Genomic DNA, 54,674 nt, shown 5'->3' with positions numbered 1-54,674 from the left:
CTCGCGATCACCGCCCCGTAGCCGAGGCCGATGCGCGCCGCGGCGTCGCGCCAATCGGGCAGCGCCAGCATCACGGCCAGCATCGCGAGGCTGGGCAGCAGCCCGGCCAGGCCGAGCAGCAGCGCCGGGCGTGGAACGGTCGAATCGGTGCTCATGCGGCCTCCCCGCCCGTTCTGCGCCGTGGCGGCGGCGGCTGCCAAGCGGTCAGGCGCGGATCCAGGTCTCCGAGAAGGCCAGCATGGCGGTCGAGATGCGCTGCCCCGCGATGTCGCGCGGGATCGGCGCACCGGGCCGCACGCGGCCATCCACCGTGACCGTCGCGCTCTCGCAGCCGACGAACAGGCTCGGCATGTGATGCGCCCCGGTGGCCGAGGTCGCGGGCGTCAGCGCGAAGCAGAACGGCTTGCCGAGGCCGGTCCAGGCGAGCGTCACGGTCGTGTCGCCGGCGCGCACCGTCTCGGAATAACTGGTGATGGCGTCGCCGCCCGCCGCCACACTGTCCAGCGGCCGGTACTGCAGCCCCTTCAGCCCCGGCAGCCCGCGCCATGCCCCGAAATGGGACACGTAGTCAGCCACCAGCCAGCGCGCGAGCGCCTCGTTGTCCGTGAAGCACACATTCGCGCGCTCGGCCGGCGGCGCCTCCTCGGACGGGGAGAGCATCAGCACCAGCGCATGCCCACGCCCATGCGGGGACAGCACGACGCGGAAGAAGGAGGCAAGCGTCGTGAAGGGCCCGGACGGGTCTTGCTTGAGCGAGATGCCGGGATTTTCCCCCGACCACTCGACGGTGCCGGGGAAGGTGATCGTGTCGGTCATGGCGGGGCCTCCTCGATATGCGGGGCCAGCCTGCGACGCCCGGCGCGCGCGATCAATGCCGCTCGGGCGGCACGATCAGCACCGCATCCTCCGAGGCCCGGCCCGCCGCCGCCTCGCCCAGCCGCCGCGCCAGCCGGTCGGCGATGCCGACGCGGTAATGCTGGTGGTCCCAGTAGTGCGTCGCCTCGCGCGTGATGGGGCTCGGGATCATGAAGTCGGCGAGCACGGCGCCGGGGCGGCCGCGCGCCACCGCCTCCAGCGAGCGCCGGCAGGCGGCCCAGTGCAGCGCGTCCATCGAGCCCGGCGCCGGCAGGTGGGACTGGTGGTAGGGCACCAGGAACAGCAGCACCGCGGTATCGCGCGGCAGGGAAGCGAGCCGCTCGGCCAGCAGAGCGTGCTGCGGGAAATCGAAGGCGGGCGTGCCCTCCGGGGCGGGTGTCGGCGGCGACCGCACGAGGTTGGCGGCCGCGCGCGCAGCATCATACGACGCGTCGTTCGGCAGGAAGTCGGCATAGCCGTCCCGCCCGTAGCGCGACCGGCCGAAGCCCAGCATGGCCAGCGCCTGCTTGCCGGCTTCCTCGGCCGCGAAGGGGTTCAGGATCTCGGCATAGCCGCGCCAGAGGTTGCGCCCGTACATCCACTCCGGAAATGGCCGCGGCGTCAGGCGGCGGAGCGGCCCGCTCTCGCACCACACCACGTCGAGCCCGACCAGCACGTGCCGGACCTCCGCCCGGTCGCGCGCGAACAGCTCGAGCATGCGCATCTGCTCCCACGCCGTGCCCGCGTTGATCGAGAGATTGGCGAAGCGGCCGCCGAATACCTCCCCCAGCAGATCCGGGCGCAGCAGGCGGCTGGTCGAGGTGCCGATGACGACAGAATCGAAGCGGGGGTCGCGCGCCAGCATCGGGTAGGCGAAGCGCTGGTTGGTCGTGACCGTCTCGCGCGGCAGGGGCGGCGAGAGCGGCAACATCCCCCAGGGGTCGACCAGCGCGATGAAGGCGTAGGTGAAGACGAGCGGCGCCGCCGCGAAGGCCAGCAGCCGCGCCAGGAAGCGCGCCCAGGGCGCCGCGGGCTCAGAACTGGAAGTAGATGAATTCATTGGGCACCCGCCCGCCGACCAGCAGCAGCATCAGGAACAGTACGACACCGACCGCGGCGCCGACCCAGGGATGGGGGCGCAGGCGGTCGAGGGCGAAGACCTGCGACGCCGGGCCCAGCAGCGCCGCCGCGCAGCCGCCGAGCAGCGCGACCGTCTGCGTCGTGTCCATCGCGACCGCGCCGCGCGCCAGCGGCAGCGTGGCCATCGCCTCGAACATCCGGGCCGCGGTCGCGAAGTCCGGCGCGCGGAACAGCACCCAGCCCGCCATGACGAACAGCATGGTCAGCGCCCAGCCGAGCACCCATGGCATGCGCAGCCCCGCCCTGTGCCAGGCGGCGTTCACCGCCAGCGCCAGGCCGTGCAGCCCGCCCCAGGCCACGAAGGTCCAGGCCGCGCCGTGCCAGAGCCCCGCCAGCAGCATGGTCAGGACGACGTTCACGGCCTGCCGCGCCGCGCCGGACCTGTTCCCGCCGAGCGGCACATAGAGGTAGTCGCGCAGGAAGCGCGACAGCGTCATGTGCCAGCGCCGCCAGAACTCCCGGATCGAGGCGCTGCGGTAGGGCGCGTCGAAATTGGCCGGCAGCCGCAGCCCGAACATGAGCGCGAGCCCGAGCGCCATGTCCGAATAGCCCGAGAAGTCGAAATAGATCTGCAGCGTATAGGCGAGCGTGCCGAGCCAGGCGTCGGACGATGCCAGCGCCTGCCCCGCCGCCGCCGCGCGCCCGAAGGCTGCATCCGCCACGGGTGCGACCGTATCCGCGACGCCCACCTTCTTCACGAGCCCGATGGTGAAGAGCACGAAGCCGCGCGCGAGGGTCTCGGCCGTCTCCGGTCGGCGCGGCGGCTGCGCGAACTGCCAGATCACCTCGTTGTGGCGGACCAGCGGGCCCGCCACGAGCTGCGGGAAGAAGCACACGAACAGGAAGAAGTCGGACAGCGTGTAGACCTTGGCCTGCCCGCGCTTCAGGTCGACCAGGTAGGACACCTTCTGGAACACGTAGAAGGACACGCCGAGCGGCAGGATGATGCTCCATCCGTCATGCCGCCCGCCCAGCGCCCAGGCGACGTTGTCGGCGATGAAGTTGGCGTATTTCACCCAGGCCAGCACGCCGAGGTTCATCGCGATGCCGAGGCTGGCCCAGGGTCCCGAGGGCCGGCCCGCATGGGCGCGCGCGACCAGCCAGTTGGCGAGCGTCAGCCCGACCAGCAGCGGCACGAAGCGGATGTCCCAGAAGGCGTAGAAGGCCAGCGAGGCAAGGATCACCCACGCCTGCCGCGCGCCGCGCGTGGGCGCGAGGTACCAGCCCGCCAGCGCAAGCGGCAGCAGCCCGAGGACCAGCGCCTGGGAATTGAACAGCACCCTTCAGCGCCTGAGGCTGCGCCCGACGTGGCAGGGGCTCTGCCGCGCGAGATCCATGAGGTCGGGCGGCAGGGGCGCGAGGGCGCCCCGCTGCAGTCGCTCCCGTCCCTCGCGGGACCAGCGCGCCGGGGCGATGTCCGGGTCGGCGAAGGAGCCGCTGACCCGAACCGGGATATCGAGCGCGAGGAAATCCGTCGTCGCCCGCTCGCTGCCGATCAAGAGGTCGACCCGCCGGCGGTTCAGGTCGAAGGTCGCGAACCCGGCGATGGTGCCGGCGCCGGCGCGGATGCGCAGCGGCGCCGCCTCCCCCTGCCCGCCCCGGATGTCGACCGCGGCCAGCAGGCAGGAGATCCGCGTCCGCCCGCGGGAGGTCCGCAGCAGCGCGCGCAGGTCGGTCGAGGCCATCTCGATCACCTCGCGCGCGATGGTGCCGCCGGTCATGGCCGCGACGGCCGAGATTCGCGCGCCCTCGAGCGCGGCGGCGAGCGTGGCGCCCTCGGCGGCGACCTGCGCGTCGACGTCGATCGGGCCCTCGAGCGGGATCGCGTGCACGCCGAGCGCCGAGCGCAGCGCATCGAGGTCGGCATCGCGCATCCGGACCCCGACCGAGGCCGTGGCGCCCTCGCCCTGCGGCAGCATCTCGGCTTCGACCTCGACGCGCCCGCCGGACGTCGGCTCGAACGCCGCCGAGGCCGTGATGCGCCCCGGGGCGAGTTCGGCCGTCATGCGCGCATCGCGGCCGCTCAGCCGCGCATGCCCGAAGGCGGTGGCGGTGATCTCGGCGTTGATCTGAGGGTCGGGTGCCTCCGGCACGCGGAACGGCGGCCCGGCCGCCTCCGCGCGTCCTGCCAGCAGCGGGTCGAGGTCGAGCCGGTCGAGGTCGAGCCGCACCCTGACCGCGTCGGGCCGGCCCGCGCCGCCTTCCGCCAGTTCCAGCAGCGCAGCCCGGAACGCCACGCCATCCAGCGTCCCCGTCGCCTCGGTCAGGCGCCAGAGATCGCCGTCGCGGCTCGCCCGGCCGGTGAATTCCAGCGGCACCGTCGGCCCCTCCGCGACGCCCGCCATGGCAAGGACCGCGCGCGGCGTCGAGGCGGCGAAGGTGATGCGCCCGTCGAGCCCGTCCGCATTCAGCGGGTCGGTCGCGGTGCCCTCGAACAACAGCGCGGTATCCTCGGCGGTGGCGCGCAGCGTCACCGGCAGCGCGCCACCAGCGCGCAGCGCGTCGCGGCTGAACAGCGCGGCCTCGATCGCCACCGCGACGCCGTTGTAGCTGCCCGCGGCCGCGAGGGACGCGGGGCGGTCGGCGGGCGCGGCCGCGAGGCTCGCGGTGTCGATCCGGGTACGGAGCTCCGACCCGCCGGTGGTGCGGAAGACGATTTCGGCGTCGGTGACCCGCAACGCCGCGGGCATTGGCGGCGGGCCGGCGGGCGCGGCCGGCGGAGCCCCGGCGAACCGCCAGTTCGCGACCCGCCCCGGCGCGCGTTCCAGCAGCAGGGCGAAGCCCTCGGCGGCGACCTCCGCGAGCGCGACGTTCCCCCACAGCAGCGGCAGCGGGGCGATGGTGGCATCGAGCCGCCCGAGCCGTGCCATCACCGGATGGCTGCCGCCCTCGATGTTCGCGACGCGCGCGTCGCGCAGCGCGACGCGGGTGGGAAAGCCGGGCCGCACGCGCAGGCTGCCGATCGTCACCTCGCGCCCGAGCGCCGCCGAGGCCCGCGCCGCGGCGAAGGGGCCGAGTTCGACCTGCGGCAGCGTCAGCACCGCGCCGCCGCCCAGCAGCACGATGGCGCCGACCAGGCCGAGGAGGATCTTCGTGCGCCGACGCATGCGCGGGGCCGGTCCCGTTGTGGAGGGCGCTGCCTACACCAGACCGGCCGGGACGCGAAGCACCGCGCGGCGTCAGCTGGTCCCGGCCGCCAGCCCGGCGACGCGCGCCTGCAGGGCGGCGGCGATGGCTTCGGCGCGCCGGCGCGAACCCTCGCCCTCCGTCGAGATCTCGGCGACGCGGACCGGTTCGCCGAAGGTCACCCGCACCGGGTGGCGGCGCGGGAAACGCGCGTCGCGCGGCATCGCCTCGAAGGCGCCGGCGATGTGCGCAGGCACCACGGTCACCTCCGGCATGCCCTCCAGGACCAGGCCGATGCCGGGCAGGAAGCGTTGCAGCCGCCCATCGGGTGAACGCCAGGATTCCGGGAACCAGGCGAGGGCCTCGCCGCGCGCCAGCACGGCGCGCGCCATCGCGATGGCCTGCGCCGGGGCGCGCTCATCCACCGGGAACACCTGGAAGGTGCGTGCGAAGCCGCGCGCGGCGCGATTGACGAACAGCCGCTCGGCCGCCCCCGCCCACCAGAGCCGCCGGGCCGCGCCGAAGGGCAGCGCCGCCGCGAGCATGCCGGGGTCGAGGTCGCTCACATGGTTGGAGACGATCACGACCGGCCCCTGGCGCGGCACCCGCCCGGCGCCGGTGGCGCTGAGGCTGAACATCGCGCGCCCGATGCCACGCGCCAGCGCCCAGCCCGCGGCGCGCACCGGCCAGAGCAGCACGCCCGGCGGCGTGGTGGCGGCGGCGACCTCGGCGGCGAGGTCGGCCGGGCCACGGGCGGGCGGCGCCTCGCCCGGCCCGCCGGCGGCGCGCTCGAGCAGCGCGCGCACGCTCGCCATGCCGGCCATCTCCTCCTCGGTCAGGCGCAGGCCGGTGCGCTGCTCGATCTCGAGCGCCAGCGAGATCCATTCCAGGCTGTCGATGCCGAGGTCGAGCGCCGGGCTCGCAGCGGGCGAGAGCGGCTTGCCGGCGTAACGCGCCTTCAGGATGGCCCAGACCTCCGCCGCCCCGGGGCGGGCCAGCAGCGCGGCCTCCTCCTCCGTCAGCGGCGGGGCAGCCACGGCGCCGCGCCCGGCCAGCAGGTCGTCGTAGAGCGCCGGCAGGCGGAAGCGCTGCACCTTGCCTAGGCGCGTGCGCGGCAGGGCCTCCCGCGCCAGGACGAAGCCCGACAGGCGCTGGTAGGACGGCAGCCCCTTCGCCGCTTCCTGCAGCGCGATGCGCACCACGTCCTCGACGCGGAGACTCCCGCTCGCCTGCACCGCGGCGAGGTCGGGCAGCACGATCGCGACCAGCGCGCCGGCGCGCTCCAGCACCGCGACCTCCCGGATCGCGGGGCTGGCGCCATAGGCCGCCTCCACCTCCTCCGGCATCACGTTCTTGCCGCCGCCGAGGACGATCAGTTCCTTGCTGCGCCCGGTGACGTAGAGGAAGCCGTCGGTGTCGAGGCGCCCGAGGTCGCCGGTGCGGAACCAGCCATCGGAGGTGAAGGCGCCCGCATTCGCCTCGGGGTTGTCGCGGTAGCCCGTGAATACGTTGGGGCCGCGCAGCAGGATCTCGCCCACGCCGAGCGCGTCCGGCTCGTCGACGCGGACCTCCGTGCCGGCCGCGACCGGGCGTCCCTCGGAGCCCACGCGCTGCGCGGCCGGCGTATTGCCCGTGAACAGGGAGGCCGTCTCGGCCAGGCCGTAGCCGCTTGCGACCTGCCAGCCGAGCGCCTCCAGCGTCCAGGTCGCCTCGGCGTCCAGCTTCGCGCCACCGGAGACCATCAGCCGAAGGTCGGGGGCCATCTGCGCGTGCAGGCCGGCGAAGAGGCGGCGCCCGACATCGACCCCGCCCTTGCGCAGGCTGGTCGCCAGTTCGAGCAGCCCTGCGAAGACCGTGGCGGCGACGCGCCCGCGCGCCGCGACCTTGGCGCGCAGCCCGTCCAGCAGCGCGACATAGAGCCGCGGCACGCCGATCATCACGGTCGCGCGGCCGCCCTTGAGCGCCTGCACGATCTGCGGGCCGGTCACGCCTTCGGGCAGCACGATGGCGGCGCCACAGGCGATCGGCGTCATCAGCCCGATCAGCAGCGGATAGACGTGATGGAGCGGCAGCGGCAGCATCATGCGGTCGGACGGGCCAACCAGGCCCTGCGCCAGCACGCCCGTCAGGTTCGCGTGCAGCATCGCGTGCGTGAGCGCGAACAGCTTGGGCGCGCCGGTGGTGCCGGAGGTGGCCACAACCAGCGCCTCCTCATCCGGCGCGAGCGGCGGCAGGGGCCCGGGTTCCGATGCGCGCAGCGCGTGCCAGCCGGCCGTGGCCTGCGGTTCGTCGACCAGAACGACGCGCCGTCCCTCCTGCGCCGCCAGCCCTGCCGCATGCGCGGCCGAAGCGAAGACCCAGCGGCAGCCCGCCGCGGTCGCGATGCGCTCCGCGACGGCCGTCTCGGTCAGGTCGTCGATCGCGAGCGGCAGCGCGCCGGCGGCCGCGATGGCAAGGCGCACGACGATCCAGTGCGGCGAATTGGGCGCATGGAGCGCGACGGGCTCCCCGCGCGCCATGCCGGCGGCGAGCAGGCCGCTCGCCAGCAGGTGCGCTTCGCGCGCAAGGGCGGCGGCCGGCCAGGGCACCGCCGAACCGTCCTGCATGGTGAAGACGGCGGGCGCGTCGCCGCGCGCGGCGAGGGCCGCGATCAGCCGCGCGGGGGTCCAGCACTCGACCCCGATGCCGGGCGGCATGTCCATGGCCTATCTCCGCTTTGCCCTACGCTGCGAATTTCGGCACGCGGGGGCACGGAATCCATACCCTTTCGCCGGAGCGCGGCAGGGTGAAGGCAGGGCCGGAGAAGAATTCCTTCCCTTTCACGGTCGGGTGTCCTATATCCCCCGCGTCAGCTTTGTTCGGTCCGGCCGCGCTCTCCCTGCTCGTCAATGAGCGCCGAGCCCGCCGCCCGCTCCCTACAGAAGATTGATCCGACGCACGGCACCGTGCGGCGGGAGCTCCATGTTTAATCGGAATCCCACCATGTCCACCGGCACCATCAAGTGGTTCAACGCGACCAAGGGCTACGGCTTCATCCAGCCCGAGGACGGCAGCAAGGACGTCTTCGTCCACATCTCCGACGTCGAGCGCTCGGGCATCGGCACGCCGCAGGAAGGCGACAAGCTCGAGTTCGACCTCCAGAAGGGTCAGCAGGGCAAGATGTCCGCGACCAACCTGCGCCGGGCCTGATTTCGCCCGGCCCTGGCCGGCGGGACCCCGCCGGCCGGGCGCCATGACGAACGCGGCGCCATCCCGCATGGGGTGGCGGCGCCAAGCAAGAACGAGAATGACACACATCGATACCGACCTCCGCTGCCGGCGCGACGCGCCGGCACGCGCTTCATCCGGCGCCCTGCCCTCCGAGGCACCGCGCCCCCAGACGGGCCTCTCGCCCGCCGAAATCCGGCAGATCGTCCTGGACATCCTCGGATGACGGGGCGAAATCTTCGCCGACCCACGACACAGGACAGCAGAAAGTCACGATGCAAGGTTTGAAGCGCGACGACTTCAACTCCCGCCGCGAAGCCGCGGAAGCCGCCCGGAAGGCGATGATGGAGCGCTTCCGCGCCCAGCCCCGCCCCGACGACCCCGTGGTGCAGGAGCGGCTCGCCGCCCAGCGCGCGGTGGCCGATGCACGGGAGCAGCGGCGCGCCGAACGCGAGGCCGAGCGTGCCGCCAAGGCAGCGGCCGAGGCCGCCGAGGCCGCCCGCCTGGCCGCCGAGGAAGCCGCCCGCCGGGCCGAGGCCGAGCGCGAGGCCGCCGCGCAGGCGCTCCGCGACGCCGAGGCCGCCCGCGAGGCAGCCGAAGCGGCGATGGAGCAGGAAGAACGCGCGGCGATGCTCGACGCCGAGAAGAAGGCACGCGCCCTCGCGCTGGCCGCCGAGCAGAAGGCGTTGCGCGACGCCCGCTACGCCGCCCGCAAGGCGCGCCGGAAGTAGCGCGCCACCCGCCCGGGACCGGGCGGCCCGACCAAGCCCATCGACATCGCGGGCGCGCATGGCGCGCGGCCGCGTGACAGGAGCCGCCCATGGCGCAGCCGCAGCCCGCCGCCCAGATCGACGCCCCGAAGCCGGAGGCCTCGATCGAGGACGAGATCGCCTACCTGGCCAAGCGGCACCGCGTCTCGCCCGCCATCGTGCGCGAGATCATCCGCCGTTCCGGCGCGACCGAGCGCGTCGCGATCGAGCGCGAGATCGCAAAGGGCAAGGCGCGCCGCTGAGGCGAAGCCCGCTCGGATGACAGCGGAGGGGAGAAGGAAACTTCGCCCCCCGCACCTGCATCCGCCAGCCATCAAAACCCCGGCGGCCGCGCCAGCCCGTAATGCCCGCGCAGCGTCTCCGCCTCGTAGCCCGTGCGGAACAGGCCGCGCTGCTGCAGCAGCGGCACCACCTCGGCCACGAACACGTCGAGCATCGACGGCAGCACCGGCGGCATCAGGTTGAAGCCGTCGGCCGCGCCGTCGCGCACCCATTCCTCGATCAGGTCGGCGATGCGCTCGGGCGTGCCCGTCGTCACGTAGTGGCCGCGTGCGCCGGCCAGGTAGCCCAGCAATTGCCGCAGCGTGGGCTTCTCCCGCCGCACCAGGCCGATGATCACCTCGGTCCGGCTGCGCGCCGCCTCGACCGTGCCCGGGTCGGGGAAATCCTCGGGCGACAGCGGCCGGTCGAGCGGCAGGTACGAGAAATCATGCCCGCCGAAGCGCCCCGACAGCCGCGACCGCCCCACCTCGGGGTCGCTCAGGTCGTTCAACTCCCGCGACAGCCGCTCCGCCTCCGCCTCGGTCGCGCCGATGACGGGGCTCAGCCCCGGCAGCACCAGCACCTGCGACGGATCGCGGCCCTCGGCCGCCGCCAGCGCCTTCAGTTCCGCGTAGAAGGCCTGCGCCGTCGCCTTTTCCATTTGCGCGGTGAACACCGCTTCCGCATGGCGGGCGGCGAAGCGCTTGCCGGTCTCGGACGATCCCGCCTGCACGAAGACCGGCCTGCCCTGCGGGCTGCGCGGCAGATTCAGCGCGCCGGCCACCTGGTAGTGCGGCCCCCGGTGCCGCACCGGGCGGATCCGATCCACCCGCGCATAGAGCCCGCCTGCGCGGTCATCCACCACCGCGTCGTCGGCCCAGGAATCCCAAAGGCCGCGCACCACCTGCATGTATTCCTCGGCGCGCTCGTAGCGCTCGGCATGGCTGAGCTGCCCCGCACCGCCGTAATTCGCCGCCGCCGTCGCCAGCCACGACGTGACGATGTTCCAGCCCACCCGCCCGCCGCTGATGTGATCCAGCGAGGCGTATTGCCGCGCCAGGTTGTAGGGCTCGGTATAGGTGGTGGAGCAGGTCGCGATCAGCCCGATGCGGCTGGTCGCGCCCGCCAGCGCGGCCAACACCGTCACGGGCTCCAGCCACATGCGCGGCGCATGCGCGACATCGGCCGGCAGCGCCAGCTGGTCCGCGAGGAAGATCGAATCGAACAGCCCCGCCTCGGCGCGCCGCGCCATCTCGGCGTAGTAGCGGATGTCGGTCAGCGGCAGCGGGGACGCGTCCGGATGCCGCCATGCCGCCTCGTGATGCCCGCGCGCATGGATGAACAGGTTGAGGTGAATGGGCCCTCGCCCCGCCTGCGCCATGCCGTGCCGTCCTTCCCGCCGTTCCGTCCCGGCCGGCAGCCTATCAGCGGCGTCATGCGCGTCCATCCGCGCCCGGCTCGTCTCGCCCGGCCACCCATGGCATCCTGCCCCCCCAACGGAGACCCTCCATGGCCGAGACCAACCTGCAGATCCTCCTCGCCCGGCGCCCGGTCGGCGCCCCGGTGCCCGAGGATTTCGCGATCGTCGAGACGCCGTTGCCCGAACCGGGCGAAGGCCAGGTGCTCGTACGCGCGCGCTTCCTCTCGCTCGACCCCTACATGCGCGGCCGCATGGCGGACGTGAAATCCTACGCCAAGCCGGTGGCGCTGGGCGCCGTGATGGAAGGCCAGACGGCGGGCGAGGTCGTCGCCTCCCGCCATCCTGGCTTCGCGCCCGGTGACACGGTGCTGGGCGGCTTCGGCTGGCAGCGCTTCTCGATCGTCGGGCCGGAACGGCTGTTCAAGGTCCCGGCCACGGACCCGCCGCTCTCGGCCAGCCTCGGCGTGCTCGGCATGCCGGGCCTGACCGCCTGGACCGGGCTCGAGGACATCGGCCAGCCCAAGGCGGGCGAGACCGTGGTCGTCTCGGCGGCGTCCGGCGCCGTCGGCCAGGTCGCGGGGCAGATCGCGAAGATCCGCGGCTGCCGCGTGGTCGGCGTCGCGGGTGGCGCGAAGAAGTGCGACTTCGTGGTCAAGGAACTCGGCTTCGATGCCTGCCTCGACCATCACGGCGACCTCGACGCGCAGCTCGACGCCGCGGCGCCGGCCGGCATCGACGTCTATTGGGAGAATGTCGGCGGCAAGGTGCAGGCGGCGGTCTTCCCGCGCCTCAACGATTTCGGCCGCATGGTGATGTGCGGCATGATCGCGCAATACAACGAGGCCCCGGGCGCGGACGCCGCCGGGGCGCCGCCGGGCCCGAACCTCGGCCCCGTCGTGCGCAAGCGGCTGCGCATCCAGGGCTTCATCGTCTCGGACACCGGCTGGGCGCGCTACGGCACCTTCCGCGCGCAGATGGAAGGCTGGATCCGCGAAGGCCGCATGCGGTGGCGGGAGGACGTGGTGGACGGGCTTCGCCAGGCGCCGTCCGCCTTCATCGGCCTGCTGAAGGGCGCCAATTTCGGCAAGCTGGTGGTCCGGGTCGACTGATGCCCGACGGCCGAAGGCTTCACCTTCGGCCGCACGCCTTGGGCGTGAGGCGGTCGCGCGGAGGCTGGCATGGCATTGATGTCGCGCGCAGCCGCGACACCGGGCCCCATCGGGGCTTGCTTCGATGGGCGTCCGTCAACCCTGCGCGCTGAAGCGTCCGGCCGTGGTGCCGGCCGTATCCGACCATCGCTCGCCTGGCATCAGGCCGCTCAGCGATCGCATGTTCCCGCGACCGCGCCGGGGCGCTGCCGGTCGGCGCCGAGGGACGGCCGGCGGGGATGCGCGGGACCGCGCGTTGCCCGCCTGCCGGGCAGGCCTTCACGCCCGCCGGCGCCCAAGTTGCTGCGCGCCGTTCCGCACCTTCGCTCCGTCCCGAGACCCCGCGCGGACCGCCGCACGGAGTTGTGATCGCCGTGCCGATCGGCGCGCGGCGCGCCCAAAGCCGCCCGCTCGGCCATGACGGCCCCGGATCGCGGCGGCGCGACGCCTTCGGCGCCCTCCGATGGCTCTGGACAAGGGCTGGGGCCGCCCGGATAGGAGTGTGCTCATTCCTCCGCGTCGACCATGGACCAGCAGGCCCCGAGCGTTACCGACCTCCTGCCGCTGACGACCGACGACGCCGTGCGGCCGCAGGCCGGCTGGCGGCTGTCGGCCCTGCTCGTCGGCGCAATCCTGCTGCCCGCCATGATCCTCGGCGCCGCCTGCATGGGCGCGTGGCATGCGGCCTGGAAGGAGGCGGACCGCGAACTCGCCGTCGCCGTCGAGGCCGCGTCGGAATTCGCGCTGCGCGTGGTCGAGGGCCACGGGCGCCTCGCTGCACGGATCGCCGACACCCTTGCGGGGGAGGACGATGCCAGCCTCGGCGATGCCGCGGGGCCGCTGCGCGACGGCTTGCTCCGCTTCGTGGCCGACCTGCCCCTGGTGGCCGGCGTCGTCGTGACCGGCCAGGACGGGCGTGCGCTGGTGCATGCCGACCTCGGCGCCGGCGGAAGCGGCGCGGCGCCGGATCTCGCCGGCACGGACCTCGCGCCGGCCGGGCAGGGCATCCTGCTCGGCGGCGCGTTCCGGCCGGGCATCGATGCGCCGCCCGTCTTCGCCGTGGCGGCCTCGCGTGGCGATCAACGGGGCGTGGTCGCGATCCTGCTCGACAGCGCGCGCACGGGCCAGGCGCTGCGGCGCGTGCTCGGCAATGACGGGGATTCGGCCGCGCTGATCCGCACCGACGGGACCGTCATGGCACGATACCCGCCGTTGCAACGGCCCGCCCCCCGCCTCGGGCCGGAACAGCCGCTGATCGCGGCCCTCGCCGCCGGCGCTTCCTCCGGCCGCCTGGACGGCGAGACACCGCGTGACGGCCAGCCGGTCATCCTGCGCTTCCGCCGGCTGGAAGGGCATCCCTCCATCAGCATCACGGCGGCCCGGCCGCGGGCGGAGGTGGTCGCGCGCTGGCAGGCCGCCGTCCTGCCCATGCTGGCGATCGGCCTGCCGGCGATCCTGGTGCTGGGCGGCCTCGCCTGGCTCGTGCGCGGCAAGCAGCAGGCGCTCGAGACCGCGATGGACGGGCTCGAGCAGCGCGTGGCGGACCGCACCGCCTCCCTGCGGGAGGGGGAGGAGCGGCTGCGCCTCGCCGTCGCCGCCGGCCGCTTCGGCACCTGGGAGACCGACCTCGGCACCGGCCTGACCACCTGGTCGCCGCGTGCCCTGTCGATCTTCGGCCTCACGCCCGACCGCAGGGTGACCGCCGTCGAGGAATGGGGCGCGCGCATCCACCCGGACGAGCGCGTCCGCGTGCTGGAGGCCTGGGACCGCACGGTGTCCGGCCGAGCGCCCGCCTACCGGGAGGAATACCGCTTCCGGCGCGAGGACGGCGCCTGGCGCTGGCTCGAGAGCAGCGCGGCGGTGGTCCGGAGCGATGCCGCGACCGGCCGGCCGCTGCGCATCGCCGGCACGCTGCGCGACATCACCGAGCGCCGCGAGGCCGAGGAGCGGCGCGACCTGCTGATGCGGGAGGTCAATCACCGCGCGCGCAACACGCTGGCCATCGTGCAGGCCATCCTGCGGCTGACGCGCGCGACGGATCCGGCGACCTATGCGCGGCTGGTCGAGGGCCGCATCGCCGCGCTGGCACGGGCGCAGGCCCTGCTCGCGGCCGAGCGCTGGACGGGCGCGCCGCTGATGACGGTCCTGCGCGAGGAGCTGGCGCCCTTCGGCGCGGCCGATGACACCGCCGAGGACGGCCGTGGCCGCTTCGTCCTCTCGGGGCCGGCGCTCCGCCTTCAAGCCGAGACGGTGCAGCCGCTCGCCATGGTGTTCCACGAGCTGGCGACCAACGCCGCCAAGCATGGCGCGCTGAGACGGCCCGATGGGCGGCTCGAGGTGCAGTGGCATGTCGAGGAGGCCGCGGGGCTGCTCCGCATCCGCTGGACCGAGCGGGGCGGGCCGGCGCCGGGGCTGCCCAAGCACCGGGGCGTGGGCTCGCGCGTCATCGAGGCGACGATCGCGGGGCAACTCGGTGGCAGCATCGAGCGGCGCTGGCCGGATGAAGGCCTGGTCTGCGACATCGCGGTGCCGCTCGCCCGCATCCGCCCGGGCCAGGGCTGATCCGCGCGGCGGAGACGCCGGCGCAACCACGCCCCTCGGTCGAGCAGGCGCCACGGGACGCCGCGGCAGCCCTTGCGATGCAAGCGAGGCCGATCCGGCCCGCCGGGCGTGCCGGCGGCTGTCGGCAACGCTACTCCGCCGCGGCCGGCACCGCCGCCGGGGCGAAGCGCGGCGCCACCTCCTCCATGAACAGCCGGATCGACCGCGCCGCCACCGGCGCCGGCATGGGGCCGAGGCGGAAGGAACAGATCACGCCGCCGACGCCTGTCGCCTCCACCTCCGCGAGCCGGGCGGCGACCGTGGCCGGGGAGCCGGCGATGAGCGCGAGATCCGGGTTCACCCGCGCCGGCGGCACGGCTTCCTTCTTCATGATGATGCCCTGCTCGGCGTAGATGCGCTCGCGCAGCTTCTTGCGGTGCTCCTGCATCGCCTCGAAGGCGGGCAGGCCGATGCGGCGAGCCTCCTCGTCCGTCTCGGCCACCACGACGTTGCGCCAGACCCAGCTCTCGTCCAGGCAGCGGGCGACGTGGTGGGCGTCGAAGCCCGCTTCGGCCATGGTCGCGCGATAGGCCGCGAGGCGCTTCGCCGTGACCTCGTTCGACTGCACGTTCATCAGGAAGGGCAGGCCGCGCCGCGCCAGGTGCAGCGCGCCGTCCTCCGACGACGCCGCGCGGATCAGGTAGGGATGGGGCTTCGTGAAGGGGGTCGGCCGCAGCCGCGGCACGTTGAGCTGCCAGAAGCGACCCTCGTGCCGGAAGCCCTCCGGGCTGGTCCAGGCCTTGAGCATGATGCCCTCGGCTTCCTCGTAGCGCTCGAGCGCCTCCTCGTGCGGGATGCCGTAGCCCTGGTATTCGTAAACGTTGTAGGCGGTGCCGCGGCCGAGGCCGACGATGACGCGCCCGCGCCCGAGGTTGTCGAGCAGCGACATCTGCTCCGCAAGCCGCATCGGGTGATGGAGCGAGACCTGCGCGACCGCGAAGCCCACCTTGATGCGCGTCGTCGCCGCCAGGATCGCGGCCGCGAAGGTGACCGGGTCCACATAGGCGCAATTGCCGTCGAAATGGTGCTCGGCCAGCCAGATCACCTCGACACCGAGCTCGTCGCAGAGCTTCGCCTCGGCCACGCAGTCGGCGATGACGTCGGCGTCGCGCTCTGGGTCGCGGCTTTCGGGGAACAGGAAGTTGCTGAAGCGCAGCATCCGGCAGTCTCCGCGGTAGGCGACGCTAGCCTGCCCGCCTGTCGGGGGCAGCGCAACTGCCCGCGGCGGCCTCCCATGCCCGCCTCCGCCGCGGGGGCGGGGCGTCTCACGTTGACAGAATCGTGAAAGCATCCCGCCGGCAGGCGACAGGAGCCCTGTGCGATGTCAGGCAGCGTTACGCTGATCAACGGCCAGCCTTCCCGGAAACTGGAGGCGGTCGTGACGACCCGCATGGCGCAGGCCTTCGGAGCGGCGGATCTCTCTGGCGTCCGCCCCGCCGGCGCCGGCAGGGCCGGCACCTCGGCGCAGGCCTATGTCACCGGCAACGACGTGTTCGTCATCGGGCGCCATGGCCCCAACAGCGCCGGCGGACAGGCACTCGCGGCGCATGAGGCGGTCCACGTCGTCCAGCAGCAGGGATCCGCCTGGCGCTGAGCGCCCGCGCGGCGCGCACCCCGTCACCTTGCGCTGTGCCGGCCTGCCGGGGCAGGCTTCCCGATCCGCCAGGAGGGCACGCCCATGACCCGTCGCCGCATCCTTCTGACCGGGGCGCTCGCCCTGCCAGCCTTGGGCGCCCGCGCCCAGGACCGGCCCATCCAGCTCTACGTGGGCTTCGCGCCGGGCGGGAACATCGACCTCGCCGCGCGCATGGCGGCCCCCTTCCTCGAGAAGCATCTCGGCGGCGGCGCGCAGATCATCGTGGTCAACAAGCCCGGCGCCGGCGGGATGCTGATGCTGAACGAGGTCGCCGCGGCGGCGCCGGACGGGCGGAGCGCGGCCGTCGTCTCCTTCCCCGCGCTGGTCACGGCGCTCCATGACAACACGCCGCGCTACCGCGTCGAGAGCTTCGCCTATGTCGGCCTGCTGACGGACGAGCCCTATACGGTCTTCGTCGGCAACGGCACGCCCTACCGGTCGCTGCGCGACCTGGTGGAAGCGGCGCGCGCCAGGCCCGAGGAGATCAACTTCGCCGGCGCCGGCGTCGGCAGCGCGCCGCATCTCGCGCTGATGGCGATCGAGCGCGCCGCCGGCGTGCGCTTCACCTGGGTGCCGACGCAGGGCGCGGGCCAGGCGCTGCAACTGGTCCATGGCGGCCATGTCGCGGGCTCCATCTCGACCGTCAGCCTGACGGTGCGCGGCCACATCCAGGGCGCGCACCGCGTCATCGCCATCATGGAACGCGAGCGCTGGGACAAGGCACCGGACCTGCCGACCGGCATCGAGCAGGGCGTGGATGTCGCCGCCGGGTCCGCCCGCGGCTTCGCCCTGCCGGCCGCGACACCCGCCCCGATCCTGGCACGATGGGAGGAGGCGGTGCGCCGCACGGCGGCCGACCCGGAGTTCCGCGCGCTGGCGGAACGCGACTTCCTGGTCGTGCGGCACATGGACCGCGCGGCGATGACGCGCTTCGTCGAGGACCAGGCGCGCGCCTATGGGGAGATCTGGCGCACCAGCCCCTGGCGGCGCTGACCCGTCATACCAATTGCACGAAGGTCTTACCTTCGTGCCCCTCAAGCGCCGGGCATCATACCAGGCGGCCGACGGTGAATCCTTCGGCCGTCGGATATCAAGCCTTGCCGGACGCGAGCCGCAGCACCCGCCCGTCCACGGCGAAGCGCCCCCAGCCCTGGTGGTGCAGCGTCTTCGCGTCCCGCCGCGCGGGGTCGATCCAGGCGCGCAGCACCTCGAGCACGAACAGGCCATGCGCGTTCACGAGCCGCGTATCCACCACGCGGCATTCGAGGTTGGCGAAGCAATCCTCGATCAGCGGCGGCGCCACCTCCCGCGCCGGCCGCGTCGAAAGGCCGAAGCGCGCGAACTTGTCGGTGTCGCGGCCCGAGCAGTTGCCGATGGCGACGACCTTGCGCGCCATCGCCGCCGGCGGGACGGCCACGACGCATTCGCGCGTCGCGCGCAGCGCCGCGAAGGAATGGTTGCGGTCGCTGACGACGCAGGCGAGGCGGGGCGGCGTGAACTCCACCATCATGTGCCAGGACATCGTCATGACGTTCGGCCGGCCGCGCCGGGACGTCGCGAGCAACACGACCGGCCCCGGCTCGATCAGCTGGTAGACCCGTCCCATCGCCAGGGGGCGCATCGGTGCTACCCCGCGAAGCGCGCGAATTCGCGGGCGAGGTCCTCGTAGATCGCGCGCTTGAATGCGACGGCGAGACCGGGCAGGTCGCCGAGCGGCGCCCAGCGCCAGGCGTCGAATTCCGGATGCGGGTCGAGGTCGAGGCGGATGTCGCGGTCGGCGCCGGTGAAGCGCAGCGCGAACCATTTCTGCCGCTGCCCGCGATACTTCCCGCCGAGCGCCTTGCCCACCAGGTGCCCGGGCAGGTCGTAGGTCAGCCAGCGCGGATGCTCGGCCAGGATCTCGGCGCGCGCGGTGCCGATCTCCTCCTCCAGTTCGCGGAAGACGGCGACGGCCGGGTCCTCGCCCTCGTCCATGCCGCCCTGCGGCAACTGCCAGCCGCCGGGCGCGCCCTCGGCGTTGGGCAGGTCGGCGCGACGGGCCACGAGCACGAGCCCGCCCGGGTTGAACAGCACGGCGCCGACATTGGCGCGATAGGGCAGGCCGGTCATCGCGCGACGGCCGGGCGGATCGGCGCGGCCTCGGGCGCGACGCCCTCGGGCCGACGGATCATCGCCGACACGGGTGCCAGCACGAGGCCGCGGTCATCGAGCCCCGCGGCCCAGGCGGCGAGGCGTTCCACCACCACGGGGGACGCCGCGCCGGCAAGGCCGAGCGCGCCGCCGCGGTCGCGCGCGATCCGTTCGAGCTCGGCCAGGCGGCGGTCGATCTCGCCCCCCGTCCCGGCCGGTTCGTCAAGGAGGACATCGACGCTGCGGCCCCAGGCACGGGCCGGCGGCGGCGCGCCGGGGCGCGGGTCGAGGTAGAGCAGCCCGCGGCCGAGCAGCACCTCCTGCACCGGGCCGATGCTGCCCTCCAGCGCCGCGAAGCGTTCGCCGCGCATGCCACCCACTGCGCCGATCGCGCCGACGTAGCCCTGCGCGCGGGACAGCGCCCAGTCGAGCAGGTCGAGGTTCTCGGCCATCGGCCGCCCGGTCAGCAGAGCGCGGTCGCCGGGGTCGTTGAGCGGATAGCCGGCGGGCTCCATCGGGATCGAGATCAGCGTCTCCATGCCGCGTTCCCGCGCGCGCTCGGCCGCCTGGGCGGGACGCGCCGCATAGGGGGACAGGGCCAGGGCGACCTGCGGCGGCAGGCGACGGATCGCTTCCTCGGTCTGCGTCGCGCTGAGGCCGATGTCGGCCACCACGACGGCGACGCGCGGGCGGCTGTCACGGCGGTCGAAGTCCCGGCCGTAGGCGCGGATCGATGTGCGGCCCTCCGGACCGAGGCGCGGCACCATGCCATGGCGCGTGGTCTCGAGCAGGGCGGGGTCGGGCGGGGGGATCCGGCGGGCTGCTTCGCGACGTGGGGCGGCGGGGGTGGGCAGCGGCGGCGGTTCGGGCGCGGCCGGCGGGGGGGCCGCGGCGACGACTGGCGCCGGCGCCGCGGGGGGCGGCGGGGCCGCAACGGGCGCCGCCGCGGGCGGGTCCAGCGTCGGCGCGGATGGTGTTGCGTTCGCGTCGCGGGCAGGCTCGGCAGGCACCGGTATCCCAGGCGGACCGCCGGGCACCGATGCCCCCGGCCCCGCCCCGGCCGCCAGGGCCGGGTCCGGCAACGGCGGCGTTGCCGCGGCCAGCGTCGCAGCGCCGGGCGGCCCCATCCGATGCAGCCAGACGGCGGTGCCGCCGGCCCCGGCGAGAACCACCGCCCAGAACAGGCCGAGCGCCCGCCAGCCGGGCACGCGCATGGCCCGCCCGCCGCGCGCGGTCAGCGCGCCGCGCGGCGCTGGGGCGTCGGCGCCGCGGCGATGCCGCGCAGCAGCGACAGCGCCTGCTGCAGCTGGTGGTCGGTCTCGGGCTTGGTCGGGTCGAAGGCGGCTGCGCCCTCGGCCGGCATGCGCTGCACGCGTTCGACAAGGCCCGCCGGCAGGTTCAGGGGCGGCGGCGGGGGCGGCGGCGCGGCCTGCTGCTGGCCGCCGCCATTGTCGTTGCGCAGCGCACGGCGGAGGTTGGCTTCCCGGTCGCGCCGCGCCGCGGCCTGCTGGCCGGGTTCCTCGCGCGTGGCCAGCACCTCGATGTCGGGCTCGATGCCGGTCGCCTGGATGGAGCGGCCCGACGGCGTGTAGTAGCGCGCCGTGGTCAGGCGGATGGCGCCGTTGCCCGGGATGGGCATGACCGTCTGCACGCTGCCCTTCCCGAAGGACTTCACGCCCATGACGATGGCGCGGCGATGGTCCTGCAGCGCGCCGGCCACGATCTCGCTGGCCGAGGCCGAGCCGCCATTGATCAGCACCACCATGGGCAGGCCCTGGGCGATGTCGCCGGCGCGCGCGTTCCAGCGCTGCGCGTCCTCCTGCCGCCGGGCGCGGGTGCTCACGATCTCCCCCTGGTCGAGGAAGTCGTCGGAGACCTGCACCGACTGGTCGAGCAGCCCGCCAGGGTTGTTGCGCAGGTCGAGGATCAGCCCGCGCAGGTTGGTGCCAGCCTGGCTGCGGATCTGCTGCATCGCGCGACGCAGCCCGGCCTCGGTCTGCTCGTTGAAGGAGGTGAGGCGGATGTAGCCGATGTCGCCGCCCTCGACGCGGAAGCGCACCACCTGCGGGCGGATGACGTCGCGCGTGATGGACAGCTCGATCGGCCGTTCGGCGCCCTCGCGGCGGATCGTGATGCGGATGGCGGTGCCGCGTTCGCCGCGCATCTGCTCGACCGCTTCCTGCAGTGACAGGCCCTGCACGGAATTGCCGTTGAGGTGCGTGATCAGGTCGCCCGGCCGCACGCCGGCGCGCGCCGCGGGCGTCTCGTCGATCGGGGAGATGACCTTGATGTAGCCGCCTTCCTGCGTGACCTCGATGCCGAGGCCGCCGAACTCGCCGCGCGTCTGCACCTGCATGTCGCGGTACATCCGCGGGTTCATGTAGGAGGAATGCGGGTCGAGCCCGGTCAGCATGCCCTGGATCGCGTTCTCGATCGCGTCGCGGTCGTTCACGGGCTCGACGTATTCGGCCCGGATGCGCTCGAACACGTCGCCGAACAGGTTCAGCAGCCGATAGGTCTCCGCCCGGCTGCCTTCCTGCGCCCACGCCGCCACGAAGGGTCCGGCCACCACGCCTGCCGCGAAGGCCGCGCCCACCGCCGCGAAGGTCACGCCTTTGCGCCGCATACCCATTCCTTCCTTCCGCATCGGCCGATGGCGGTGCCGCCGGCCGTCCGCTGCCATCCTAGAGCGCATCGCCCCCGGGCGTGCAGCCCGAAACCGACATGAAACAGAGGCGTTACCGGCAAGCGCGCCCGCCGGCCGGGTGCCGCAGGAACGGATGGGCCGTGCCGCCCGCCGTCCTAGCCCGCGCCATCCGCCGCCTGGCCGAGCCAGGGCCGCGGATCGAGCGGCTGCCCGTCCCGCCGCAACTCAAGGTAGAGGCGCCCGCGCTCCCCTTCCCCGCGCCCCATCACGCCCACCGGTTCCCCGGCCAGGAGCCGCCTTCCCGAATCGGCATCCAGCCGCCCAAGACCGGCCAGCACGACATGGTGCCCGTCCGTGCATTCGACAATCAGCAGGAGGCCATAACTTCGGAAAGGACCGCTGAACACGGCACGCCCCGTGCACGGGCTGACCACCCGTGCGCCCGCCGGGGCCGAGATGGTCTGCCCGCGCGCCGGGCCGCCTTCCGCCGAGGCCCCGAAGGTGCGGACCAGCCGGCCCGTCACCGGCGCGACGCGCGCGCCGCCCGGCGCACCGGCCAGGGCGGCGGGCTCCGGCGCCGGGGGCGGGGTCGGAATCGGCCGGCCGGCGCGCCGCGCGGCCCTCTCGCGTGCGGCCTCGGCGGCGGCTTCCCGCGCGCGCTCGCGCTCCAGCCGGTCGAGCATCTGGGCGATGTCGGCGGCGCGGGCCAGCGCTTCCTGGGCGCGGCGCGCGGCATCGCGGCCGGCCTCGCGCGCCTCGCTCTCGCGCTGGCGGGTGGCGGCGATCTCGTCGTCGAGCGCCCGGGCGGCGGAGAGCGCCTCCTCCCGCGCCGCGGCGACCAGCGCGGCCTCGGCGGCGGCGACGCGCGCGCGCCGGGCGGCTTCCTCCTCGGCCGCGTGCAGCGCCTCGATGTCGCGCCGGATCCGGTTCGCCAGGCCCTGCAGCACGAGCACCCCGCGCAGCGCCTGTTCGGGTGGCAGCGGCACGGCGAGCAGCGTCTCGGCCGGCCAGAGCGACAGGCGCCGCATCGCCGGCATGATCGGCGCCAGGGTCGCGGCGCGGCGCTCGGCCTCCGCGCGCGCGGCGGCGGCGGCGGCGAGCGCCTGCTGCTCGCGGTCCTGCGCCGCTTCCAGCACCTGTTCCGCGCGGCGGACACGTTCGGCCATGGCGACCCGCTGGCGCGCCAGACCGCGCTCCAGGCTGGCGGCCTCCTCGGCCAGGCGCTCGGCCTCGGCGGCGGCGGCGCGCTCGGCCTCGGCCGTGCGGCGGGCGTCGCGGACCGCCTCCTGCGTCGGCTGGGCGGCGGCGGGCGGCGCGGCCAGCAGGCCGAGCAATATCGCGCACCCGGCCGCGGAGAGAACCCGCACCGGTGAAGGCCGCCTCGAATGCCGAAATGTCGCCAGCCTCGCGATCGCCACCCCCGGCTGCGCCGACTCCGGACGGGATGCCCGCGCGCCGGATGGCTTTAGCAGGCGCGGCGGATGGGCGGAACGAGGGGGGCGATGCCCCCGCGCGGCCTGGCATCGACGCAGGTTGCGCCCGGGAGGGCCTGCGCCCTCCCGGCGGCGCGTCAGGCTTCCTCGAGCCGCGCCGTCACCTTCGGCGGCGACATCGGCAGCGCGTAGAACCGCGTGCCGAGCGCATCGTGCACCGCATTCGCGATGGCGGCGAGCGGCGGCACGATCGGCGCCTCCCCCACCCCGCGCACGCCCTGCGGGTGCTTGGGGTTCGGGATCTCGATGACCAGCGCCTCGATCATCGGCACGTCGGAGCAGACCGGCATGCGGTAGTCGAGGAAGGAGGCGTTATCGACGCGGCCCTTGGCGTCGTAGAGGTATTCCTCCGACAGCGCCCAGCCGATCCCCTGCACCACGCCGCCCTGGATCTGGCCCTCGACATAGCCCGGATGCAGCGCACGGCCGACATCCTGTGCCGCCGTGTAGCGGATGACCCGGATGATGCCGAGCTCGACATCGACCTCCACGTCCACGCAATGGGTCGCGAAGCCGGGGTCGGCGCCGGTGGTGTTGAGCTGCACCTGCGTGCCGATCGGGCCGCCCATCTCGTTCGCCTTGGCGGCGAGTTCCTTGAGCGACAATGGCGGGAACTTGCCGGCATTGTCGCCGGCCGGCAGCGCCATGCCGTCGTCCCACTTCACGGCCTCGGCGTCGATGTTCCAGATCTTCGCCGCGCGCTCCTTGAGCTGGCCGATCACCTTCTCGGTGGAGGCGGTCGCGACCATGGCGGACGCGAAGGTGACGCGGCTGCCGCCCGTCAGGTTCGAGAAGCCGATCGTCTGCGTGTCGCCGATCATGACGTTCACGCGGGCATGGTCGATGCCGAGCAGCTCGGCGACGACATTCGCGATGGAGGCGCGGCTGCCCCCGACATCGGGGTGACCCGTGGTGACGAGCACGTTGCCGTCCTCGGTGATGTTCACCTGGACGGAGGATTCGCCGCCGGCATTGTACCAGAAGCCCGAGGCCACGCCGCGGCCGCGCTTGACGCCGGGTGCCGGGTTCTTGTCGAGCGGCGCCTTGTAGTGCGGGTGGTGCTTGATGGCCTCCACCGTCTCCTTGAAGGTCACGGCGCCGAAGACCGGGCCGTAGATCGCCTTGTCGCCCGGCTTGGCACTGTTCTTCAGCCGCATGTCCAGCGGGTCGAGGCCGAGGGCCTCGGCGATCTCGTCCAGCACGCATTCGGCCGCGAAGGCGCCGTGCGGCGCGCCTGGCGCGCGATAGGCCGCGACCTTGGAGCGGTTCGACACCACGTCGTAGCCGACCGAGAGCACGTTCGGGATGGCGTAGGCCGCGAAGGAACAGCCGACCGGCCCGCGCAGCGGAGACCCCGGCAGCGCGCCCGCCTGCAGGTAGAAGGTGCCCTGTGCGGCGACCAGCGTGCCGTCCTTCTTGGCGCCGATCTTGACGGTCATGCGCGAGCCCGGCGCCGGGCCGGTCGCGCGCTGCACCTCCTCGCGCGTCATCACCATCTTCACCGGGCGGCCCGACTTCTTGGACAGCATGACCGCGACGGGCTCGAGGTAGATGATCGTCTTGGCGCCGAAGCCGCCGCCGATCTCGGCCGGGATCGCGCGGATGTTGCTCTGCGGGATGCCCGTGAGCAGCGAGGTCATGGCGCGCACCATGAACTGGCCCTGGGAGGAGGACCAGATCGTCACGCGCCCGTCCGCCGCGTAGGAGACGGTGCAGGATTGCGGCTCGATGTGGCCCTGGTGCACCGGGCGGGTCGTGAAGGTGCGCTCGACGACGAGGTCGGCCTCGGCGAAGCCCTTCTCGATGTCGCCGGCCTTCAGCACCATGGTGCCGGCGATGTTCGACGGCTTGCCCTCGAACTGGTTCCATTCGTGCAGGATCGGCGCGTCGGGCCTGATCGCGTCCTCGATTTCGATGACGTGGGGCAGGACCTCGTAGTCCACCTCGATCAGGGCACAGGCCTGCGCGGCCACTTCCTCGTTGATCGCGGCGACGGCGGCGATGGGGTGGCCGTGGAACAGCGCCTTCTCCCGCGCCATCACGTTGCGGCACATCCAGCGCATGTCCTGGATGCCGAGCATGACGGACTTGTCGAGCGGGAACTCGACGATGTCCTTCGCCGTGACCACCGCCTTCACGCCGGGCAGCGCCTCGGCCTTGCTGGTGTCGATGCCACGGATGCGGGCATGGGCGTGCGGGCTGCGCAGCACCTTGCCCCAGACCATGCCCGGCATGTTGTAGTCGGAGCTGTACTGCGCCCGGCCGGTCACCTTGTCGGCGCCGTCGGGACGGATCGTGCGGGCGCCGATCCACTTGTTCGACATGTCGTTCATCAGGCGGCGCTCCTCATCTCGGCGGCGGTCTCGAGCACGGCGCGGACGATCTTGTCGTAGCCGGTGCAGCGGCAGAGGTTGCCGGCCAGGCCGAAGCGCACGTCCTCCTCCGTCGGATCGGGGTTCTTCTCGAGCAGCGACTTCGCCGCGATCAGCACGCCCGGCGTGCAGATGCCGCATTGCAGCGCCGCCATCTCGAGGAACTTCTGCTGCAGCGGGTGCAGGTGGTCGCCCTGGGCCATGCCCTCGATGGTGCCGATCTCGGCGCCCTCGGCTTCCACCGCGAGCATCAGGCAGGCGCAGACCAGCCGGCCGTCCACGGTGATGGAGCAGGCGCCGCAATCGCCCGTGCCGCAGCCTTCCTTGGTGCCGGTCAGGCCGAGCGGCCCGCGCAGCGCATCGAGCATCGAGGCGGCGGGGTCGCTGAGGAACTCGACCGGCTCCCCGTTGATCGTGGTCGTGACGTGCATCTTGGTCATGGGCTCAGTTCCCCCCGGCGCGCTGGGCGGCGATGGCAGCGGCGCGCTTCAGCAGCACACCCGCCACCTTGGTGCGGTAGACGATGGTGCCGCGCTTGTCGTTGATGGGCTTGCAGGCCGCGCGGCAGGCGGCGGCAGCGGCTTCCAGCGCCGCGTCGTCGAGGCGCGAGCCGATCAGCGCCTTCGCCGCGTCCTCGACCAGCAGCACGGTCGGCGCCACGGCGCCGAGGCCGACGCGCGCGGCCTTCACGATGCCGCCCTCCAGCGTCAGGCTGATGCCGAGGCCGACGACCGCGATGTCCATCTCGGTGCGCGGGATCATGCGGAGATAGGCATCCCCCGACCCCTTCGACCGCGCCGGCAGGGTGAAGGACACCACGATCTCGCCCGGCGCCAGGTTGGTGCGGCCCGGCCCGGCGGGCACGGCCTCGACCGGCATCTCGCGCCGCCCGCCGGGCCCCTGGACCGTGACGACGGCGCCGGCGGCGACCATGGCGGGAACGCTGTCCCCGGCCGGGGATCCATTGCAGAGGTTGCCGCCCGGCGAGGCCCGGCCCTGCACCTGCTTCGAGCCGATCAGGTTGATCGCCTCCAGCACGCCGGGCCATGCCTTCCCGAAGGTCGGATGCTCGGCCAGCACGACGCCCGGCACCGCGGCGCCGATGCGGAAGGCGCCGCCGCCGAGGTCGTCCACCGCCGTCATCGCGCCGATCTTCTTGATGTCGATGATCGTGCCCGGCTTCACCGCGCCGTTGCGCATCTGCACCAGCAGGTCGGTGCCGCCGGCGAGGATCCGCGCCGCGCCGGCTGCGGCGGCGAAGGCGCCGACGGCTTCCTCCAGCGTGCGGGGTGCCAGGTATCGGATGTCTGTCATGCTGCTTCCCATCCCCGATGGCCCCGTTGGGTCGGGGCATGCGGCCCGCGGCCGGGCCGGTCGGTTGTGTCGAAGTCCCAAGGCTAAGGCGTGGCGCGCCGGCGCGATAGCCCCCGGCGCCGCCCGGTCATTCCGGGCGGAGCATGGAACGGCCCGTCATCGCCGCCGGCTGCGGCACACGGAGCAGCGCCAGCAGCGTCGGCGCGACGTCTCCCAGCCGCCCATCGGCCAGCGCCGCCCCCGCCGGGCCGCCGAGCAGGATCGCCGGCACCGGGTTGGTCGTATGGGCGGTGTGCGGGCCGCCGGTGGCGGGGTCCTTCATCATCTCGGCATTGCCGTGGTCGGCGGTGACCAGCAGCGCGCCGCCGGCCGCGCGGATCGCGGCCACGATGCGGCCGAGCCCGGCATCCACCGCCTCCACCGCGCGGCGGGCGGCGTCGAGGATGCCGCTATGGCCCACCATGTCGGCATTGGCGTAGTTCAGCACGATCAGGTCGTAGGTGCCGGACGCGATGGCGGCGACGGCTTTTTCCGTCAGCTCGGGCGCCGACATCTCGGGCTGCAGGTCGTAGGTCGCGACCTTGGGGGAGGCGACCATGATGCGGTCCTCACCCGGGAAGGGCGTCTCCTCGCCGCCGTTCAGGAAGTAGGTGACGTGCGGGTACTTCTCGGTCTCCGCCATGCGCAGCTGCTTCAGCCCCGCCTCCGCGACGACCTCGCCCAGGATGCCGGCCATGGATTGCAGCGCGAAGAGCGTCGCCAGGTGCGCGTTCAGCGCCGCACTGTATTCGGTCATGCCGGCGGCGGCGGCGAAGCGGATGGTCCGCGCGCGGGCGAAGCCGTCGAAGCCGGGGTCGAGGAAGGCGGTCAGGATCTGCCGCACCCGGTCGGCGCGGAAGTTGAAGCAGAGCAGCCCGTCGCCGTCCTTCATGCCCGCGAAGCCGTCGATGACGGTGGCGGGGACGAACTCGTCGGTCTTGCCGGCGGCATGCGCGGCGGCGACGGCGGCCGCGGCCGCCGCGGCGCGCGCGCCCTCGCCGCGCGACATGGCGTCGTAGGCCGCCTGCACGCGCTCCCAGCGGTTGTCGCGGTCCATCGCGAAGTAGCGGCCGATCACGGTCGCGACCGCCACCCCGGGCAGGCCGGCGATGCCGGCCTCGAACTTCGCCAGGAAGTCGGGCGCTGCCGTGGGCGCGGTGTCCCGCCCGTCGGTGAAGGCATGGATCGCGACCGGCACGCCGGCATCGGACAGGATGCGCGCCAGCGCCACGGCGTGGTCCTGGTGCGAATGCACGCCGCCCGGCGAGAGCAGCCCCATCAGGTGGCAGGTCCCGCCCGAGGCCCGGAGCGCGTCGATCAGGCCCGTGAGCGCCGGCAGCCGCGCGATCGAGCCATCCGCGATGGCGGCGCCGATCCGGGGCAGGTCCTGCATCACCACGCGGCCGGCGCCGATGTTGAGGTGCCCGACCTCCGAATTGCCCATCTGCCCGTCCGGCAGCCCGACATCGGCGCCCGAGGTGCGGAGCAAGGCATGCGGGCAGGACGCCCAGAGATCATCGAAGGCCGGCGTGCGCGCGGCGGCCACGGCGTTGTCCGCCGGGTCCTCGCGCCGGCCCCAGCCGTCGAGGATGACGAGCATCACGGGGCGCGGGCGGCTGGCGGACATGGCGGCTTCCTCATGTTCGGGGGCGGCTTACCCCCCGGCCCGCTCCGCCCGCAAGGCCGCGAGGTCGGCGCGCAGCGCCCGGATCTCCCGCAGCACCGCCTCCTGGTCCGCGTGGGCGGCGGCGGTCGCGGCCTCGCCGGCCTCCCGCGCCGCCTTCGCATCGGCGCTCTCGCGTTCCGCGCGGAGCGTCTGGATGCTGTCCACGATCACGCCGATGAACAGGTTCAGCACGACGAAGGTGGCCAGCAGGATGAAGGGCACGAAGAACATCCAGGCGAGCGGCTGGTGTTCCAGGATCGGGCGGACATTCGCCTCGGACCAGCTCTCCAGCGTCATCATCTGGAACAGCGTGTAGAGGCTCGATCCAAGCGTGCCGAAGCGGTCGGGCAAGAGGTCGCCGTAGAGCTTCGTCGCCATCACGGCGAAGACGTAGAAGATCAGCGCCATCAGCAGCACGATCGAGCCCATGCCGGGCAGCGCGTGCAGCATCGCCTCCACCACGTGCCGCAGCGACGGGATGACGCTGACCATGCGCAGCACGCGCAGCACCCGGAGCGCGCGCAGCACCGCGAGCGGCCCGGTCGCCGGCATCCAGGCGATGCCGACCACGATGAGGTCGAAGATGCCCCAGGGGTCGCGGAAGAAGCGGCCGCGGAAGGCGTAGATCCGCAGCGCGAGCTCAGCCGTGAAGGCCCAGAGCAGCGCGGTGTCGAGCGCGGTCAGAAGGCCGCCCCACGCCGCCATGACGCTGCCCGAGGTCTCGAGCCCGAGCGTCACGGCGTTCACCAGGATCAGCGCGATCACCGCGCGCTGGAACGGCGCGGCGGCGACGAAGCGGGCGCAGCGGGCACGCAGTGTGCCCGTCATGTCCTCAGGCAGCAGCGTCTCCGGCACGATGATCCCCCGATCCCCTGGCGGGCGGGCAGGTAGCCACGCCCTGCGGCAGGTTCAAGGCAGGCGGGCGTTCAGCCGAGGATCAGCGCCGGCACGCCGAAGACATGGCGGTGCGCGTGCAGGAACCCGGCCCAGAGCACGAGCCCGGCCAGGGGCGCGATCCAGCCGATCTCCCGCAGGTCAAGCCGGTTCCGCCCGGCCAGGATCGCGCCGAAGGGCAGGATGGACGAGGCGGCCGCGAAGCCCGCCCAACCATCCCCATGCCGCCTGGCCATCTTGGCGTCGATCGAGGGCATGCCGGCCAGCGCGGTGACGAGAAAGGCGCCGAAGAACACGATCGCCGCGCTGTCGCCATTGCCGACGACGTGAACCGCCGCCCAGATCGCGAAGGACCAGAGCATGGGGTGGCGCGTGACGCGCTGGATGCCGCGCGGCCCGGCCGCGATCAGCCGCGCGCCCCCCATCGCGGTCGGGTTGCCGATCAGCGAGCAGGCGAACAGCACGAAGGCCGGCAGCATCAGCACGGCCAGGACCCAGCGCAGCCAGGCGGGTGCGAACCACAGCGGCGTGGTCTCCGCGCCCTGCCAGGCCTGCACCAGCAGCGCGATGGCGGCGACCGAAGCGACCGAGAAGGCGATGGTGAACCCGGTCTCGCCCAGCCGCGCCACGACGGCCCCGCGCAGCGCCGTGCCCGAGACACCGACATGGACGAAGACCCAGAGGAGGGCGGCGAGGACCAACAGGATCATGGCGGGAGTGTCGCCGCGCGGGGGGCGGCGCGTCCAGTGCGGCGGTCCATGCGTTGCGCGGGAAGATCGTGGGGAGGAGAAGCTCCGCCGATTCGGGACCCCACGACCGTTGCGACGCAACGCCGCGGGACCCCAAGCCTTCCTTCTTCGGCACCTGGCACCCGTCCCCGCAGGTCGGGCGCCGGGTGCCAAAGAAGGTTGGGGGGGCCGGGGAGGAGAAGTTCCCCTCTCCCCCTCCGCCTCAAGGTCGCCAGGCGCGATGATACGGATGGTTCTGCCGGATCGCCTGCGCCCGGTAGAGTTGCTCGGCCAGCATCCCGCGCACCAGGAAATGCGGCCAGGTCATGGGGCCCAGGGCCATGCGGTGCCCGGCTCGGGCGGTCACCGCCGGGTCGAGACCCTCGGCGCCGCCGATCAGGAAGCAGGGCGTGCGCCCGGACGCCTCCCAGCGCGCGAGCAGGCCCGCGAAGCCTTCGCTGTCCGGCGCCTCGCCGCCGAGGTCGAGCGCCACCGCCAGCGCGTCGGGCGGCAATGCGGCCAGCAGGCCGGCGCCTTCCCGCCGGCGGATCTCCGCGGCCGAGCCGCGCGCCTCGGGCACCTCGGTCACCTCGGGCGGCGGGCGCAGGCGCGCGGCGTAGTGCGCGTAGAGCGCCGCCTCAGGCCCCGTCTTCATCCGCCCGACCGCAAGGATCCTAACCGGGCGCGGCGTCGGAGGCCCCCGGGCTGTCCGGGCCCCACATGCGCTCGATGCGATACAGCTCGCGCGCCTCGGGCCGGAACAAGTGGATCACGAGGTCGCCGGCGTCGATCAGCACCCAGTCCGGCGAGGCCTGGATCGAATCGCGCCGCAACTGCAGCCCCGCCTTGCCGAGCGCCTCGTCGAGATGCGTCGCCATGGCCTGGAGCTGCCGCTCCACCAGGCCGGTCGCGATGATCAGGCGGTCGGCGTAGTCGGCGCGGCCCGTGACATCCAGCAGCACGATGTTCTCGGCCTTGTCGTCCTCGAGCGAGGCCATCGCCGCGGCGACGAGCTGGGACAGGCGGTCGGGCGAGAGCTTTTCCCGCTTGCGGCCGCGCGCGGGGCGCGGCGCGGCGGGGGCCTTGGCGGCCGCCGCCTTCGCCCTGTGCGCAGCCTTGGCCTTCGGCGGCGCCTTGGCCTTCGGCGGAGACGCGGCCTTCGCAGGCGCCTTGGCAGGCGCCTTGGCACCCGACGGCACAGCCGCCTTGGGCACCGCGCGGGCCTTGGGGGCCGAGGACTTCACTGTGGCCGGGGCCTTGGCCTTCGCCGGCGCCTTGGTCCCGGCCTTCGCCGCAGCCTTGGCCGGCGCAGGCGCCTTCGGCGCGGCTGCGGCCCTGGGCTTTGCCGGTGCCGCGGGCCTGGCGGTCGCGCCCCGACGCGCAGCGGCCTTCGGCGCCTTGGCCGCGGGCTTCGCCGCGCCGGCAGCCGCGGCCTTGCTGGCCGGCGCCTTCAGCGGCTCCGCCACGGCCGCCTTCGGCGCAGCCCGTTTCGGCTTCCCGGGCGCGGCCTTCGTCGCGGCGGGTTTCGTCTCGGTGGTCTTCGGCGTGCGGGCTATGGCCCCCTCCTCTCGCCCGTGTCGTCCTCCGCCCGCGCCCTTCTGATGGCGGTGGCGGATGCGGCGTGCTCCCGCGCCGGAACCAAGCACCAAGGCGCGTGCGGCGCAAATCCTTCCTCGAGGAGCGCCCCCGGCGCGCGCCGATGGGGACGCAACACGCACGCCGCCTGCCCGGCCAGCGCCCGGCGCGTCCAACCCGGCCGCGGCAGGACCGCGAGCGCCGTCCCCCGCGCGATCCGCCGCCAGTCCTGCCACCGCGGCAGCTGCACGAGGTTGTCTGCGCCGATCACGAGCGTGAAGCGCACGCGGGGAAAGCGCCCGTGCAGCAGCCGCAGCGTATCGGCCGTGTAGCGCGTGCCGAGCGCGCGCTCGATGTCGGTCGCGATGACGCGCCGCCCGTCCGCGATCCGTCGGGCCGACGCCAGCCGTTCCGCCAGCGGCGCCATGCCGCGTGCCGGCTTGAGCGGATTGCCGGGCGAGACCATCAGCCAGACCTGGTCGAGCCCGAGCGCCCGCCGCGCCATGCGCGCGACATGCAGGTGCCCCGCATGCGCCGGGTTGAACGACCCGCCGAGCAACCCGACCCGCACCCTCCGCCGGTCGCCGAAGCGCCCCGGCGTCACCGCGTGCGGACGCTCACGCTGACCGGCTGCGCCGCGAGCCCCTCGTAGCGCACCGTGTAGGTGCGCCCGGGCTCGAGCGGCAGCGTCGGCGAATAGCCGGCGACCGAGATCACCTGCCCCGCCTCCAGCCGCCGTCCGGCGCGCGCAAGATCCTCGATGAGGAAGGCCACGACATTCAGCGGGTGGCCGAGCGCCGCGGTGCCGGGCGCGCGCGCGCGTTCCTGCCCGCGGTCGTCCACCATCGTCACCGTCATGTTCGCCAGCCGGTCGGCGAAGGCCTGCGTTGCCTCGACCGGAACCGGCATACCAACCACGCCGAGCCGTGCGCCGACGTTGATCGCCAGCAGGTTCGGCCCGTCGAAGCCGCCGGAGAGAACGAGGTCCGGCAATTCGATGTAGGGCATGACGGCGTCGAGGTGGCGCAGGATCGCGACATGGTCCCGCCCCGCCTGGTTGATGCCGGCGTCGCGCACGCGCACCAGGAAGTCGCTCTCGATGATCGGCACCGCGCCGAAGCGCGCCGGCACCTCGGCGCCGTCGGCAAGGCTGACGCTGCTGCGCAGCAGCACCCCGCGCAGCGGCTGGTTCACCCCGAAGCGGGCCTGCACCGGCGCGCTGGTCAGCCCGACCTTGTAGCCGACCGGCGGCCCCCAGTGCGGCACGAGCATCGCGACCAGCCGGTCCTGCGCGCAGAGCCCGTCGGCCAGGGTGGCCATGCTCGTTAGTGCCGGGCTCGGCCGGTTCTCGAGCAGGTTCTCGGCCAGGGCGCGGACCGCGGCCTCGTCCGGGCAGGCGGCCTCCGCCGTGAGGGGCAGCGCCGCCAGGGCGGCAAGCAGCATCCTGCGCATGGGTCGTTCCTCCGCGTGGGTGGCGATGCTACCGGCACCGCCCCGGAGCGGGAAAGCGGTTCTCGGGGATCGTTCGCGACCGCGCCTGCGGGCGCAGCCTGGCGCCCGGCGCCGGCCGTCGCGAACGGTCGCTCAGCGGAAGGTGACGCCGACCGCGCCGAGCCCCGGGACCGAGAGGCGCCAGGTCTCCCCCGCGCGCGGCGGCACCGGGACAGGCGCGGCCAGCAGCGCGACATGCTCGCCCGGCCGGAGCGGCCGGCCGGCCGCCGCGAGGTCACGGCCGAGTTCGGCCACCAGCGTCGCCGGCGGCGCCGCGAGGCCGAGCGCCGGCAGGCTCGCGAGCACGCTGCCATCCGATTGCAGAACCGCCTCGGCGGCGAGCGCCGCGGGGTCCGCGACCGCCGTCTCCGGCCCGACCACGCCGAGCCTGAGCCCGAGATTGCCTGCGATGCGCGCCGCCCTGCCCGGCGCCGGCACCAGCGCGAGGTCGAGCAGCGCGAGGTAGGGATGCGCCGCCGCGATCCGCCTGTCCTCACCCATGCGGAGCAGCAGGCCCGGCGCCACCGCCGGCCGGGCGGCGTAGCCGGCCTCGATGACGGCGCCCGTCCGGGCGCGCAGCGTCGCGAAGACCAGCGCGCCCTGCATCGGCGGCATCGCCTCGGCGGCCAGCGCATGGCCGACCACGTCGCCCCAGGGCTGCGCGAGCGTCGCGACCAGGCGGTCCTGCGCGCAGCGGGCATCGGCCTCGGTCAGGTCCGGGAAGGGCGGCGGCACCCGGCGCTCCAGCACCGCCATGGCGAAGCGCGCGACGGCCGGCACGTCCGGGCAGGCGGCAGCGGCGGGCCCCGCCGCCAGCAACCCCGAGAGCGCCAGCGCCGCGCGCCTCACGGCCGCGTCTGCCCGGTGCCGAGCACCTTATAGCGATAGGTGCAGAGCTGCTCGAGCCCAACCGGCCCGCGCGCATGCAGCCGGCCGGTCGCGATGCCGATCTCGGCGCCGAAGCCGAACTCGCCCCCGTCGCAGAACTGCGTCGAGGCATTCCACATGCCGACTGCGGAATCGAGGCCGTCGAGGAAGGCGCGCGCCGCGGCCTCGTCCTGCGTGATGATCGCCTCGGTATGCTCCGACCCGTAGCGGCGGATATGCGCGAGCGCGTCCTCGAGCCCGTTCACCACCTTCACCGAGAGGACGGCGTCGAGCCATTCGGTGGCGAAGTCGGCCTCGGAAGCGGCCGGAAGGTCCGCCACGATGGCGCGCGCGCGCGGGTCGGCGCGGAACCCGCAGCCGAGCGCGCGCAGGTCCGCGACCAGCAGCGGCAGCAGGTCCGGCGCGATGGCGGCGTCGACGAGCAGCGTCTCGGTCGCGCCGCAGATGCCGGTGCGGCGCATCTTGGCATTCGCCACGATGGACCGCGCCATGGCCGGGTCGGCGGCGGCGTGGACATAGGTGTGGCAGAGGCCCTCGGCATGGGCGAGGACGGGCACGCGGGCGTCCTCCAGCACGCGCGTGACCAGCCCCTTGCCGCCGCGCGGCACGATCAGGTCGATCAGGCCAGAGGCGCGCAGCATGGCGCCGACATAGGCGCGGTCGGGGGTGGCCGCGACCTGCACCGCGGCCTCCGGCAGGCCGGCGGCGCGCAGGCCCTCGGCCAGGCAGGCATGGATCGCGGCGGCGCTGCGCGTGCTCTCGGAGCCGCCGCGCAGGATCACCGCGTTGCCGGACTTGAGGCAGAGCGCGGCGGCATCGGCCGTCACGTTCGGGCGGCTCTCGAAGATCATGCCGATGACGCCGAGCGGCTGCGCGATGCGGCGGATGACGAGCCCGTTCGGCCGCGTCCATTCCGCCAGCACGCGGCCGACCGGATCGGGCAGCGCGGCGACATCCTCGAGGCCCTGCGCCATCGCGTCGATGCGCGCGGGGGTCAGCGTCAGGCGGTCGCGGTAGGCCGGGGTCAGGCCGGTGGCGGCGTCGAGGTCGGCGGCATTGGCGGCGAGCAGCGCATCCGACCGGACGCGCAGCGCGGCGGCGGCGGCGATCAGGGCAGCGTTCTTCACCGGGGTCGGGGCGCGCGCGACGGTGCCGGCGGCCGCACGGGCGGCCTCAGCGGCGGTTTCGAGAAGCCGGGCGGCGTCCTGGGCGATGGCGTTCATGCCGCAGACTTAATGCCGCGGGGGTCCGAAAGAAAAGGGCGGGGAAGGAGAACCTCCCCCGCTCCCCCTCCCTTCTTTTCTTTGGCCTTTGGGAACCGGCCAGTGGGCCAGTGCCCGAGTCTCAGAGAAGGAGGGGGGATCGGGGGGAGTTCACCTCCCTCCGACCTTCAGCCCCGCAAACCGGATGATCCCGTCCGCGTTCGGCTGGAACCCCTCCACCCCGGCCCGCAGGCCCCAGAACCAGCGATGGTTGTAGAGGATGAGATGCGGCCGGTCGGCCAGCCAGCGTTGCGCCGCCAGCCGGTACTGGGCGCGCCGCGCCGCGGGGTCGGTGCTGGCGCGCGCGGCGGCCAGCGCGGCGTCGACCTCGGGGTTCGCGTATTTTCCCCAGTTCAGGAAGCCGTCGCTCGCCAGCCAGATGGCGATGTTGCCGTCCGGGTCGGGGCGGCCGGACCAGATGACGATGGCGGCGTCGTAGTCCCCGCGCCGGGTGGCGGCGACCAGCGTGCTGCTCTCCAGCGTCTCGAGCCGGATGTCGAAGCCGCCCTCGGCCGCCATGGCCTGGATGATCTGCGCGACCTGGCCCTCCACCGGGCTGTTCGTGACCTTGAGCGTGAAGGCGAAGCGGTCGTGCCCGGCCTCCCGCAGCAGGGCGCGGGCACGGGCGGGGTCGCGCGGCGGCGCGGGCAGGTCGGCGAAGTGGTAGGGCGTGCCCGGCGCCTCGGGCTGGTTGTTCGGCACGAACAGCCCTTCCAGCGCCACCTGGTTGATCACGGCGCGGTCGATGCTGAGTTCCAGCGCCTGCCGCACGCGCGGGTCGCGCAGCGCGCCGGTCGCGGTGTTGATGGCCATCGTCTGGTAGGCGAGCGCGGTCGAATCCACCACCTGCAGCCGTGCGTCGCGCCGCGCCTCGGCGACATCCGAGGGCGACAGCCGCTCGATGATGTCGAGCTGCCCCGCGCGCAGGTTCAGCAGCCGCACCGTGCCGTCCGGGATGGGCTGGAACACCAGGCGCTCGGCGTGGATCTCGGCCGCGTTCCAGTAGCCGGGGAAGCGCTCCATCTCGATCCGGTCCTGGGCCACGCGGCGGGTCAGGCGGAAGGGACCGGAGCAGACCGGCTCCTCGCGGATGCGCTCCCCAAGCCGTGCGAGCGCCGTCGGCGACATCATCATGCCCGCGCGGTCGGCCAGCACCGAGAGCAGCGGCGCATAGGGCGCGGAGAGGCGGATCACCACGGTCGCGGGGTCCGGCGTCTCGATCGCGCGGATCGGGCGGAGTTCGCCCCGCCGGCGCGATTCGGGGGCCGAGCGGTAGCGTTCGAGGTTGGCGCGCACCGCTTCCGCATCGAGCGGCGTGCCGTCGTGGAACCGCACGCCGGCGCGCAGCGACAGCGTCAGCGAAAGCCCGTCCGGCGCCCACGCCCATCGTGTCGCGAGTTCCGGGCGGAAGGCCAGGTCCGGACCGACATCCACGAGCTTGTCGCAGAGCGCCGAGAAGACCACGCGCTCGACGAAGGATCCGCTCGCGGCGGGATCCAGCACGTTGGGATCGGAGCCGATGCCGATGCGAAGCGTCTGAGCGCCGGCCGGCGCGGCAAGCAGGGCGACGGCGACGAAGGCGGCGATGCGGCGCATGGGCGTGCTCCTTCCCGGAGGAGTGACGATGCTGCGCCGCGTGTCCGGCCGAGGCAACCCGGTGCGCCTGCCGCGCCGTGCCGGCCCAGGGCCGGCACGGGCGAGGATCAGTCGATGCGGATGCCGCTCTCGCGGATCAGCGGGCCCCACTTCTCGCGTTCGGCCGCCCAGGCGCGGGCCATCTCCTCGGGCGTGGTCGGCATCGGCTCCAGGCCGTTGCGGTTCAGGATCTCGGTGACGCCCGGGTCGCGCAGCGCCGTCGTCACGGCCTGGTTCAGCTTCGCGATCGCCGGCTGCGGCGTGCCCGCAGGCGCGACGATGGCGTACCAGGACGGCACGTCGTAGCCGGGCAGGCCGCTCTCGGCGACGGTCGGCACGTCGGGCAGCAGGCGCGAGCGGTTCGCCGTCGGCACGGCCAGCGCGCGCACGCGGCCTTCCCGCACCTGCGGCAGGACGGAGGGGGCGGTCGGGAAGCCGTAGTCGAGGCGGCCCGAGACGAGGTCGGTCACGACCAGCCCGCCGCCGCGATAGGACACGCCGATCGTGTCGATGCCCGCCATCTTCGCGAACAGCAGCCCGGCGAGCTGCGGCGCGCTGCCGATGCCGCTGTGGCCCCAGGAGAGCTCGCCCGGCTTCGACTTCGCCGCGGCGATGACATCCGCCGCGCTGCGCCAGGGCCGGTCCGCCGGCGTGACCATGATGTTGAACAGGTCGACCGCGATCGAGACCGGCACCAGGTCGCGCGCGGGGTCGATCGGCAGGCGCATGATCATCGGGCTGATCACCAGCGCGCCGAGCGTGGCGAGCAGGATGGTGTGCCCGTCCGGCGCGCTGCGCGCCACGATCTCGGAGGCAAGGTTGCTGCCGGCGCCGGGGCGGTTCTCCACCACCACGGGCTGGCCGAGGACCTCGCTCATCTTGCCCATCATGGCGCGGGCGGAGATGTCGGTGGCGCCGCCCGGCGTGAAGCCGACGACGAGGCGCACGGGGCGGTTCGGGAAGCCCTCCTGCGCGAGTGCGGGGCGCGCGAGCGGCGCGGCCGCCGCGGCAACGAGGAGCGATCGGCGGAGCAGGCGGTGGTTTCCGTCCCGGGTGAAGGTCATCTGCGTGGCCTCATGGCTGTTTGGCGCCGGGTGGCGCGGGCGGCGCGAAACTCGCACATGCAAGGGCGCCTCGCAAAGATGTGTGGCCGCGCGCCATTCGCGGTCCCGATCGGCATCATTCGCGCAGTCCCTTGGGGGCCGCCGCGTCACCTTCCCACGTGATCGAACGAAGAGGTGGTCAGGACGCTTCCGCCCCCCCGCACACCACAGGAAGGAACCGCATCATCCTCCGCATCGCCACCGCCGTGGCGTTCGCCGCCCTGGTCCATACGGGTGCCCAGGCGAACGAATGGCTGATCGGATCCGGCTCGGTCGTCGTCGGCAGCGGCGACAACCAGTCGGTCTCCGCGACCACGCCGCGCGAGACGCTCACGCTCTCCCCCGCCCGCGTGACGGGCAGCGGCGAGAACCTCTCGGTCGAGCTCCTGACGCCGCCGGCCCACCAGCCGGCGCGCTACATCGCGGTGATCGAGGGTTCGGGCGAGAACCTCTCGGTTCGCCACATCCCCGTGCCGCGCGGCTGACGCGTCGGCCTACAGCAGGACGAGGTCGTCCCGGTGGATGATCTCGTCCCGCCCGCGCCAGCCGAGCAGCGCTTCGAGTTCCTCGCTGCGATGGCCGGCGATCAGGCGCGCGGCGTCGGCATCGTAGGCCGACAGGCCGCGCGCCAGTTCGCGTCCCGCTTCGTCCCGCACGCTCAGCGGGTCGCCGCGCGCGAAGTCGCCCACGACGGCGCGAACGCCCGCCGGCAGCAGGGATGACCCGCGCGCCAGCGCCCGAGCCGCGCCCGCATCGACCGTGAGCACGCCGAGCGGAGCCAGGCTGCCGGCGATCCAGCGCTTGCGCGCGGTGCGGCCCTCGGGCGCGGGCAGGAACCAGGTGCAGCGCGCGCCATCCGCCATGGCCGTGAGCGGGTTGTCCCGCTTGCCGAGCGCGATCGCCATGGCCGAGCCCGCCCCGGTCGCGATGCGCGCGGCGATGAGCTTCGTGCGCATGCCGCCCGAGGAATAGCCGGGCGGCGGCTCGCCCCCCATGGCCATGACCTCGTCCGTCAGCCGCTCGACCACCGGGATGTGCACGGCCGCGGGGTCCTTGCGCGGGTCGGCCGTGTAGAGGCCATCGATGTCGGACAGCAGCACCAGCGCATCGGCGCTGATCATCTCGGCGACGCGCGCGGCGAGGCGGTCGTTGTCGCCGAAGCGGATCTCGGCGGTGGCCACGGTGTCGTTCTCGTTGATGACAGGCACGCAGCCGAGCCCGAGCAGCGTCGAGACGGTCGCGCGCGCATTGAGGTAGCGGCGCCGGTCCTCGGAATCCTCGAGCGTCAGCAGCAGCTGCGCGGCGTTCATGCCATGCGAGGCGAGCGCATCCTGCCAGGCGCCGGCCAGGCGGATCTGGCCGACCGCTGCGGCTGCCTGCTTTTCCTCGAGCCGCAAGGCGCGGCGCGTCAGGCCGAGGGCGCGGCGGGCGAGCGAAATCGCGCCCGAGGAGACGACGACGACTTCGGCGCCGCGGGCGCGCAGCGCCGCGATGTCCGCCGCCACCGAGGCGAGCCAGGCGGCGCGCGGCGCGGCCGTCGCCTCGTCCACCACGAGAGCGGAGCCGATCTTGACGACGATGCGCTTCGCCTGCGCGAGGGAAGATGCGGACATGGCCGGCGGCTCTAGCATGCCGCGCGGCGAAGGTTCAGTCCCCGCGTCGCTGGGCCGCGATCGTGTCGGCCAGGACGCGCAGCGCCTCAGGCACCCCCTGCCCCGTCGCGCCGCTCAGGACCATCACCGGCCGGCCGCAGGCGCGTTCGAGCGCCTTGACACGGGAGGCACGGGCCTGCGCCGTCATGGCGTCGAGCTTGTTCAGCGCGACGACCTCGGGCTTCTCCGCGAGGCCATGGCCATAGCCCGCGAGTTCGCGCCGGATGGTGCGGTAGGCCTTGGCGGGGTCCGCCTGGGTGCCGTCGACCAGATGCAGCAGCACCGCGCAGCGCTCGACATGGCCCAGGAAGCGGTCGCCGAGGCCCGCCCCTTCGTGCGCGCCCTCGATCAGGCCGGGGATGTCGGCGAGGACGAATTCCTCGGTTGCGTTGAGCCGCACCACGCCGAGCTGCGGATGGAGCGTGGTGAAGGGGTAGTCGGCGATCTTCGGCTTGGCCGCCGAGACGGCTGCCAGGAAGGTGGACTTGCCCGCATTGGGCAGGCCGACCAGGCCGGCATCGGCGATGAGCTTCAGGCGGAGCCAGATCCAGCGTTCGTCCCCCGGCCAGCCCTTGTCGGCGCGGCGCGGGGCACGATTCGTGCTCGTCTTGAAGTGGGCGTTGCCGTGCCCGCCGTCGCCACCCTTCGCGATGACGACGCGCTTGCCGGGGGCGTCGAGGTCGGCGAGCAGCGTTTCCTTGTCGTCGGCCAGGATCTGCGTGCCGACCGGGACCTTGAGGACCACGTCGTCGGATCCGGCGCCGGTTCGGTCGGCGCCGGCGCCGTTGCCGCCCTTGCGCGCCTTGAAATGCTGCGCGTAGCGGTAGTCGATCAGGGTGTTCAGGCCCTCGACCGCTTCGGCGATCACGTCGCCGCCCTTGCCGCCGTTGCCTCCGTCGGGGCCGCCGAACTCGATATATTTCTCACGGCGGAAGGCGATGACGCCATCGCCGCCGTCGCCGGCCTTCACCCAGACCTTGGCCTCGTCGAGGAATTTCATGGTTCAGGGTGCCCTGGAACGAAAACGGGGGCCTCGCGGCCCCCGCCCACGCATCGCGATCAGGCGATCCGTTACTCGGCGGCCTGCGCGTCCGGCACGACCGTCACGTGGACGCGGCCTTCTGCACGGCGGCGGAAGGTGACGCGGCCATCCACCTTGGCATGCAGGCTGTGCTGGCGGCCGGCATAGACGTTGTCGCCCGGGATCATCTTCGTGCCGCGCTGGGTCACGATGATGGAGCCTGCGTTCACGGTCTGCCCGCCGAAGAGCTTCACGCCGAGGCGCTTGCCCGCGCTGTCGCGGCCGTTGCGGGACGAGCCGCCTGCCTTCTTGTGTGCCATGGCTTGTGTCCTTCTCCGCTCAGGCGGCGGTGATGGAGGCGATCTTCAGCACCGTCTGGTGCTGCCGATGGCCGTTCTTGCGCCGGCTGTTCTGGCGGCGGCGCTTCTTGAAGATGAGGACCTTGTCGCCGCGGGACTGCTTGACGACCGTTGCGGTCACGGAGGCGCCCGGCACGGTCGGCGCGCCGACCGTAAGGCCCGCTTCGCCGCCCAGAAGCAGCACGTCGTGGAAGGTCACGGTTGCCCCGGGCTCGGCTTCGAGCTTCTCGACGGTGAGCACGGCGTCAGGCGTGACGCGGTACTGCTTGCCGCCGGTGCGGATCACTGCATAGGTCATGGGTCGCCCCGGAACGCGTTCAAACTGGCGGAGGTTTCCGGGCTTCCACCCGAATACAACCGTCGGCGGCACCGAGGTGCCACCGTGGGAGGCGGGCGTATAGCGCCGTCGGCGGGCGCGCGTCAACGGTCGGGGGCGTTGCGCGGCGCGGGAAGGGCGATTATACGGCGGGTCCCCTCGACCGGGGTTCTCTTTCGGCCGTCGCAGGATGGCCGCGCGCGGAGAGGTGCCGGAGTGGTCGAACGGGTCGGTCTCGAAAACCGAAGTACGGGCAACTGTACCGTGGGTTCGAATCCCACCCTCTCCGCCAGTTCCCATACGAGCCGTGCTCGCCGCCAGACCGGCGACCCCGCTGAGTCGCAGGTTTCCTGGGCTTTCCGGGGCGGACCTGTTGACTGGCCCGGCGCGGAGACGCCCGAGAATCGCTCTCCGGAGGCCAATTCTCTCCGGACCTCCTGACTTGGCCGATTTGGTACGGAACTCAAAAAACTTGGTCTGAGGCCGGTTTCAGTGCGGTCGGTACTTAGCCCGGTTCGAACCCCACTCGGCCGAAATCCGTACTTCGAGAGCGAACACTTCGGTACGCTTCCGCTGAACTTCGGCACGTTCCCGGGAATTCAGATTCCACGGTCACTACCCCTGAGTTGAACGGTGCATCTGCCTGGTGCCACGACGCGCATGCCGGCCGGTCGAACGGCACAAGCAAGCGCCAGAGTTCCGGGAAGGCCGCAGCCGTCAGCGCACGCTTACGATACTGGAGCTGGAGCAATCACTGATATCCAGGTTTGTTCGCTTTTTGTCATCATCATCGATGTTGGCGACTGCATGCCGCTATCGCCGACTGAGCAGCCAAGCCGTTAGCTGGCGCAGCCAACCAAGGTCAGAACCCACCAAGGCGGCGAAGGTCCGCAGAGCGTCGACGTGGCCTACTAGGAAGCTCCAAGCGGCTTCGCCTAAGGCCGTAACGGCCGCCATCGCTTGCACCCCTGCCCCGGTCGCCGCCAAGCCGTCGCCCACGACGGTCAGGAGGCCCGCAACCACTGCAAATTTAACGACCTTACCGGCCCCAGCCAGCATGCGCTTAAGGAGCAGGGATGCAGCGTGGTTCGACCGCGCGGGCCGCTCGCCCTTGCCGACGTTGGAGGCTGCCTGTTCCGCCAGTTGCCGCGCGACCGGACCAAAGACGACTGGGGTGTCGCGGATGGCCTGCGCCACTTCCTTGATCGACTGGTTCAGGCGATCCTGATCTTTGGGCGTCGCACGATACCGCTCCGCCGCCTCGACCATGGCTGAGCCGGTCGGCGTCGACATAATTAGTGTCCCGTGCAAATGGTGCAGGGACGCCAAGCCGCTCGGGACACTGCCGGGCAGGGGTGGGCGGTCGCCGGCCACGATCTCCCGATCGCCCTGGGCGGCCGCGTTCTCAAGGAAGACACCCTCGATGTAGAGGCGCGGGATCGGCGCCGGCACGGCGTTGACCGCGTCGGAGTATCGAATCAGGGCGTGAAGAAGGGCCTGATGTCCGTTGGTGCCCTCCAGCTGCAAGATCAGCTCGGCCGTCTGCTCGCGCAGCGCCGATAGCAGAGCGCCGTCAGGGGCCGCAGCGCCGTCCCAATCGACCAGATCGATCCGTGCCTGATCCGTTCGGTCGAAGAGCGGACCTGACGGTTCGGGGGGAATGGTGGCGAGGATGTCCTCAAAGCTAGAGACGCGTCCGTCCGGTTCTTCCTCGTCTTCCACGGGAGGCTGCCCGTCACCGGGTTCGTCCTCGGGGTCGTCCCGTTCAGGTTCGTAGTCGCCGGGCTTCTCGGTAGGCGCCCAGTCGAATATCCCGTCGTGCTGCACGCGCTCGACGGCCTCATCGATAAGCTCCTGATCCTCTTCTGAGAAGTTGCTGCCGATCTCGTCGGCGGCGTCATATGGCCCGCCCCAAATCCAGATGTAGCCGCCCTCGGCAGTTTCGTAGGGTGTGCGGTGGGCGGGGTCTTCAAAATTCTCGAAGAACCAGTCGACCATCGCCTGGATGCGAGCCTCCCGGTCTGAGGCGGCAACGTCCGGGTCCGACACCCCGAACTCGAAATTTTCCAGCAGCGTATGTCGACCGACATCCGTCTGCTGATTATTGTAAGTGCCCACTGGGTATTCCCAGACGGTCCAGTTCAGGTTCCCCAGCTCTGAATGCTCGACTACCGCCACATGGGTGACCTCGGCACCCATGCCGCGCTCCTCGTTGCCAACCTCGTCCCAGTCCAACTCGTCGGGATCGACTGTGTAAACGGTGCCATTTTCCGCATGCCGGATGCGGGCGACCCCGCTGACATCAATCGACATGTTCCCTCCCTCCCAAGGCCCCGACGCGAACAGTCAGACGAAGCCTATGCCGTGCGCTTTGGCTGGCGGGCTTCGTGGTCGACCTCCTCCACCAGCACGACGAACCGATGCAAGAGCGCCCGCATATCCTGTACGGAGATCACGCCGCGCCAAGTCAGTCGACCCCGATCGTAGTTTTCGATGCGGACTGCCTGGATCTGGCCGCGGCCATCGGGAAGAAAGCTAAGGTTTCCATGGGCGATCCCGTTGCGAAGCAAGCGCAGCAAGTCACCAAGTGACTCCGGCGGAGGTCCGCGGCCTCCTTGCTGTTCCGGGACGGGCCACCCTGCTGCCGCGGCATCCGCAAGCGATGTGGTCGGCAGGTCGGCCTTCAGGGTCTCCCAAGGATGCGCCAGGGCACCGAGGAAGGAGTTGATCAGCTGCGTGACCTCAAAGGGCCCGTCCTTGGCAGCATGGCGCTCAACGAAGGCCAAGTTGATCATCGTCCGACGCATCATGTCGAGCACGGGGACATGCGGCATCATGGGCGGAACGCTCCGAGGATAGGAGCAATCTGACTGGCGATCGCTGTAATCACCATCCCTGCCGCATCCACTCGTCGATATCGCGCGAGGAGAGGACCTTTTCTGCGTACTCCCAGTCGAGGCCCTGATCGTCGGCGATGTCCAGAGAGTAGCGCAGCTCCATCGGTGGCTTCGCCGTCTCGACGCGCTGTGAGAAGTTCTGCAGTGCCGTGCGATCCTTGAGCACGGCCGAGATCCAGTCGTCCTCGAAGGCATCCGGAAGCTGGCCAAGGACCGAGAAGATGTCGCCGAAGCGCTGGGACAACGCCGCGTAGACCTGATCCTCCACGGTGCCGGCATAGCGCAGGCTCAGCACGTGAATGTCGTCTCGCGCCTGGCCGATGCGCTGCACGCGCCCCTTCCGCTGCTCCAGCCGCGATGGGTTCCACGGCAAGTCGATGTTCACCTGCGCACCGAGGCGCTGTAGATTCAGCCCCTCGCAAGCAGCGTCCGTGGCGCAGACCAGCCTGATCTCCCCATCTTGGATGCGTCGCTTGATCTGCTCGCGGGCAGCCGTGCGGCGATCCTGACCGCGCTGCACGAAGGACGCGGCGCCGCCGGCGTAGAGCGCCACCGGCTCGTCCGGAAACGCGGCACAGAGGGCCTCCAGGACCCACTCCGCCGTCGTCCGGTACTGGCTGAAGATGATGGCGCCGTTCGTCTCAAGCCAGCGCCGCTCACGCAGATAGTGCAGCACCACCTGAACCTTCGGATCCGTGTCACTGCCTGCCACGACGGCGGCCAGGTTCCGCTCAACGTCGCGTAGGTATTCGATCTCCTGGGGATCGGGCGGCAGGGCATTGTCGGGGACGCCTTCATCGCTCGTCTCGTCTTCGGGGACGAGCGGACCGTCCAGCCGACCAAGCAGATGCCGTGCTGTCTCCAGCCCTGCGCGCGCCGAAGAACCGATGCGGCGCAGAAGGATGGTCTTTAGAAAGCCAGCGCCGGGAAAGCGCTGCGCGTAAAGGCGGCTGAAGGCTTCAGCGGCCTCATAGGCCGCCCTGAAGGCAATGCTCATCTCCAGGCCCTCACCGCTGAACAGCGAGGTTGGCAGGCCGTCCTCAGGCTTCGGATGCGTCAACACGCCAATGCGCTTCAGCAGCCCGCGCGCTTCGAGCATCGGCCTGGTGCGCCGAACAACCCGACGCACGATCGGATTGTGCCGCTCGGCGAGCCCCTGGAAGTCGTTCAGGAAGTCGGTGCGGATATCTGAGCTGAGATCGTCGAACCGCGGCCCTAGCACGTCGCGCGGGAGGAGGTCCGCCTCCGGAGACAGCAATCCTCGACGGCACCCCCTGCGACATCTTCGCGCTGCCGGCCGTCGCGGGCGCGTCGCGTGGGGAGCGCCGCCGAAAGCAGGAGACCCACCCCTTCGATCGGCTCGAGGTCACCGACCCCAGGACCGGCGAGGTGTTCGACCTCCGCCGCTGGGAGCGCAGCCAGGCCCGGCGCTTCGAGGTCGTCACCGCCCTGCAGGCACGCCGCCCGGGGTGCTTCGTCGACAGGGTGGTCGACCGCAAGCACCACCTCCGCTGCGTGAATGCCGCCGCGCACACGTCCGCCGCGGACGACTTCGCCACCATCGCGATGAACGCCTCGGCGTCCGAGTCTGGCCGCTTCGTGCTGCACTGCATGCACGGCCACTGCGCCGGGCACGACCACCTCGCCTTCCTCAAGCTGATGATCGAGCAGGGCTGGCTCTCGGTCGGCGACCTCACCGACCCCGCCTTCCTGGCTGACCGGTCTGACACTTCCGCAGAGGGCCAGGTCGAGCTGACCGAGCATGGCGTCGCGCTCGCCTTCGCCAAACGGCACGGCAACGACCTCCGCTACTGCCACACCACAGGTTGCTGGTACCGATGGGACGACGTCCGATGGGTGCGCGATCGGACCCGTAGGGCCTTCACCTGGGCGCGCCAGCTCGTCGCATCCCTCAATCGCGGCGCAGAGTTCAAGACGCAGGCCATCACCGGCAAGGCGTCCTTCGCCGCGGCGGTCGAACGCTTCGCCCAAGCCGACGAAGCCCTCGCCGTCACCGCGGATATCTGGGATTCGGATCCGCAATTGCTCGGCACACCGGGTGGCGTCATCGACCTGCGAACGGGGATGATGCGCGCGGCCGCCGGCACCGACTACATCACCCGCATCACCGCAGTCGCGCCGGCCTCGACCGCCGACTGCCCGACCTGGTTGGCCTTCCTCGAGCAGGCGACCAACGGTGACCCGGCACTGATCGGGTTCCTACAGCGCTGGTTCGGCTACTGCCTCACCGGCATCACCCGCGAGCACGCCCTGCTCTTCGTCTATGGCCCCGGCGGCAACGGCAAAGGCGTCCTCCTGGTCACGGTATCGGGAATCATGGGCGCCTATGCCGTCACCGCTGCCCTCGACACATTCACGGCGTCGAAGGGGGAAAAGCACCCGACCGACCTAGCGATGCTGGCGGGGGCCAGATTGGTGATGACCACCGAGACCGAGGAGGGTCGCGCCTGGGCAGAGGCCCGGATCAAGGCACTGACGGGCGGTGATCCGGTCACAGCACGCTTCATGCGGCAGGACTTCTTTACCTACGTCCCGAACTTCAAGCTGACGATCAGCGGCAACCACAAACCCGCGCTGCGGAACGTCGATGATGCTGCCCGACGCCGATTCAACGTCGTCCCATTCGTTCATCGGCCTGCTTCGCCTGATCCGCAACTCTCTGACAAGCTGCGCGGCGAGTGGCCCGGCATCCTGCGCTGGATGATCGATGGGTGCCTCGCGTGGCAGCGCGACGGGCTCCTGCGCCCGAGGGCCGTCCTTGATGCCACGGCCGAGTACTTCGCCGAGCAGGACCTGCTGACCCAGTGGGTGGAGGAGTGCTGCGAGATCGGCGCGGGCTTCGGCGAGATGAGCAGCAAGCTGTTCGGTTCCTGGCGCACCTTCGTGCAGGAACGGTCCGACGAGCCGCACAATGCGAAATGGCTCGGGGCGATGCTGGAGAGGCAAGGCTTTCGGCGAGCAAAGGACTGCGCGCTGTTCCGCGGCCGCGGCTACCTGGGGATCCGCCTGCTGCCGGAACCCGCGGCAAAACCCTGGAACGAGACCGACGCATGACCGACCTGGAGCCGAGGCCAGCGACGCCAGCGACGCATGCGACGCGTTGTCCGGTTAATCGCCCTTAGTCGCGCCTGAAGCCGGTGGCCCAGATGACGGTGCGGATGCCTTCGGCCGCGAGGTCGATCGCGGATGGCGTGCGGGCGAAGGGCGCGAGTGCCGGGGGCGGGGCGTCGTCCGGCGCGCCCTCGGCATCGGCCACGGCGGCGATCCGGTCCAGCAGCCGGTCGAGCGTGCGCTGCGCGCCGGCGGTGGTCTCGGCCAGGTCGTCGCGCAGCAGCGCGCGGCCCCCCGCGATCCCGGCGAGGCGCCCCGCGATGCGCACCCCGATGGCGCGTAGCGTGCCGAGGTCGAGGCTCGCATGATCCGGCCGGCCGACCAGCTGCAGCGAGGGCTGGGTGCGCGCTGCGGACAGGTCGCGCACCTGCTCGGCGGATTCGGTGAGCATGCCGGCGCGGTCCATCCAGTCGAGGATGTCGCGCCCGCGCCAGCGCCGCGGCAGGCGCGTATGGCGCCCGACGGCGAGCGTGACCTGGCGGCCGGACCGATGGATTTCCTCGGCGATCTGCACGCCGGAGGCGGAGGCTCCGACGACCAGTACGCCACCATCCGGCAGCAGGAATGGGTTGCGGTAGCCGGAGGGCGTGACCTGGTGGATCCTCCGCGGCAACTCGGCCGCCATGGCCGGAATGTGGGGCACGTCGCACTGGCCGGTGGCGATGACCACGGCGGGGGCTGCGAAGGTGCCGGCACTCGTCTCCAGCCGATAGCCGGTGGGCGCGCGATGCAGTGCATGCACCGCGACGCCAGTGACCACCGGCGCGCGGACGGCGTAGCCTTCGAGATAGGTGACCACCTCGGACATGGTCATGAACCCATCGGGGTCGGCGCCGCGATAGGACCAGCCTGGCAGGCGGCTCATCCAGTTCGGGGTCAGCAGGCGGAGGCTGTCCCAGCGTTCGGAGCGCCAGCGTTCGGCAACGCGACCGCGCTCGAGCACCAGGTGGTCGATGCCGCGCGCCGCGAGGCAATGGCTCATGGCAAGCCCCGCCTGGCCGGCGCCGATGATGATGGCGTCGGTGGTCCGCATGGGATCCTCCGCTGGGAACGAGGGGCCGGCGGCGCTGAGGCGCGCCGCCGGCCTTTGGCGTCAGGCCTCCACGGCGATGGAGACCGGCACGCCGTTCGTCATGACGTCGAAGACGGCGGAGCGGGCCTTGGCCTGCGCAACGATGGCCTTCAGCGTCTCGGCCGGCGCGTCGCCCTTCACCTTGAAGGTCACGCGCACGTCGCTGAAGCCGTTGCGGACATCCTCCGACAGGCCGAGGATTCCGCGCAGGTCGACATCGCCTTCCACGAAGGATTCGACCGAATGCAGCGTCACGCCGCGCACCGCGGCGATATTGGCGATGCCCGCGGTGAGGCAGCCGGCGAGGCCGTGCAGGATCCATTCGACCGGCGTCGGACCCTGGTCCTCGCCGCACAGGACCGCGGGGTGATCGCTGTCGGCCATGGTGGCGGCCTTGTGCGCGTGCTCCCCGCCGGCGCCGAAGAAGCCAAGCATGGTGCCCTGCATGTGCGTGCCGGACTTCCACTGCCCATGCGCGCGGAACTGGAACTTGGCGAGCGCCGGCTGGTCGGCGACGACGCCGATGGTCGCGAGCAGCGCGGGCGTGTTCACGCCGTTGAGCGGCGGCTTCTCCTTCTTCGTCGCGGGGGCGGGGGCTTCGGCGGTGGTGGTGACGGCGTTCATGTTGCTTCTCCATGATCTGGTCGGCGGCGGTCCCGCCTGCTGGTGGGTGACAGTCGGTATGCTCGTCCCTCGGGCGTCAGGCGGATGGCCTGATGGGTGCCGCTCCGTTGGACGTGGTTGAACCCTAGGCAGCCGATACCGTCGGCGCTTGGAGAAGCCCTTGCGGAAGTCTTGAGATGTCGTTGGCTCGTTGAACGGGCCAGTTCGCGAGGTCGCTGGCTTGGCCCGCAGTTTCCGAGCCTCAGTAGCCGCCAGTCGCGGCTTGGGGCGGTCGATGCCGGCGCGGGATCACTAGCTCACGTGGCCGCAAACCGGGCTGGCCGGCACCCCCAGCGACGCAACCAAAGTTGAGCGCCACATGTTAAACTGGCAGCCGGAGCACGACGCGCCGAGCAACGGAGACGACGCCTTTCATGACGATCCGCTCGCCGTCTCGGTGTTCGAGATCCCTTTCTGCGCTAGCCGCATGCGCCACGCTCGCGGCAAGCCCGACCTTAGCCCAGGCTCCGGGCGCACCGATGCCGCCGCCGCCGGATGCAGCCGGCACGCTGAGCTTCGGTATAGAGAACGACGTGCTGGGCGGAACGGACCGCTACTACACGAACGGTCTTCAGATTGCTTGGCGCTCCCCTTCGGCCGACCTGCCGGCGCCGCTCGCCTGGCTCAATAGGCAGCTCGACTTCCTGCAGGGACCGGGCGAGCTGCGCTGGGGCCTAGCCCTCGGCCAGTCGATCTTCACGCCGCAGGACACCGCGCTCTACGATCCTGACCCGACCGACAGGCCCTATGCGGGATATCTCTACGGCGCGCTGTCGCTGTCCCGCGTCACGGCGATGAGCCTATCGGTACTCGAGATTCAGGCCGGCATCGTCGGGCCCTCGGCCGGTGGAAAGTTCGTGCAGAACGGCTGGCATTCGGTGATCGGCGTGGCGCCGTCTAATGGCTGGGACCACCAGCTTTCCGACGAGCCGACGGTCGCGCTGATCCTTGAACGCAAGTGGCGCGTGCCGCTGGCCGGGGACGAGACGCTGGGGCTCGAACTGCTGCCCTCGGTCAGCGGCAGCGTGGGCAACCTCCAGACCTATGCCGCGGCGGGCGCGCTCCTGCGCGTCGGCCGCAACCTCGCCGCCGATTTCGGGCCGCCGCGGATCCGTCCAGCGCTAGCCGGGAGCGCCTTTTTCCAGCCGCAGAGCGACGAGTTCGGCTGGTATGTCTTCGGCGGGGTGGAGGGCCGCGCAGTAGCGCGCGACATCTTCCTCGACGGCAATACCTGGGCGGAAAGTCGCAGCGTGATCTCCCGGCCCCTGGTCGCCGACCTGCAGGCCGGCGTGGCGGTCATCCCTGCCATGGACCATGATCTACGAGGCGGTCGCCTCGGTGATGCCGGATGCCGAGGGCCTGACCGGCCGCCTCCTGCAGGCGGGCCATCTGGACGCGCTGTCACCGGCGACACGTCAGGAGGTCGCCGAGATGTTGTGCTACGCGCTGCGCTTCAATTCGGAGGGCAAGCCGCGTCGGACGGGGCACGACCTTGTCGTACCGCTCGCCGCCGCGCAGATCGTCGACCAGCTGCTGCGGTCGAACATGGTCGTCATGCGGACGCCGCCTACGCAGCCGCATCGCGGCTGGTGACGGCGCAGAACTAGCGGGCGGGCGCGGTGATGCAGGACAGTTCGCTGAACCGGCGGCAGACGGCGCGGTCCGGCGCGGGGGTCGCCTTCGCGCAGATCGGCATCATCCGCTTCGACGGGCAGATCGAGCTCGAGGCGCTGCGGCTCCTCAAGCACGGCCGGATCGAGCTCGACATCACCACCTTCGAGCGCGCCATCCGCCCGATCTGCCTCAGCCGCAAGAACGCGCTTTTCGCCTCCGGCGATGATGGCGGGGGCAGGATGGGCGGCCGTGGGTCAATCGTTTCTCTGGCCGTTGCGACGCCGGTCGGTTTGTCGCTGCTGCTGTTCGGCGGCGCGACGCTGCTGTTCCGCACCTTGGCGCTGATCCTCGGTAGCCGGCCGTTGCTGCGCGGCGCCTTCACGTTGTTGCTGCTCACCAGCGCGCCGCTGCTGTTCTGCACCTCGGCGCTGCTGCTCTTCGGCCGCACGACGTTGCTGCTCCACCGCCTGACGCTGCTGTTGCTGTTCGGCGGCGCGACGCTGCTGGTCCGCACCTTGGCGCTGATCCTCGGTAGCCGGCCGTTGCTGCGCGGCGCCTTCACGCTGCGGCTGCGCCCATCGGCAGCGTGGCCGAAAGGCCGCTCTCGTTCATCGTCGCGAACTCCAGGTCCGTCCCGCCTTCCAGGGCGATGCGGCTCTGCCCGATCTCGAGCAGCGCGCGGCTGCCAGGGGCGGCGTAGACCGCATGGCCCTCGATCACCGGCAGGTTGCGTGTGGCCGGCTGCCACTGCTCCTCGCCCGCCTCGCGGTAGGACACTTGGCCTACGGTACGTGCGACGCGACCGACCTGCGTCGGCGGGTCGATCGGCTCGGCCATGGAAACCGTGGCACCAGCGGTCTGTTGCGGCGGTGACGGTGCCGATTTCAGGCTCTGCGCCGGCAGCGCCGCGGGCAGCAGCAGAAGCAGCGGAAGCGCGAGAATTGCTGCGCGCGTGCCAGGCTTCCTCAGGGTGTGCATGGCGTCCTTCTCCCGAGGCGCAGACGGCGCCTCTAGGGATCAACGCGCGAAACGGGGAGAAGTTCGTGGCAGTTCCCGGGTCATGCCGGGGCAACACCGCCACGTGCTGGATGGTGTCCAACGTCGGTGCGGCGTTTGATCGCGCAGTTGACGCGCTCCAGCGGGCTTGTGCTGTGGATCTTGCCGCCTTGCCCCCTGCGGACCGCCATGACGGTCAGGACGTCCTGCACTCTTCGTCGCGGTCAGGTTCGAGCGAGGGTGGACGCGGTCAATGTAGCGCGCAGCAGCGCGGATCCGGCAAACTCCCCGAAGGCGGGAGGGCATCATGCATACAGTCGTCCTGGTGCTCGGCGGGTTGGCCACGGCGCTGCAGGCGAACCCTGCGGCTGCGCAGTCAGAAGCCGTGGCGCGACGTGAGTGCCTTGGGACGGTCCGGCAACAGGGCGTCCGAGGCTACGCGCTCGAAAATCCCCGCTTCAGCCGTTCCAGCGATGGCGCCGCACTCCCCGGCGTGCTGGTCCTAGGCGCCAGCCGGCTCGAGTTCAACTGCACCATCGATCGACATGGCAAGGTGACCGATCTCGTGGTCACCACACCGGCGAGCCGATAGACGGAGCAGCGTGCGCCTCTGTCCAGCACGGCCCGTACCCGCACCGTGCGGCCCGGGGCAGCGCATCACGCAGGCCGAGGCAGAGCGCCTTCTGCTGGCGGATCTCGCGCCGGTCGAGGCGGCGATCGGGCGCAGCGTCACCGTGCCGCTGACCGATGGGCAGCACGGCGCGCTGGTGTCGTTCGCGTTCAACCTGGGGCACAGCACGGTGGCGGGGAAGCCGCTGGCCAACATAGCGGCGACGCTGAACAGCGGCGACTATGACGGCGCGATCCGGCGCATGGGGCTCTACGTGAAGCAGCGGCAGAACGGGCGGCTGGTGACGGTGCCCGGGCTGGTGAACCGGCGTGCCGCCGAGGCCGGGCTCTTGGCGCGCGGGGAGTTCGTCGCCAGGCGGCATGTCGCGCCGGCCGCGCCACCCAAGGAGGGCGCCGAAGCAGCGAAGCTCGGCGGATATGCCGCCGCGGCGGCCACTGCGGCACCCGCGCTGCAGGCGTTGGCGGGCGTGCCGGTCTGGATCGGCGTGGCATTGGTGCTCGCCATTGCGGTGATAGCCGTTGCCGTCTTGCTACGCCGGGAGCGCGTGGCGTGATCGCGGCGCTCTGGGCCCGCGTGCAGGGGTGGGTCGCACTGGCCGGCGCGGCGGTCGCCGCGCTCGGTGCCGCGTATCTGGCCGGGCGGCGCGAACGCCGTGATGCCCAACGCGCGGAGGCGGCGCGCGCAGAACAGACAATGAGGAGGGCGGGAGATGCGGCGGCTCGTGAGGCTGAGCGTACTGGTGCTGCTGAGCGGCTGCGGAGCGGGGATTTCTGATCGGCCCTGTCCGCGCGTGACAGAGTTCCCCACCGAGCTGCAGCGGCAGGCCGTCCTCGAACTCGCCAACGCGCCGGCGCTCGCGCGCATGATGGATGCGATGGCGGCGGATCGGGCATTCAATAAGGCGATCTGTGGTTGATCATCATCGCGTCGACCGTGCCCGGCGCACCATCCCATTGTTACGCTTGTCGTAATGGGTAGCTCTGCCTCATGGTTCCTTAAGCGAGCGAGAGCCCCATGCGCGGTGGACCGGCCATCGAGGCCTTTGCGGAGAAGCTGCGACTGGCGTTAGGCCGGGCCAATCTCTCTCGCGCACAGCTCGCCCAGGCGATCGAGGTGGACAAGTCGGTCGTGTCACGCTGGCTCAACGGCGCACTACAGCCTAGCGATCATTCGCTGACTGCGCTGACCGCCGTTTTGGCCAAATCCCTGCCCCGCTTCGACCGCCTCACCTGGGACGGCACAGCGACCGAGTTTGCGCAACGCCTCGGCGTGGGGACCGCGACGCTCGAACGGGCCGCAGGCGACTTCCCCATTTTGCCGCGCGCGAAGGAGACGATGGCGTCCAATCTCGCCTTTGCTGAGGAACGATACGCCGCTCTGTGGATGCTGGTCTTTCCGAGTCCCACTCTGAATGGCGGGATCGTCTTTCTGCCCATGCGCATCGGTTGGCTTGAGGGCGCCGGATTCTTGCCGATTGAATGGGTGTATCGTCCTTTGGTGCATATGCGCGGCGCCGCCTTCGAACTGGGCGGCTGGCTGTACGGTGTTCTGGAGGGGCAGGTTACCGGCACGCCGGGTTTTCTCGCGCTTGAGGGCGTTCCGGATGAGGAGCCACTCCTTCTCGACGGATTGATGACCGCCCGGAGGAGTACGGCGATCGCAACCATGTACTCGGCCCGCGTGCTCGCCTTCAGGCTTGGTCGACTTCCTGACGAGGCCGCCTTCACGGCGATAGGCGAGAGGGCAGTGGCCTGCACCAGGGGAGGCGCCGGCGTTCGCCTGCCCGAGGCGCTTCATGCGGCGTTCCGGATGCCGGAGACTTCGGCGACGAAGCACACTTGGCTCGTGCACGAACCGGCGCAGTCCTGGACCACGGGCGAGACCCGCCGGAACGACCCCGCGCGCGCCCCCCAGATGGAGGCGCTGGCCGCCGTCCGCGGGCTGTTCGCCGACCTGCTTCCGACGAAAGAAAACTGACCGGCAAGCTCGAGGGAAAAGGGCGATGCGTCGTGATGCGCGTATGTGCGTCGTGATGCGCCGCCCGGCGCCCGTTGCCGCGTCTGCCGGCGCGGCTCGGTGGCAGCCAAGCTCCGCCCTGTCCCGCTGCCCGAAGCCTCGGCGGCTCGACGCAGGAAAGCGGACCGTCGCCAATGATCACCTTCACTGTTCTCGTCATCGCCATCGTCAATCTCGTCCTGATGGCCAGTCCGCTGCTGCCGTACGACGAGGAGCGACTTCGGTTGACGCCGGTAAACTGCTGATCAGTCGCGACGACACAGCGATGTGGTAACGGAATCGCATTGTCACGACGGGGTGCCCGGCGCTCCAGGCGCGTCGCGCCGAACGGCAGCGGGCACGGTCGATCGCTGATGACGCGGCCGGCCCTATGCCGGCCGGCCTGGTGGGCACCAGCGGGTTCGCCGCCATCCCCACCACCGCCCTCGATTTACCCCTCGTGCAGCGCCTCCGGCGGTCCCCGCCTTGTCGGGTCCGGGTCCCCATCTGCCCGAACGCTAGCGCCGCACAACGCACATCGCAGCGAAATTCACCGCCGGGACAATCCATGGATGCGAAGTGACGGGCCTGGCGCAGCAACGGCTGCTTCATCGAGAAACTAGCAACAGCCTGCGCGTCACCGCGCGGAACGTCAGCGCCTCGACGGTGGATCTCGCCACGGCCCCGCTGGCATTGCAGGTCACGAAGAGGAGCGTGCCCTGATGGCAGCTCACTGGCTGCTAGGCCGCTCGGAGTGGCGGTTGACCTGCCCCCCTAGAAGCGGTCCGCCGGTGATGTAGTCCGGTGGCAGCGATGGGAGGTTGTGGGATGGGACGGAAGAAGGCGCACACGCCGGAGGAGATTGTCGCGAAGCTGCGGCAGGCGGAGGTTCTGGTTGGCCAGGGCAAGACGGTGGCCGATGCTG

At 72.1% G+C, this 54,674-nt stretch carries 52 protein-coding genes, 1 tRNA gene and 1 pseudogene (1 of these 54 running past the window's edge); 17 read left to right on the top strand and 37 right to left on the bottom strand.

Going from position 1 to position 54,674, the window contains the following annotated elements; translation table 11 throughout:
* From E8M80_RS14670 to E8M80_RS14645, 6 genes are all read right to left on the bottom strand, one after another.
* Positions 1-155, bottom strand: the beginning of a protein-coding gene (locus E8M80_RS14670; protein WP_170979427.1) for a DUF3429 domain-containing protein. The gene continues 313 nt to the left of window position 1, outside the view; 155 of the gene's 468 nt are visible here — the first part of the coding sequence; its start codon is at positions 153-155; the stop codon falls past the left edge of the window.
* A 49-nt stretch (positions 156-204) separates the two neighbouring features.
* On the bottom strand, positions 205-816 hold the full coding sequence (locus E8M80_RS14665) for a hypothetical protein (protein ID WP_137126453.1): 612 nt from the start codon (positions 814-816) through the stop codon (positions 205-207).
* Between the two features lie 52 nt (positions 817-868).
* Positions 869-1,915 (bottom strand): hypothetical protein, encoded by a 1,047-nt coding sequence (locus E8M80_RS14660; protein ID WP_137126452.1) that lies wholly within the window; start codon positions 1,913-1,915, stop codon positions 869-871.
* Positions 1,890-3,275 carry an MBOAT family protein gene (locus tag E8M80_RS14655; RefSeq protein ID WP_137126451.1) on the bottom strand — a complete coding sequence of 462 codons (1,386 nt, stop codon included), beginning with the start codon at positions 3,273-3,275 and terminating at the stop codon, positions 1,890-1,892. The genes E8M80_RS14660 and E8M80_RS14655 overlap by 26 nt, the downstream gene beginning before the upstream one ends.
* A 3-nt stretch (positions 3,276-3,278) precedes the next feature.
* The gene (locus E8M80_RS14650) at positions 3,279-5,102 is read right to left on the bottom strand and encodes an AsmA family protein (protein WP_137126450.1); all 1,824 of its coding nucleotides are present in this window, start codon (positions 5,100-5,102) and stop codon (positions 3,279-3,281) included.
* 72 nt (positions 5,103-5,174) lie between these two features.
* Positions 5,175-7,823 carry an AMP-binding protein gene (locus E8M80_RS14645; RefSeq protein WP_137126449.1) on the bottom strand — a complete coding sequence of 883 codons (2,649 nt, stop codon included), beginning with the start codon at positions 7,821-7,823 and terminating at the stop codon, positions 5,175-5,177.
* Between the two features lie 280 nt (positions 7,824-8,103).
* Between E8M80_RS14645 and E8M80_RS14640 the strand changes: the two genes are divergently transcribed.
* The 3 genes from E8M80_RS14640 to E8M80_RS14630 all read left to right on the top strand — a co-directional run bounded on the left by E8M80_RS14640 (position 8,104) and on the right by E8M80_RS14630 (position 9,340).
* Positions 8,104-8,310 carry a cold-shock protein gene (locus E8M80_RS14640; RefSeq protein ID WP_137126448.1) on the top strand — a complete coding sequence of 69 codons (207 nt, stop codon included), beginning with the start codon at positions 8,104-8,106 and terminating at the stop codon, positions 8,308-8,310.
* Positions 8,311-8,603: 293 nt separating this feature from the next.
* Positions 8,604-9,059, top strand: coding sequence for a DUF6481 family protein (locus tag E8M80_RS26005; protein ID WP_170979426.1), 456 nt, complete (start codon positions 8,604-8,606; stop codon positions 9,057-9,059).
* 89 nt (positions 9,060-9,148) lie between these two features.
* The gene (locus E8M80_RS14630) at positions 9,149-9,340 is read left to right on the top strand and encodes a hypothetical protein (RefSeq protein ID WP_137126446.1); all 192 of its coding nucleotides are present in this window, start codon (positions 9,149-9,151) and stop codon (positions 9,338-9,340) included.
* 71 nt (positions 9,341-9,411) lie between these two features.
* Here E8M80_RS14630 and E8M80_RS14625 read toward each other — a convergent pair whose 3' ends face one another.
* Positions 9,412-10,806, bottom strand: coding sequence for an LLM class flavin-dependent oxidoreductase (locus E8M80_RS14625; RefSeq protein ID WP_240790047.1), 1,395 nt, complete (start codon positions 10,804-10,806; stop codon positions 9,412-9,414).
* A gap of 62 nt (positions 10,807-10,868) precedes the next feature.
* On the opposite strand from E8M80_RS14625, the gene E8M80_RS14620 reads away from it, so the two are divergent.
* Both E8M80_RS14620 and E8M80_RS14615 read left to right on the top strand, forming a co-directional pair.
* Positions 10,869-11,888 carry an NADP-dependent oxidoreductase gene (locus E8M80_RS14620; protein ID WP_137126445.1) on the top strand — a complete coding sequence of 340 codons (1,020 nt, stop codon included), beginning with the start codon at positions 10,869-10,871 and terminating at the stop codon, positions 11,886-11,888.
* Between the two features lie 564 nt (positions 11,889-12,452).
* Positions 12,453-14,489, top strand: coding sequence for an HWE histidine kinase domain-containing protein (locus E8M80_RS14615; RefSeq protein WP_137126444.1), 2,037 nt, complete (start codon positions 12,453-12,455; stop codon positions 14,487-14,489).
* A 130-nt stretch (positions 14,490-14,619) separates the two neighbouring features.
* Here the strand turns inward: E8M80_RS14615 and E8M80_RS14610 are convergent, their stop codons facing one another.
* Positions 14,620-15,687, bottom strand: coding sequence for an LLM class flavin-dependent oxidoreductase (locus E8M80_RS14610; protein WP_170979425.1), 1,068 nt, complete (start codon positions 15,685-15,687; stop codon positions 14,620-14,622).
* Positions 15,688-15,849: 162 nt separating this feature from the next.
* Between E8M80_RS14610 and E8M80_RS14605 the strand changes: the two genes are divergently transcribed.
* A complete protein-coding gene (locus tag E8M80_RS14605; protein ID WP_137126442.1) occupies positions 15,850-16,122 on the top strand; it encodes a DUF4157 domain-containing protein in 273 nt (90 codons plus the stop codon).
* 84 nt (positions 16,123-16,206) lie between these two features.
* Positions 16,207-17,157 carry a tripartite tricarboxylate transporter substrate binding protein gene (locus E8M80_RS14600; RefSeq protein WP_137126441.1) on the top strand — a complete coding sequence of 317 codons (951 nt, stop codon included), beginning with the start codon at positions 16,207-16,209 and terminating at the stop codon, positions 17,155-17,157.
* A gap of 97 nt (positions 17,158-17,254) precedes the next feature.
* Here the strand turns inward: E8M80_RS14600 and E8M80_RS14595 are convergent, their stop codons facing one another.
* From E8M80_RS14595 to rsfS, 13 genes are all read right to left on the bottom strand, one after another.
* Entirely contained in the window at positions 17,255-17,785 is a 531-nt protein-coding gene (locus E8M80_RS14595; protein WP_137126440.1) for a flavin reductase family protein, read from the bottom strand.
* Positions 17,786-17,790: 5 nt separating this feature from the next.
* The gene (locus E8M80_RS14590) at positions 17,791-18,273 is read right to left on the bottom strand and encodes an RNA pyrophosphohydrolase (protein ID WP_137126439.1); all 483 of its coding nucleotides are present in this window, start codon (positions 18,271-18,273) and stop codon (positions 17,791-17,793) included.
* Positions 18,270-19,508 carry a divergent polysaccharide deacetylase family protein gene (locus tag E8M80_RS14585; protein WP_137126438.1) on the bottom strand — a complete coding sequence of 413 codons (1,239 nt, stop codon included), beginning with the start codon at positions 19,506-19,508 and terminating at the stop codon, positions 18,270-18,272. Before E8M80_RS14585 ends, E8M80_RS14590 begins: the two co-directional genes overlap by 4 nt.
* 20 nt (positions 19,509-19,528) lie before the next feature.
* On the bottom strand, positions 19,529-20,920 hold the full coding sequence (locus tag E8M80_RS14580) for a S41 family peptidase (RefSeq protein WP_370287447.1): 1,392 nt from the start codon (positions 20,918-20,920) through the stop codon (positions 19,529-19,531).
* Between the two features lie 176 nt (positions 20,921-21,096).
* Positions 21,097-22,275, bottom strand: coding sequence for a murein hydrolase activator EnvC (locus E8M80_RS14575; RefSeq protein WP_137126436.1), 1,179 nt, complete (start codon positions 22,273-22,275; stop codon positions 21,097-21,099).
* A 236-nt stretch (positions 22,276-22,511) separates the two neighbouring features.
* Complete coding sequence (locus E8M80_RS14570; RefSeq protein WP_137126435.1) at positions 22,512-24,767, bottom strand: xanthine dehydrogenase family protein molybdopterin-binding subunit; 2,256 nt, start codon at positions 24,765-24,767, stop codon at positions 22,512-22,514.
* A complete protein-coding gene (locus tag E8M80_RS14565; RefSeq protein ID WP_137126434.1) occupies positions 24,767-25,246 on the bottom strand; it encodes a (2Fe-2S)-binding protein in 480 nt (159 codons plus the stop codon). The genes E8M80_RS14570 and E8M80_RS14565 overlap by 1 nt, the downstream gene beginning before the upstream one ends.
* Positions 25,247-25,250: 4 nt before the next feature.
* Entirely contained in the window at positions 25,251-26,120 is an 870-nt protein-coding gene (locus E8M80_RS14560) for a xanthine dehydrogenase family protein subunit M (protein ID WP_206035640.1), read from the bottom strand.
* Between the two features lie 127 nt (positions 26,121-26,247).
* On the bottom strand, positions 26,248-27,786 hold the full coding sequence (gene gpmI, locus E8M80_RS14555) for a 2,3-bisphosphoglycerate-independent phosphoglycerate mutase (RefSeq protein ID WP_137126433.1): 1,539 nt from the start codon (positions 27,784-27,786) through the stop codon (positions 26,248-26,250).
* A gap of 27 nt (positions 27,787-27,813) precedes the next feature.
* A complete protein-coding gene (locus E8M80_RS14550; protein ID WP_137126432.1) occupies positions 27,814-28,653 on the bottom strand; it encodes an ion transporter in 840 nt (279 codons plus the stop codon).
* 98 nt (positions 28,654-28,751) lie between these two features.
* The gene (locus E8M80_RS14545) at positions 28,752-29,429 is read right to left on the bottom strand and encodes an NnrU family protein (RefSeq protein WP_137126431.1); all 678 of its coding nucleotides are present in this window, start codon (positions 29,427-29,429) and stop codon (positions 28,752-28,754) included.
* Between the two features lie 241 nt (positions 29,430-29,670).
* Positions 29,671-30,102, bottom strand: a complete 432-nt coding sequence (locus E8M80_RS14540; protein WP_240790046.1) for a 23S rRNA (pseudouridine(1915)-N(3))-methyltransferase RlmH — start codon at positions 30,100-30,102, stop codon at positions 29,671-29,673.
* Positions 30,103-30,121: 19 nt separating this feature from the next.
* Complete coding sequence (rsfS, locus tag E8M80_RS14535; RefSeq protein WP_137126429.1) at positions 30,122-30,445, bottom strand: ribosome silencing factor; 324 nt, start codon at positions 30,443-30,445, stop codon at positions 30,122-30,124.
* Between the two features lie 85 nt (positions 30,446-30,530).
* Between rsfS and E8M80_RS26000 the strand changes: the two genes are divergently transcribed.
* Positions 30,531-31,049 (top strand): hypothetical protein, encoded by a 519-nt coding sequence (locus tag E8M80_RS26000; RefSeq protein ID WP_170979424.1) that lies wholly within the window; start codon positions 30,531-30,533, stop codon positions 31,047-31,049.
* Here E8M80_RS26000 and E8M80_RS14530 read toward each other — a convergent pair.
* The 6 genes from E8M80_RS14530 to E8M80_RS14505 all read right to left on the bottom strand — a co-directional run bounded on the left by E8M80_RS14530 (position 31,000) and on the right by E8M80_RS14505 (position 37,362).
* Positions 31,000-31,626, bottom strand: coding sequence for a nicotinate-nucleotide adenylyltransferase (locus E8M80_RS14530; RefSeq protein ID WP_137126428.1), 627 nt, complete (start codon positions 31,624-31,626; stop codon positions 31,000-31,002). The two genes, E8M80_RS26000 and E8M80_RS14530, sit on opposite strands and share 50 nt — an antisense overlap.
* A complete protein-coding gene (locus tag E8M80_RS14525; protein ID WP_137126427.1) occupies positions 31,623-32,474 on the bottom strand; it encodes a 2-keto-4-pentenoate hydratase in 852 nt (283 codons plus the stop codon). Before E8M80_RS14525 ends, E8M80_RS14530 begins: the two co-directional genes overlap by 4 nt.
* 132 nt (positions 32,475-32,606) lie before the next feature.
* Entirely contained in the window at positions 32,607-33,362 is a 756-nt protein-coding gene (locus E8M80_RS14520; RefSeq protein ID WP_137126426.1) for a hypothetical protein, read from the bottom strand.
* Positions 33,359-34,624 (bottom strand): glutamate-5-semialdehyde dehydrogenase, encoded by a 1,266-nt coding sequence (locus E8M80_RS14515; RefSeq protein ID WP_137126425.1) that lies wholly within the window; start codon positions 34,622-34,624, stop codon positions 33,359-33,361. Before E8M80_RS14515 ends, E8M80_RS14520 begins: the two co-directional genes overlap by 4 nt.
* Positions 34,625-34,774: 150 nt before the next feature.
* Positions 34,775-36,259 carry an ABC transporter substrate-binding protein gene (locus E8M80_RS14510; protein ID WP_137126424.1) on the bottom strand — a complete coding sequence of 495 codons (1,485 nt, stop codon included), beginning with the start codon at positions 36,257-36,259 and terminating at the stop codon, positions 34,775-34,777.
* Between the two features lie 107 nt (positions 36,260-36,366).
* Complete coding sequence (locus E8M80_RS14505) at positions 36,367-37,362, bottom strand: tripartite tricarboxylate transporter substrate binding protein (protein WP_137126423.1); 996 nt, start codon at positions 37,360-37,362, stop codon at positions 36,367-36,369.
* Between the two features lie 245 nt (positions 37,363-37,607).
* Here E8M80_RS14505 and E8M80_RS14500 point away from each other — a divergent pair, with 245 nt between their 5' ends.
* A complete protein-coding gene (locus E8M80_RS14500; RefSeq protein ID WP_137126422.1) occupies positions 37,608-37,886 on the top strand; it encodes a hypothetical protein in 279 nt (92 codons plus the stop codon).
* 9 nt (positions 37,887-37,895) lie between these two features.
* Here the strand turns inward: E8M80_RS14500 and proB are convergent, their stop codons facing one another.
* The 4 genes from proB to rplU form a co-directional block, all read right to left on the bottom strand.
* Positions 37,896-39,014, bottom strand: coding sequence for a glutamate 5-kinase (proB, locus tag E8M80_RS14495; RefSeq protein WP_137126421.1), 1,119 nt, complete (start codon positions 39,012-39,014; stop codon positions 37,896-37,898).
* 34 nt (positions 39,015-39,048) lie between these two features.
* A complete protein-coding gene (obgE, locus tag E8M80_RS14490; protein WP_137126420.1) occupies positions 39,049-40,053 on the bottom strand; it encodes a GTPase ObgE in 1,005 nt (334 codons plus the stop codon).
* Between the two features lie 71 nt (positions 40,054-40,124).
* Positions 40,125-40,394 carry a 50S ribosomal protein L27 gene (gene rpmA / locus E8M80_RS14485; RefSeq protein ID WP_137126419.1) on the bottom strand — a complete coding sequence of 90 codons (270 nt, stop codon included), beginning with the start codon at positions 40,392-40,394 and terminating at the stop codon, positions 40,125-40,127.
* A 19-nt stretch (positions 40,395-40,413) separates the two neighbouring features.
* Positions 40,414-40,731, bottom strand: coding sequence for a 50S ribosomal protein L21 (gene rplU, locus E8M80_RS14480; protein WP_137126418.1), 318 nt, complete (start codon positions 40,729-40,731; stop codon positions 40,414-40,416).
* A gap of 220 nt (positions 40,732-40,951) precedes the next feature.
* Here rplU and E8M80_RS14475 point away from each other — a divergent pair.
* Positions 40,952-41,041: transfer RNA gene (locus E8M80_RS14475), tRNA-Ser, on the top strand.
* A gap of 521 nt (positions 41,042-41,562) precedes the next feature.
* On the opposite strand, the gene E8M80_RS14470 is transcribed toward E8M80_RS14475, so the two are convergent.
* The 3 genes from E8M80_RS14470 to E8M80_RS14460 all read right to left on the bottom strand — a co-directional run bounded on the left by E8M80_RS14470 (position 41,563) and on the right by E8M80_RS14460 (position 44,904).
* The gene (locus E8M80_RS14470; RefSeq protein ID WP_137126417.1) at positions 41,563-43,062 is read right to left on the bottom strand and encodes a hypothetical protein; all 1,500 of its coding nucleotides are present in this window, start codon (positions 43,060-43,062) and stop codon (positions 41,563-41,565) included.
* 44 nt (positions 43,063-43,106) lie between these two features.
* On the bottom strand, positions 43,107-43,559 hold the full coding sequence (locus E8M80_RS14465; protein ID WP_240790059.1) for a HEPN family nuclease: 453 nt from the start codon (positions 43,557-43,559) through the stop codon (positions 43,107-43,109).
* 76 nt (positions 43,560-43,635) lie between these two features.
* Entirely contained in the window at positions 43,636-44,904 is a 1,269-nt protein-coding gene (locus E8M80_RS14460; protein ID WP_137126415.1) for a helicase-related protein, read from the bottom strand.
* A gap of 131 nt (positions 44,905-45,035) precedes the next feature.
* Between E8M80_RS14460 and E8M80_RS14455 the strand changes: the two genes are divergently transcribed.
* Positions 45,036-46,721: a phage/plasmid primase, P4 family gene (locus E8M80_RS14455; RefSeq protein ID WP_240790045.1), complete on the top strand. Its 1,686-nt coding sequence runs from the start codon at positions 45,036-45,038 to the stop codon at positions 46,719-46,721.
* 64 nt (positions 46,722-46,785) lie between these two features.
* On the opposite strand, the gene E8M80_RS14450 is transcribed toward E8M80_RS14455, so the two are convergent.
* The gene (locus E8M80_RS14450) at positions 46,786-47,811 is read right to left on the bottom strand and encodes an NAD(P)-binding domain-containing protein (protein WP_206035639.1); all 1,026 of its coding nucleotides are present in this window, start codon (positions 47,809-47,811) and stop codon (positions 46,786-46,788) included.
* 60 nt (positions 47,812-47,871) lie between these two features.
* Positions 47,872-48,474: an OsmC family protein gene (locus E8M80_RS14445; RefSeq protein WP_137126414.1), complete on the bottom strand. Its 603-nt coding sequence runs from the start codon at positions 48,472-48,474 to the stop codon at positions 47,872-47,874.
* A 413-nt stretch (positions 48,475-48,887) separates the two neighbouring features.
* Between E8M80_RS14445 and E8M80_RS14440 the strand changes: the two genes are divergently transcribed.
* Together E8M80_RS14440 and E8M80_RS27045 are read left to right on the top strand one after the other, a co-directional pair.
* Positions 48,888-50,120, top strand: coding sequence for a lipid A deacylase LpxR family protein (locus tag E8M80_RS14440; protein WP_370287446.1), 1,233 nt, complete (start codon positions 48,888-48,890; stop codon positions 50,118-50,120).
* Positions 50,121-50,135: 15 nt separating this feature from the next.
* Positions 50,136-50,303 (top strand): annotated as a pseudogene (locus tag E8M80_RS27045) (hypothetical protein); the annotation flags it as partial.
* Between the two features lie 382 nt (positions 50,304-50,685).
* Here the strand turns inward: E8M80_RS27045 and E8M80_RS25995 are convergent.
* Positions 50,686-51,105 carry a hypothetical protein gene (locus tag E8M80_RS25995; protein ID WP_170979421.1) on the bottom strand — a complete coding sequence of 140 codons (420 nt, stop codon included), beginning with the start codon at positions 51,103-51,105 and terminating at the stop codon, positions 50,686-50,688.
* 325 nt (positions 51,106-51,430) lie between these two features.
* Between E8M80_RS25995 and E8M80_RS25990 the strand changes: the two genes are divergently transcribed.
* From E8M80_RS25990 to E8M80_RS14415, 4 genes are all read left to right on the top strand, one after another.
* Positions 51,431-51,715 carry a hypothetical protein gene (locus E8M80_RS25990; protein ID WP_170979420.1) on the top strand — a complete coding sequence of 95 codons (285 nt, stop codon included), beginning with the start codon at positions 51,431-51,433 and terminating at the stop codon, positions 51,713-51,715.
* A gap of 10 nt (positions 51,716-51,725) precedes the next feature.
* Positions 51,726-52,307 carry a lysozyme gene (locus E8M80_RS26295; RefSeq protein WP_240790043.1) on the top strand — a complete coding sequence of 194 codons (582 nt, stop codon included), beginning with the start codon at positions 51,726-51,728 and terminating at the stop codon, positions 52,305-52,307.
* Positions 52,308-52,463: 156 nt separating this feature from the next.
* Positions 52,464-52,670, top strand: coding sequence for a hypothetical protein (locus E8M80_RS14420; protein ID WP_137126413.1), 207 nt, complete (start codon positions 52,464-52,466; stop codon positions 52,668-52,670).
* A 98-nt stretch (positions 52,671-52,768) separates the two neighbouring features.
* Complete coding sequence (locus E8M80_RS14415) at positions 52,769-53,731, top strand: helix-turn-helix transcriptional regulator (RefSeq protein ID WP_137126412.1); 963 nt, start codon at positions 52,769-52,771, stop codon at positions 53,729-53,731.
* Positions 53,732-54,674: the final 943 nt, after the last annotated feature.

The organism is Roseomonas sp. HF4, from assembly GCF_005222755.1.
Taxonomy (GTDB): Bacteria; Pseudomonadota; Alphaproteobacteria; order Acetobacterales; family Acetobacteraceae; genus Neoroseomonas.
This window is presented reverse-complemented; position numbering and strand designations above follow the sequence as displayed.

Coding starts and splice junctions, on each gene's coding strand:
- E8M80_RS14600 (WP_137126441.1), top strand. CDS start 16,207: ATGACCCGTCGCCGCATCCTTCTGACCGGGGCGCTCGCCCTGCCAGCC.
- E8M80_RS26005 (WP_170979426.1), top strand. CDS start 8,604: ATGCAAGGTTTGAAGCGCGACGACTTCAACTCCCGCCGCGAAGCCGCG.
- obgE (WP_137126420.1), bottom strand. CDS start 40,053: ATGAAATTCCTCGACGAGGCCAAGGTCTGGGTGAAGGCCGGCGACGGC.
- rsfS (WP_137126429.1), bottom strand. CDS start 30,445: ATGGCCTCGCTCGAGGACGACAAGGCCGAGAACATCGTGCTGCTGGAT.
- E8M80_RS14540 (WP_240790046.1), bottom strand. CDS start 30,102: ATGAAGACGGGGCCTGAGGCGGCGCTCTACGCGCACTACGCCGCGCGC.
- E8M80_RS14620 (WP_137126445.1), top strand. CDS start 10,869: ATGGCCGAGACCAACCTGCAGATCCTCCTCGCCCGGCGCCCGGTCGGC.
- proB (WP_137126421.1), bottom strand. CDS start 39,014: ATGTCCGCATCTTCCCTCGCGCAGGCGAAGCGCATCGTCGTCAAGATC.
- E8M80_RS14510 (WP_137126424.1), bottom strand. CDS start 36,259: ATGCGCCGCATCGCCGCCTTCGTCGCCGTCGCCCTGCTTGCCGCGCCG.
- E8M80_RS14640 (WP_137126448.1), top strand. CDS start 8,104: ATGTCCACCGGCACCATCAAGTGGTTCAACGCGACCAAGGGCTACGGC.
- E8M80_RS14440 (WP_370287446.1), top strand. CDS start 48,888: ATGACGATCCGCTCGCCGTCTCGGTGTTCGAGATCCCTTTCTGCGCTA.
- E8M80_RS14465 (WP_240790059.1), bottom strand. CDS start 43,559: ATGATGCGTCGGACGATGATCAACTTGGCCTTCGTTGAGCGCCATGCT.
- E8M80_RS14515 (WP_137126425.1), bottom strand. CDS start 34,624: ATGAACGCCATCGCCCAGGACGCCGCCCGGCTTCTCGAAACCGCCGCT.
- rpmA (WP_137126419.1), bottom strand. CDS start 40,394: ATGGCACACAAGAAGGCAGGCGGCTCGTCCCGCAACGGCCGCGACAGC.
- E8M80_RS14585 (WP_137126438.1), bottom strand. CDS start 19,508: ATGCGCGTGCCCGGCTGGCGGGCGCTCGGCCTGTTCTGGGCGGTGGTT.
- E8M80_RS14415 (WP_137126412.1), top strand. CDS start 52,769: ATGCGCGGTGGACCGGCCATCGAGGCCTTTGCGGAGAAGCTGCGACTG.
- E8M80_RS14660 (WP_137126452.1), bottom strand. CDS start 1,915: ATGAATTCATCTACTTCCAGTTCTGAGCCCGCGGCGCCCTGGGCGCGC.
- E8M80_RS14630 (WP_137126446.1), top strand. CDS start 9,149: ATGGCGCAGCCGCAGCCCGCCGCCCAGATCGACGCCCCGAAGCCGGAG.
- E8M80_RS14525 (WP_137126427.1), bottom strand. CDS start 32,474: ATGCGCAGGATGCTGCTTGCCGCCCTGGCGGCGCTGCCCCTCACGGCG.
- E8M80_RS14560 (WP_206035640.1), bottom strand. CDS start 26,120: ATGACAGACATCCGATACCTGGCACCCCGCACGCTGGAGGAAGCCGTC.
- E8M80_RS25990 (WP_170979420.1), top strand. CDS start 51,431: ATGCATACAGTCGTCCTGGTGCTCGGCGGGTTGGCCACGGCGCTGCAG.
- E8M80_RS14610 (WP_170979425.1), bottom strand. CDS start 15,687: ATGCTGCGCTTCAGCAACTTCCTGTTCCCCGAAAGCCGCGACCCAGAG.
- E8M80_RS14470 (WP_137126417.1), bottom strand. CDS start 43,062: ATGTCGATTGATGTCAGCGGGGTCGCCCGCATCCGGCATGCGGAAAAT.
- E8M80_RS14650 (WP_137126450.1), bottom strand. CDS start 5,102: ATGCGTCGGCGCACGAAGATCCTCCTCGGCCTGGTCGGCGCCATCGTG.
- E8M80_RS14420 (WP_137126413.1), top strand. CDS start 52,464: ATGCGGCGGCTCGTGAGGCTGAGCGTACTGGTGCTGCTGAGCGGCTGC.
- rplU (WP_137126418.1), bottom strand. CDS start 40,731: ATGACCTATGCAGTGATCCGCACCGGCGGCAAGCAGTACCGCGTCACG.
- E8M80_RS14580 (WP_370287447.1), bottom strand. CDS start 20,920: ATGCGGCGCAAAGGCGTGACCTTCGCGGCGGTGGGCGCGGCCTTCGCG.
- E8M80_RS14665 (WP_137126453.1), bottom strand. CDS start 816: ATGACCGACACGATCACCTTCCCCGGCACCGTCGAGTGGTCGGGGGAA.
- E8M80_RS14505 (WP_137126423.1), bottom strand. CDS start 37,362: ATGACCTTCACCCGGGACGGAAACCACCGCCTGCTCCGCCGATCGCTC.
- E8M80_RS14565 (WP_137126434.1), bottom strand. CDS start 25,246: ATGACCAAGATGCACGTCACGACCACGATCAACGGGGAGCCGGTCGAG.
- E8M80_RS14450 (WP_206035639.1), bottom strand. CDS start 47,811: ATGCGGACCACCGACGCCATCATCATCGGCGCCGGCCAGGCGGGGCTT.
- E8M80_RS14445 (WP_137126414.1), bottom strand. CDS start 48,474: ATGAACGCCGTCACCACCACCGCCGAAGCCCCCGCCCCCGCGACGAAG.
- E8M80_RS14550 (WP_137126432.1), bottom strand. CDS start 28,653: ATGACGGGCACACTGCGTGCCCGCTGCGCCCGCTTCGTCGCCGCCGCG.
- E8M80_RS14625 (WP_240790047.1), bottom strand. CDS start 10,806: ATGGACGCGCATGACGCCGCTGATAGGCTGCCGGCCGGGACGGAACGG.
- E8M80_RS14605 (WP_137126442.1), top strand. CDS start 15,850: ATGTCAGGCAGCGTTACGCTGATCAACGGCCAGCCTTCCCGGAAACTG.
- E8M80_RS14645 (WP_137126449.1), bottom strand. CDS start 7,823: ATGGACATGCCGCCCGGCATCGGGGTCGAGTGCTGGACCCCCGCGCGG.
- E8M80_RS14545 (WP_137126431.1), bottom strand. CDS start 29,429: ATGATCCTGTTGGTCCTCGCCGCCCTCCTCTGGGTCTTCGTCCATGTC.
- E8M80_RS14595 (WP_137126440.1), bottom strand. CDS start 17,785: ATGCGCCCCCTGGCGATGGGACGGGTCTACCAGCTGATCGAGCCGGGG.
- E8M80_RS14590 (WP_137126439.1), bottom strand. CDS start 18,273: ATGACCGGCCTGCCCTATCGCGCCAATGTCGGCGCCGTGCTGTTCAAC.
- E8M80_RS25995 (WP_170979421.1), bottom strand. CDS start 51,105: ATGCACACCCTGAGGAAGCCTGGCACGCGCGCAGCAATTCTCGCGCTT.
- gpmI (WP_137126433.1), bottom strand. CDS start 27,786: ATGTCCGCCAGCCGCCCGCGCCCCGTGATGCTCGTCATCCTCGACGGC.
- E8M80_RS14570 (WP_137126435.1), bottom strand. CDS start 24,767: ATGAACGACATGTCGAACAAGTGGATCGGCGCCCGCACGATCCGTCCC.
- E8M80_RS14615 (WP_137126444.1), top strand. CDS start 12,453: ATGGACCAGCAGGCCCCGAGCGTTACCGACCTCCTGCCGCTGACGACC.